Source organism: Conexibacter sp. CPCC 205762 (assembly GCF_030646155.1).
GTDB lineage: Bacteria > Actinomycetota > Thermoleophilia > Solirubrobacterales > Solirubrobacteraceae > Conexibacter.
Map to the genome: position 1 here is coordinate 1 of NZ_JAUTDN010000042.1, position 49238 is coordinate 49238.

At 73.9% G+C, this 49238-nt stretch carries 44 protein-coding genes and 1 pseudogene; 26 read left to right on the forward strand and 19 right to left on the reverse strand.

Annotated features, from left to right (window positions below; translation table 11 throughout):
* From Q7L73_RS23750 to Q7L73_RS23760, 3 genes are all read right to left on the reverse strand, one after another.
* On the reverse strand, positions 1 to 339 hold a 339-nt coding region (locus Q7L73_RS23750), incomplete at its 3' end, for a gamma-glutamyltransferase (protein WP_304715685.1).
* Positions 336 to 1088 carry a cyclase family protein gene (locus Q7L73_RS23755; protein ID WP_304693016.1) on the reverse strand — a complete coding sequence of 251 codons (753 nt, stop codon included), beginning with the start codon at positions 1086 to 1088 and terminating at the stop codon, positions 336 to 338. The genes Q7L73_RS23755 and Q7L73_RS23750, both read right to left, overlap by 4 nt.
* A gap of 152 nt (positions 1089 to 1240) precedes the next feature.
* Positions 1241 to 2257, reverse strand: coding sequence for a phosphotriesterase (locus Q7L73_RS23760; protein ID WP_304693018.1), 1017 nt, complete (start codon positions 2255 to 2257; stop codon positions 1241 to 1243).
* A gap of 85 nt (positions 2258 to 2342) precedes the next feature.
* Here Q7L73_RS23760 and Q7L73_RS23765 point away from each other — a divergent pair, with 85 nt between their 5' ends.
* The 7 genes from Q7L73_RS23765 to Q7L73_RS23795 all read left to right on the forward strand — a co-directional run bounded on the left by Q7L73_RS23765 (position 2343) and on the right by Q7L73_RS23795 (position 13708).
* Complete coding sequence (locus Q7L73_RS23765; protein WP_304693020.1) at positions 2343 to 3359, forward strand: phosphotriesterase; 1017 nt, start codon at positions 2343 to 2345, stop codon at positions 3357 to 3359.
* 78 nt (positions 3360 to 3437) lie between these two features.
* Positions 3438 to 4766 carry an aromatic ring-hydroxylating dioxygenase subunit alpha gene (locus tag Q7L73_RS23770; RefSeq protein WP_304693021.1) on the forward strand — a complete coding sequence of 443 codons (1329 nt, stop codon included), beginning with the start codon at positions 3438 to 3440 and terminating at the stop codon, positions 4764 to 4766.
* Positions 4753 to 6246, forward strand: coding sequence for a glutamine synthetase family protein (locus tag Q7L73_RS23775; RefSeq protein WP_304693023.1), 1494 nt, complete (start codon positions 4753 to 4755; stop codon positions 6244 to 6246). Before Q7L73_RS23770 ends, Q7L73_RS23775 begins: the two co-directional genes overlap by 14 nt.
* 15 nt (positions 6247 to 6261) lie before the next feature.
* Positions 6262 to 6528, forward strand: a complete 267-nt coding sequence (locus Q7L73_RS23780; RefSeq protein WP_304693025.1) for a ferredoxin family protein — start codon at positions 6262 to 6264, stop codon at positions 6526 to 6528.
* The gene (locus Q7L73_RS23785) at positions 6521 to 8005 is read left to right on the forward strand and encodes an FAD-dependent oxidoreductase (protein WP_304693029.1); all 1485 of its coding nucleotides are present in this window, start codon (positions 6521 to 6523) and stop codon (positions 8003 to 8005) included. Before Q7L73_RS23780 ends, Q7L73_RS23785 begins: the two co-directional genes overlap by 8 nt.
* Before the next feature lie 153 nt (positions 8006 to 8158).
* Positions 8159 to 11647, forward strand: coding sequence for a M36 family metallopeptidase (locus tag Q7L73_RS23790; protein ID WP_304693031.1), 3489 nt, complete (start codon positions 8159 to 8161; stop codon positions 11645 to 11647).
* A 93-nt stretch (positions 11648 to 11740) separates the two neighbouring features.
* Positions 11741 to 13708: a VCBS repeat-containing protein gene (locus Q7L73_RS23795; RefSeq protein ID WP_304693032.1), complete on the forward strand. Its 1968-nt coding sequence runs from the start codon at positions 11741 to 11743 to the stop codon at positions 13706 to 13708.
* Positions 13709 to 13919: 211 nt separating this feature from the next.
* Here the strand turns inward: Q7L73_RS23795 and Q7L73_RS23800 are convergent, their stop codons facing one another.
* On the reverse strand, positions 13920 to 16001 hold the full coding sequence (locus tag Q7L73_RS23800; RefSeq protein WP_304693033.1) for a methyl-accepting chemotaxis protein: 2082 nt from the start codon (positions 15999 to 16001) through the stop codon (positions 13920 to 13922).
* Positions 16002 to 16156: 155 nt separating this feature from the next.
* On the opposite strand from Q7L73_RS23800, the gene Q7L73_RS23805 reads away from it, so the two are divergent.
* From Q7L73_RS23805 to Q7L73_RS23815, 3 genes are read left to right on the forward strand one after another with little or no spacing between them, the layout of a single operon-like run.
* Complete coding sequence (locus Q7L73_RS23805) at positions 16157 to 16777, forward strand: TetR/AcrR family transcriptional regulator (RefSeq protein WP_304693035.1); 621 nt, start codon at positions 16157 to 16159, stop codon at positions 16775 to 16777.
* The gene (locus Q7L73_RS23810; protein WP_304693037.1) at positions 16777 to 17388 is read left to right on the forward strand and encodes a TetR/AcrR family transcriptional regulator; all 612 of its coding nucleotides are present in this window, start codon (positions 16777 to 16779) and stop codon (positions 17386 to 17388) included. The genes Q7L73_RS23805 and Q7L73_RS23810 overlap by 1 nt, the downstream gene beginning before the upstream one ends.
* A complete protein-coding gene (locus Q7L73_RS23815) occupies positions 17388 to 18089 on the forward strand; it encodes a sulfotransferase family protein (RefSeq protein ID WP_304693039.1) in 702 nt (233 codons plus the stop codon). Before Q7L73_RS23810 ends, Q7L73_RS23815 begins: the two co-directional genes overlap by 1 nt.
* Positions 18090 to 18106: 17 nt before the next feature.
* Here Q7L73_RS23815 and Q7L73_RS23820 read toward each other — a convergent pair whose 3' ends face one another.
* The 6 genes from Q7L73_RS23820 to Q7L73_RS23845 form a co-directional block, all read right to left on the reverse strand.
* On the reverse strand, positions 18107 to 18511 hold the full coding sequence (locus tag Q7L73_RS23820; RefSeq protein WP_304693041.1) for a PIN domain-containing protein: 405 nt from the start codon (positions 18509 to 18511) through the stop codon (positions 18107 to 18109).
* Positions 18502 to 18768 carry an AbrB/MazE/SpoVT family DNA-binding domain-containing protein gene (locus Q7L73_RS23825; RefSeq protein WP_304693043.1) on the reverse strand — a complete coding sequence of 89 codons (267 nt, stop codon included), beginning with the start codon at positions 18766 to 18768 and terminating at the stop codon, positions 18502 to 18504. Before Q7L73_RS23825 ends, Q7L73_RS23820 begins: the two co-directional genes overlap by 10 nt.
* 17 nt (positions 18769 to 18785) lie before the next feature.
* The gene (locus Q7L73_RS23830; protein WP_304693045.1) at positions 18786 to 19055 is read right to left on the reverse strand and encodes a DUF3253 domain-containing protein; all 270 of its coding nucleotides are present in this window, start codon (positions 19053 to 19055) and stop codon (positions 18786 to 18788) included.
* A 74-nt stretch (positions 19056 to 19129) separates the two neighbouring features.
* Positions 19130 to 20722 (reverse strand): flotillin family protein, encoded by a 1593-nt coding sequence (locus Q7L73_RS23835; RefSeq protein ID WP_304693047.1) that lies wholly within the window; start codon positions 20720 to 20722, stop codon positions 19130 to 19132.
* Positions 20723 to 20767: 45 nt separating this feature from the next.
* Positions 20768 to 20998: a hypothetical protein gene (locus Q7L73_RS23840; protein WP_304693049.1), complete on the reverse strand. Its 231-nt coding sequence runs from the start codon at positions 20996 to 20998 to the stop codon at positions 20768 to 20770.
* Between the two features lie 126 nt (positions 20999 to 21124).
* Entirely contained in the window at positions 21125 to 21628 is a 504-nt protein-coding gene (locus tag Q7L73_RS23845; RefSeq protein ID WP_304693051.1) for a hypothetical protein, read from the reverse strand.
* A 287-nt stretch (positions 21629 to 21915) separates the two neighbouring features.
* Between Q7L73_RS23845 and Q7L73_RS23850 the strand changes: the two genes are divergently transcribed.
* Positions 21916 to 22326 carry a hypothetical protein gene (locus Q7L73_RS23850; RefSeq protein WP_304693053.1) on the forward strand — a complete coding sequence of 137 codons (411 nt, stop codon included), beginning with the start codon at positions 21916 to 21918 and terminating at the stop codon, positions 22324 to 22326.
* Here the strand turns inward: Q7L73_RS23850 and Q7L73_RS23855 are convergent.
* The 3 genes from Q7L73_RS23855 to Q7L73_RS23865 form a co-directional block, all read right to left on the reverse strand.
* Positions 22277 to 23110, reverse strand: coding sequence for a helical backbone metal receptor (locus tag Q7L73_RS23855; protein WP_304693055.1), 834 nt, complete (start codon positions 23108 to 23110; stop codon positions 22277 to 22279). The genes Q7L73_RS23850 and Q7L73_RS23855 overlap by 50 nt on opposite strands.
* 15 nt (positions 23111 to 23125) lie before the next feature.
* Entirely contained in the window at positions 23126 to 26566 is a 3441-nt protein-coding gene (locus Q7L73_RS23860) for a methylmalonyl-CoA mutase family protein (protein WP_304693057.1), read from the reverse strand.
* A gap of 77 nt (positions 26567 to 26643) precedes the next feature.
* The gene (locus Q7L73_RS23865; protein ID WP_304693059.1) at positions 26644 to 27342 is read right to left on the reverse strand and encodes a hypothetical protein; all 699 of its coding nucleotides are present in this window, start codon (positions 27340 to 27342) and stop codon (positions 26644 to 26646) included.
* 38 nt (positions 27343 to 27380) lie between these two features.
* On the opposite strand from Q7L73_RS23865, the gene Q7L73_RS23870 reads away from it, so the two are divergent.
* Together Q7L73_RS23870 and Q7L73_RS23875 are read left to right on the forward strand one after the other, a co-directional pair.
* On the forward strand, positions 27381 to 27983 hold the full coding sequence (locus tag Q7L73_RS23870) for an RNA polymerase sigma factor (protein ID WP_304693061.1): 603 nt from the start codon (positions 27381 to 27383) through the stop codon (positions 27981 to 27983).
* Positions 27980 to 28981, forward strand: coding sequence for a hypothetical protein (locus tag Q7L73_RS23875; RefSeq protein ID WP_304693063.1), 1002 nt, complete (start codon positions 27980 to 27982; stop codon positions 28979 to 28981). The genes Q7L73_RS23870 and Q7L73_RS23875 overlap by 4 nt, the downstream gene beginning before the upstream one ends.
* Here the strand turns inward: Q7L73_RS23875 and Q7L73_RS23880 are convergent.
* Both Q7L73_RS23880 and Q7L73_RS23885 read right to left on the reverse strand, forming a co-directional pair.
* On the reverse strand, positions 28978 to 30114 hold the full coding sequence (locus Q7L73_RS23880) for a serine hydrolase (RefSeq protein WP_304693066.1): 1137 nt from the start codon (positions 30112 to 30114) through the stop codon (positions 28978 to 28980). The genes Q7L73_RS23875 and Q7L73_RS23880 overlap by 4 nt on opposite strands.
* Before the next feature lie 84 nt (positions 30115 to 30198).
* Complete coding sequence (locus tag Q7L73_RS23885) at positions 30199 to 31026, reverse strand: SDR family NAD(P)-dependent oxidoreductase (RefSeq protein ID WP_304693068.1); 828 nt, start codon at positions 31024 to 31026, stop codon at positions 30199 to 30201.
* A 124-nt stretch (positions 31027 to 31150) separates the two neighbouring features.
* Between Q7L73_RS23885 and Q7L73_RS23890 the strand changes: the two genes are divergently transcribed.
* On the forward strand, positions 31151 to 32377 hold the full coding sequence (locus Q7L73_RS23890) for a glycosyl hydrolase family 28-related protein (protein WP_304693070.1): 1227 nt from the start codon (positions 31151 to 31153) through the stop codon (positions 32375 to 32377).
* A 10-nt stretch (positions 32378 to 32387) separates the two neighbouring features.
* Here Q7L73_RS23890 and Q7L73_RS23895 read toward each other — a convergent pair whose 3' ends face one another.
* Positions 32388 to 33386 carry a zinc-binding dehydrogenase gene (locus Q7L73_RS23895; protein ID WP_304693072.1) on the reverse strand — a complete coding sequence of 333 codons (999 nt, stop codon included), beginning with the start codon at positions 33384 to 33386 and terminating at the stop codon, positions 32388 to 32390.
* Positions 33383 to 34048, reverse strand: a complete 666-nt coding sequence (locus tag Q7L73_RS23900; protein WP_304693074.1) for a GntR family transcriptional regulator — start codon at positions 34046 to 34048, stop codon at positions 33383 to 33385. Before Q7L73_RS23900 ends, Q7L73_RS23895 begins: the two co-directional genes overlap by 4 nt.
* A gap of 183 nt (positions 34049 to 34231) precedes the next feature.
* On the opposite strand from Q7L73_RS23900, the gene Q7L73_RS23905 reads away from it, so the two are divergent.
* From Q7L73_RS23905 to Q7L73_RS23950, 10 genes are read left to right on the forward strand one after another with little or no spacing between them, the layout of a single operon-like run.
* Positions 34232 to 35854, forward strand: a complete 1623-nt coding sequence (locus tag Q7L73_RS23905) for an ABC transporter substrate-binding protein (protein WP_304693076.1) — start codon at positions 34232 to 34234, stop codon at positions 35852 to 35854.
* Entirely contained in the window at positions 35854 to 36972 is a 1119-nt protein-coding gene (locus tag Q7L73_RS23910) for a methyltransferase (protein ID WP_304693078.1), read from the forward strand. The genes Q7L73_RS23905 and Q7L73_RS23910 overlap by 1 nt, the downstream gene beginning before the upstream one ends.
* Positions 36972 to 37898 carry an ABC transporter permease gene (locus Q7L73_RS23915; protein ID WP_304693080.1) on the forward strand — a complete coding sequence of 309 codons (927 nt, stop codon included), beginning with the start codon at positions 36972 to 36974 and terminating at the stop codon, positions 37896 to 37898. Before Q7L73_RS23910 ends, Q7L73_RS23915 begins: the two co-directional genes overlap by 1 nt.
* Positions 37895 to 38638, forward strand: coding sequence for a PIG-L deacetylase family protein (locus tag Q7L73_RS23920; protein ID WP_304693082.1), 744 nt, complete (start codon positions 37895 to 37897; stop codon positions 38636 to 38638). The genes Q7L73_RS23915 and Q7L73_RS23920 overlap by 4 nt, the downstream gene beginning before the upstream one ends.
* Positions 38635 to 39567 (forward strand): ABC transporter permease, encoded by a 933-nt coding sequence (locus Q7L73_RS23925; RefSeq protein WP_304693084.1) that lies wholly within the window; start codon positions 38635 to 38637, stop codon positions 39565 to 39567. The genes Q7L73_RS23920 and Q7L73_RS23925 overlap by 4 nt, the downstream gene beginning before the upstream one ends.
* On the forward strand, positions 39564 to 40619 hold the full coding sequence (locus Q7L73_RS23930) for an ABC transporter ATP-binding protein (RefSeq protein WP_304693086.1): 1056 nt from the start codon (positions 39564 to 39566) through the stop codon (positions 40617 to 40619). The genes Q7L73_RS23925 and Q7L73_RS23930 overlap by 4 nt, the downstream gene beginning before the upstream one ends.
* Positions 40616 to 41605 carry an ABC transporter ATP-binding protein gene (locus tag Q7L73_RS23935; RefSeq protein ID WP_304693088.1) on the forward strand — a complete coding sequence of 330 codons (990 nt, stop codon included), beginning with the start codon at positions 40616 to 40618 and terminating at the stop codon, positions 41603 to 41605. Before Q7L73_RS23930 ends, Q7L73_RS23935 begins: the two co-directional genes overlap by 4 nt.
* Positions 41606 to 41643: 38 nt before the next feature.
* Positions 41644 to 42810: a mandelate racemase/muconate lactonizing enzyme family protein gene (locus tag Q7L73_RS23940; RefSeq protein WP_304693090.1), complete on the forward strand. Its 1167-nt coding sequence runs from the start codon at positions 41644 to 41646 to the stop codon at positions 42808 to 42810.
* Positions 42798 to 44594 (forward strand): CocE/NonD family hydrolase, encoded by a 1797-nt coding sequence (locus Q7L73_RS23945; RefSeq protein WP_304693092.1) that lies wholly within the window; start codon positions 42798 to 42800, stop codon positions 44592 to 44594. The genes Q7L73_RS23940 and Q7L73_RS23945 overlap by 13 nt, the downstream gene beginning before the upstream one ends.
* Before the next feature lie 10 nt (positions 44595 to 44604).
* Entirely contained in the window at positions 44605 to 45546 is a 942-nt protein-coding gene (locus tag Q7L73_RS23950) for a zinc-binding dehydrogenase (protein WP_304693094.1), read from the forward strand.
* Between the two features lie 32 nt (positions 45547 to 45578).
* Here the strand turns inward: Q7L73_RS23950 and Q7L73_RS23955 are convergent, their stop codons facing one another.
* Positions 45579 to 46166 carry an RNA polymerase sigma factor gene (locus tag Q7L73_RS23955; protein ID WP_304693096.1) on the reverse strand — a complete coding sequence of 196 codons (588 nt, stop codon included), beginning with the start codon at positions 46164 to 46166 and terminating at the stop codon, positions 45579 to 45581.
* Between the two features lie 38 nt (positions 46167 to 46204).
* On the opposite strand from Q7L73_RS23955, the gene Q7L73_RS23960 reads away from it, so the two are divergent.
* Positions 46205 to 47005 (forward strand): response regulator transcription factor, encoded by an 801-nt coding sequence (locus Q7L73_RS23960; RefSeq protein ID WP_304693098.1) that lies wholly within the window; start codon positions 46205 to 46207, stop codon positions 47003 to 47005.
* Here the strand turns inward: Q7L73_RS23960 and Q7L73_RS23965 are convergent.
* Positions 46936 to 47916, reverse strand: coding sequence for a response regulator transcription factor (locus Q7L73_RS23965; protein ID WP_304693100.1), 981 nt, complete (start codon positions 47914 to 47916; stop codon positions 46936 to 46938). The two genes, Q7L73_RS23960 and Q7L73_RS23965, sit on opposite strands and share 70 nt — an antisense overlap.
* 245 nt (positions 47917 to 48161) lie before the next feature.
* On the opposite strand from Q7L73_RS23965, the pseudogene Q7L73_RS23970 reads away from it, so the two are divergent.
* Positions 48162 to 49238 (forward strand): annotated as a pseudogene (locus tag Q7L73_RS23970) (hypothetical protein); the annotation flags it as partial.

Sequence of the window (49238 nt, forward strand, 5' to 3'; positions counted from 1 at the left end):
CCCCCGCCTTGCGTCGCCCGCTGCCGGCGCGGCGCCGAGCGCGCGCAGCGCCGCGGCGTCGCCCGCTGCCGGCGCGGCGCCGAGCGCCCGCAGCGCGGCGACGTCGACGTTGCGCGGCGCGGCGCCGAAGGAGAGGTGGGCGGTGACGGTGCCGTCGGGCTCGCGCACGAGCGCGACGAGGTCGCCGCCGAGCGAGCACTGGTGCGGGTAGGCGACCGCGAGGGCCGTCGCCGCGGCGAGCGCGAGGTCGAGCGCGTTGCCGCCCTCGGCCCACGCCTCCCGCGCCGCCTCGACCGCCGCCGGATGCGGTGCCGCGACGCTGGCCGTCAGGCGGCTCATCCTGCCGCGACCCCGCGAGAAGGAGCCTTTGGCGAGTTCTCGCCCGGAATCTGAGCGCTCTGCGCGAGCGATTCCGCGGCCTCTCTCATCGCCGGCACCGCCGGCCACGCGCCGTCGCCGGAGATCAGCACCGTGCGCGCGGGCGCGGCCTCGCTGCCGACCAGCTTCACCGGCAGCGTCGCGAGCAGGTATTCGCCCGCGTCGATCGCGGACAGGTCGACGACCTCGAGGATCGCGATGCCGGCGGGGCAGAGGATGTTGTGGACCGGCCAGCCGCTCTCGCCCGCGGGCGAGTCGATCGTCAGGTAGTCGATCGCGACCAGCTGCACGCCGCGCTCGACCAGCAGCGCGGCGGCGCCGGCGTCGATCCCGACCCACGGGCTCTTGACCGTCTCTCTCAGCGCCTCGAACGAGTTGCGCGTCTTCAGCAGCACGCGCGGCTCGTCGGCGAGGCCGGCTCTGAGGAGGTCCTCGGCCGTCGCCTCGCTGCCCTCCACGAAGGTCAGGTCGAGCACGCGCGCGGGGCCGACCAGCAGCTCGACCGGGACCGCCTCGATCGCCGTCCCGCCCTCGACGAAGTGGCCCGGCGCGTCGAGGTGGGTGCCGGTGTGGGAGCCGATCAGCCAGCGGCTGACGTTGCCGTCGTCGCCGTTCGCGATCGACTCGACCATCGTCTTCTCCGGCTGGCGGCCGTAGTGGAGCATCCCGGGACCGACCGGCACGGAGATGTCATGGATCGTGATCGACATGGTGGGATCCTACACGATCGAGATTGGATCCAACATGAGTTTGCGCGAAATCCACCGAGCGGGCGCGAGCGCTGACCCCGCGCCCGTCGCGCCGTCCGTCGCGCCGCCCGTCGCGCCGCGCGCCGCGTCCGCGTCGATGCCGCTTCGCGCGCTCATCGGTCCAGCAGCCGTCGCGGGTTGTCGACCATGATCCGCTGGACGGTCGCCGCGTCGGCGCCGCAGAACTCGCTCAGCGCCGGCACGATGCGGCGGAAGAGATGCTCGTAGCCGTAGCCGCCCATGTGGCGCAGGTTCGCCTGCGCCCAGGTGTCGCAGGCGATCACGAGCTGGTCGCCGTATCCCTCTGACAGCAGCCAGCTCGTCATCTCCAGCCGCTCGACGTCGCTCGGGTTGCGCATGCCGGGGCGGCCGTAGAGGAAGTCGGAGCCGAAGGTGTCGTACTCCAGCACCGCGCCCGTCTGCGCGACGGCGGCGTGGTAGCCGCGGTCGAGCACCTCGTCCATGTGCGAGAGGATGATGCGGTCGGCCGGCATCCCCTCGGCCAGCAGCGTCTCGACCACCTGCAGCCCGTCCTGCCCGCGCCACGACAGGTGGACGTTGATCGCCGACCCGGACTCGGCGCCGGCGCGGCCGGCGGCGCGCAGCACCTTCAGCTCGGCCTCGCGCGGCGGGTGGTTGGTGCCGATCTCGCCGATCAGCGCCGGCCGGATCCCCGTGTCGCCGATGCCGTGCTCCAGCTCGTGCAGCAGCTCGCTCGTGAGCGCGTCCACGTCCAGCCCGGCCAGCCGCGCCGGGTGCAGCTCCTCGACGTACCAGCCGCAGCCGACGCAGATCGTCACGCCCGACTCGCGCGAGATCCGCGGCAGCTCCTCGATCCGCCGGCCCATTCCCTCCAGCGTCAGCTCGACCACGGCCGCGCCGCCGGCGGCGCGCACCGCGCGCAGCTCGTCGACGGCGACGCCGGGATCGTGCAGCACGAGGTTCTCCGGCACCGCGAGCGCGTTCCAGCGCAGGTAGCCGGTCATGCCGGGGTGAAGGGCATCGTGCTCGGGGACCGGCTCCGCCGACGGCTTGCTCCAGATGCTGAGGTCGCTCAGCAGGTGCTCGTGCATCGAGGTCGGGCCGAGCTGGTCCGGCTCGATCGGCCCGAGGACGGTGTGGATCGCCATCGGAAGTGGATCCCTCCTTGGTTGTTTTGGATCCCAACTGCCCGTAGGCTACCGGGTGCGGTCAAGGCGACGAGAGGAATCACGGATGTTGGAGACGGTGCAGTCGGTGACGGGCCCGATCGGGCCGGGCGACGTGGGGCTGGCGCTGCCGCACGAGCACGTCTTCATCAACATGTCGCCGACCGAGCCGCGCGACGGCTTCATGACCGTCTGGGAGGAGCGCAAGGCCGACATCGAGCGCTTCCGCGACGCCGGCGGCCGCACGATCCTCGACGTCACCAACGGCGAGCTGAGCGACTACGCCGCGCCGGTCTACTTCGAGCGCGACCCCGTGCGGCAGGTGCGCAACCCCGTCACCGGCTCGCGCTCGGTCGCCAACGTGCTGGCGACGAAGGCGATGGCGGAGGAGACCGGCGTGACCGTGGTCCTCGGCACCGGCCACTACTACGAGCACTACATGGACGTCGAGTGGGTCGACCGCACCTGGACCGAGCAGTTCGCCGAGTACCTGATCGCCGACCTGGAGGAGGGGATCCCCGGCACCGGCGGCGTGCGCGCCGGCTTCGTCGGCGAGGTCGCCTCCGACCTGCCGTACGTGACCGCACGCGAGGAGCGCTCCTTCCGCGCCTCCGGCCGCGCCGCCGCGCGCACCGGCGTGATGGTCTCCACCCACGCGCCGACGTACCCGACGGCCGAGGTGCAGATCGACATCCTGCAGCAGGAGGGCGTCGCGCCCGAGCGGATCGTCGTCGGGCACACCGACACGGTCAAGTCGCTCGACTACTCGATCGACCTGCTCAAGCGCGGGGTGTACATCGAGTACGACTGCATGATGGCCGTGAAGGCCGGCGGGGTCGTGAACGCGGCGGAGCTGGGGCGGCGGGTCGAGTACCTGCGCGCGCTCGTCGAGCTGGGCTACGCGGAGCGGATCCTGCTGTCGCAGGACGTCAGCCAGCGCTCCCACCAGCACGCCTTCGGCGGTCCCGGCCTGACGTTCGTCTTCGAGGAGCTCGCGCAGGCCGCGCTCGCCGCCGGGATCGAGCAGGAGGTGCTGACGATGATCAGCACCGACAACGTCCGGCGGGCGCTGTTCGGCGGCTGACGGCCTCGACGCGCGCATCCGCACCATGTAAGGTTGGATCCATGAGCGTGTGTTTGGGATCCACAATGGAGGCGCGACGTGCTCTCACGTGAGGAGAACGAGAAGCTGACGCAGACCGGTCCGGGCACGCCCGGCGGCGGTCTGATGCGCGCCTACTGGCAGCCGGCCGCGCTCGTGGCGGAGCTGAACGAGGCGCGGCCGGTCAAGCCGGTCCGCCTGCTCGGCGAGGACCTCGTGCTGTTCAGAAAGGGCGACGGCAGCTATGGCCTGATCGGCCGCTGGTGCGCCCACCGCGGCGTCGACCTCGCCTACGGCCGGCTGGAGGAGTGCGGCATGCGCTGCCTCTACCACGGCTGGCTCTACGACGCCGAGGGCAGATGCGTCGAGCAGCCGGCCGAGCCCGCGCACTCGCGCTTCCACACGAAGATCAGACACGTCAGCTACCCGGTGCAGGAGCGCAACGGGATCGTCTTCGCCTACCTCGGCGGCGGCGACCCGCCGCCGTTCCCCGACTACGACTGCTTCGTCGCGCCCGACGCCTACACCTTCGCGTTCAAGGGCCTGTGGGAGTGCAACTGGCTGCAGGGCGTCGAGGGCGGGATCGACCCCAGCCACGTCTCCTTCCTGCACCGCTTCCTCGACGAGGACCCGCGCGAGACCTACGGCCAGCAGTTCGCCGAGCTGGTCGAGGGGACCGACAAGACGCTGTCGGCGCTCGTCGGCGAGAACTTCCGCCCCGACATCGAGGTCGAGACGACCGACCACGGCCTGCGCGTCTTCGCCGTGCGCGACCTCGGCGAGCAGATCCGCCACGTGCGGATCACGAACCTGATGTTCCCCAACGCCTTCGTCGTCCCGTTCGGCAACACGAAGGTCTTCGCGCAGTGGCACGTCCCGATCGACGACCACACGCACTACTGGTACATGATCCTCTACGACTTCGAGCAGCAGACCGACAAGGAGACGCTCTGGAACCAGCGCATCTCCGAGGTCACGCTGCCGGACTTCCGCCCGGTCCGCAACCGCGCCAACGAGTGGGGCTTCGACGTCGCCGAGCAGCAGACGCTGACGTACACCGGCATGGGCCTCGACATCAACGTCCACGACCAGTGGGCGGTCGAGTCGATGGGGCCGATCCAGGACCGCACGGTCGAGAGACTGGGCGTCTCCGACCGCGCCGTGACCGCCAACCGCCGCATGCTGCTGCGCGCGATCGAGGACCACGAGGCCGGCCAGCCGACGCCCGGCCGCGCGACCGACGCTGCCTCCGCCCGCGCGCTGACCGGCCCGCTCGCGTTCGACACGATCGCCAGAGCCGACGCCTGGCAGGAGGGCTGGAGAGCGGGCGAGGCGAGACGCCGCGAGCAGTCGCCGTGGGCGGGGAGCGAGACTCGTGCCGGGGTCTGAGCCGGTGCTCGACCTGCTCGGCACGGGGCCGGGCCGCGCGGCCGGCTTCATCGAGCGCCACGGGCTGTGGGACGACGTCAGATACGCGGCGGCGGCGCAGGCGCAGCGGATCATCGACGAGCGCGGGATCGAGCTGGTGCGGCTCTCGTTCCCCGACCAGCACGGCCTGCTGCGCGGCAAGACGCTCACGCGCGAGGCGTTCTTCAGCGCCCTGCGCGGCGGCACGACCGCGCCCTCGACGCTGGTCGTCAAGGACACCGCCTGCAAGACGATCTACTCCGTCTTCGAGGCCGGCGGCTCGATCGGGATCGAGCAGATGGAGGGGGCCGGCGACCTGCTGCTGATCCCCGACCCGACGACCTTCCGCGTGCTGCCGTGGGCGCCGCGGACGGCGTGGGCGCTGTGCGACATCCACTTCCCCGACGGCCGTCCGGTGCCGTTCTCGACCCGCCGCCTGCTCGCCGACCAGGTGCAGGGGCTGGCGGCGCGCGGCTACGAGCTGGTCGTCGGGCTGGAGGTCGAGTTCCACGTATTCAGAGTCTCTGACGACGCCCTCTCGCACGGCGACGTCGGCCAGCCGGGCACGCCGCCGGCGGTCGCGCCCGTCAGCCGCGGCTACCAGCTGCTGCTGGAGGACCAGATCGACCCGCTCGACGAGATCGTGCAGGCGCTGCGCGACGGGCTCGTCTCGCTCGGCCTGCCGCTGCTGTCGATCGAGCACGAGTTCGGGCCCTCGCAGCTGGAGCTGACGTTCGCGCCGCAGAGCGCGCTGAAGGCGGCCGACGACATGGTCCTCTGCCGCAGCGCGGTCAAGCAGATCTGCCGCCGGCTCGGCTACCACGCGACCTTCATGTGCCGGCCGAACTTCCCCGACCTCGCCTCCTCCGGCTGGCACCTGCACCAGTCGCTGCGCGCTCTGGACGGCGGCGAGAACGCCTTCATGGCGCCGGTCGGCTCGGCCGAACGGCTGTCGCCGCTGGCGCAGTCGTACCTCGCCGGGCTGCTGGAGCACGCGCGCGGCGCGACCGTCTTCTCGACTCCGACGATCAACGGCTACAAGCGCTACCGGCCGATGTCGCTGGCGCCCGACCGGATCGTCTGGGGAGAGGACAACAAGGGCGCGATGATCCGCGTCGTCGGCGGCCCCGGCGACCGCGCCACGCGGCTGGAGAACCGCTCCGGCGAGCCGGCCGCCAACCCGTACCTGTACATCGCCTCGCAGCTGGTCTGCGGCCTCGACGGCGTCGATCGCGGGCTCGTCCCCGCCGCGCCGACGGCGCAGCCGTACGGCGCCGACGCGCCGCGGCTGCCGGCGTCGCTGATGGAGGCGCTCGACGCCTTCGCCGCCGACCCGGTCTTCGCCGAGCGGCTGGGGCAGTGGTTCGTCGACTACGTGATCGCGCTGAAGCGGTTCGAGGTCGACCGCTACCTCGCCGCCGTGACCGACTGGGAGCAGCGCGAGTACTTCCAGATCTTCTAGCGAGGTCGTATCGCCATGCCATACGTGATCGCCGAGCCCTGCATCGGCAACAAGGACGGCTCGTGTCAGGGCGTCTGCCCGGTCGACTGCATCCAGCCGCTGCCCGACGACCCCGACTTCGCGACCGTCGAGCAGCTCTACATCGATCCGACGGAGTGCATCGACTGCAACGCCTGCGTCGACGCCTGCCCGGTCAACGCCCCGTTCGACGTCGAGCGGCTGCCGGAGAGATGGTCGGCGTTCGCGGCGATCAACAGCGACTTCTTCGCGAATCGTGGGTGAGGCGCGCGCGGTCGATGCGGGCGCGGGCGGCGGCGCGGGTGCGGGCGGCGGCGTGCCGCGCGCGGTCGTCGTCGGCGCCGGGCCGTCGGGCTTCTACGCCGCCGCGGCGCTGCTCGACGCCGGCTTCGCGGTCGACCTGCTCGACCGCCTGCCGACGCCGTTCGGCCTCGTGCGCGCGGGCGTCGCGCCCGACCATCCGAAGATCAAGGCGGTCACGCGCGTCTACGAGAAGATCGCGCGGCGTGAGCGGATGCGCTTCTTCGGCGGCGTGCAGGTCGGCGTCTCCGTCGGGGTCGAGGACCTCGCCGCGCGCTGGGACGCGGTCGTGTGGGCCGTCGGCGCGCCGCTGCCGAGCCCGCTCGGGATCGCCGGCGAGCAGCTCGCCGGCTGTCATCCCGCGAGCGACTTCGTCGGCTGGTACAACGGCCATCCGGACCACGCCGCGCGCAGCTTCGGCCTCGACGTCGAGCGGGCGGTTGTGCTCGGCAACGGCAACGTCGCGCTCGACGTGGCGCGGATGCTGCTGCGCGACCCGGCCGAGCTGGCGCTGACCGACATGGCCGACCACGCGCTTTCCGCGCTCGCTGCCGCGCGCGTGCGCGAGGTCGTCGTGATCGGCCGCCGCGGCCCGCTGCAGGCGGCCTTCACGGACGGCGAGCTGGTCGAGCTGGGCCGGATCGCCGGCCTCGGCGTCAGCTTCGACGACGACGCGCTCACGCTGGACCCGCTCAGCGCGGCGGCGCTGGCGGCGGAGCCCGAGGGCTCGCCGGCCCGGCGCAAGCTGGAGGCGCTTGGCGCGCTCGCCGCCGCGTCGCCGAGCGAGGCCGTCGCCGTCGAGTCGCCCGGCGCTGCCGAGCCGCCGTCAGCCGTCGAGCCGCCCGCCGTCGCTGCTGCGCCCGCCGCCGGGCGGATTGGCGAGCGCCGGCTCGTCTTCCGCTTCCTCCGCTCCCCGCTGGAGCTGATCGAGCGGGCGGGGCGGGTGAGCGGGGTCCGGCTCGCCGTCAACCGCCTCGCCGCGCGCGACGGGCGCCTCGTCGCCGAGCCGACCGGGGCGGAGGAGATGCTCGACTGCGGCCTCGTCGTGACCGCCGTCGGCCACCAGGCCGCGCCGCTGCCGGGCCTGCCGCTCGCCGGCGGCACGATTGCCAACGCCGGCGGCCGCGTCGCCGGCCGCGCGCGCGAGTACGTCGTCGGCTGGGCCAAGCGCGGCCCCAGCGGCGTGATCGGCACCAACAAGGGCGACGCGCAGGAGACGGTCGCGCGGATCGTCGAGGATCGAGACGCTGGTCTGCTGGCCAGCTCGTCAGACCAGGAGCCATGGCTGCGCGAGCGCGTCCCGGAGCTGGTCGAGTGGGTCGGCTGGGAGGCGATCGATGCGCACGAGCGCGCGCTCGGCGAGCCGGCCGGCCGCCCGCGCGCGAAGCTGGTCGACCTCGCCGCGATGGCCGCGGTCGTCGCGCCCCCGCCGCGCGGCTGACGCACTCTGCGCGCCGGCCGCCCGCCCCGTCCGCGCGGCTGACGCGGACGCGACACAAGCGACCTGACTCCCTGGCGCGTCGCCGCCGCGTCTGCCAGGCTGCTCGGCGCCAGTGGTCGCTGGCATTGAACCCGGACCGGGGGTTTGCAGGCCGTGAGGAAGTCCGCCGTCGCGCTCGCGCTGAGCGCTGCCATCGTCGCTGTCGCGGCGCCGCCGAGCCAGGCCGTGCAGCCGCACGACCACGACGCGCTGCCGCTGCTCGACGCACGCGGCAGAGGCGCCGCGCCGACCGGCGCGGCGACCGACGCCGGTCGCAACGACCGGCTGCTGAGCGGCCGCTCGAAGGATCTTCCGCGCGAGATCGTGCTCGACTACGTGCGCGACCACCGCGAGCGCTTCGGTCTCGATGACGCCGGCGTCGCGCAGCTGCAGCTCGTCGCGCGCGCCGTCAGCCCCGACGGCATCGTCCACCTGCGCTTCAACCAGGTGCTCGACGGCGTGCTCTCGTTCGACCGCGGGATCGACGGCCACGTCACCGCTGACGGCCGCCTGATCACCGTCTCCGGCGCTCCGCTCGCCGGCGCCAGACTTGCCGCGAGCACCCCCGCGCTCGGCAGGAGCACGGGCATCGAGGCCGCGACCGAGGCGCTCGGGCCCGACGCGACCGGCGAGCACGCCGCGCTGCGCTGGACCGCCGACGGGAAGGGCCGCGCGCGGCTCGCGTGGCAGGTCACGGCCGACGACGGCGACGGCCTGCTCTACGCGCTGCTCGTCGACGCCGCCGACGGCGAGCTGCTGCGGCGCCAGAGCCTCTCGCACGACCTCGGGCAGGCGAGATGGTTCAGATCGGACCCGCTCACGACCCCGGCGCAGACGCAGATCACGATGCCGCCGGCCTGGTACGACGACAACGCCGGCGGGACCCGCCTGTGGGGTCAGTACGTCCGTACCTACACCGACCGGCAGAACAGAAATCCCGCCTACGGCAGCGAGAACGGCGCCGGCCTGACGCAGATCCCCGCCAGCGACGCGGGCGCGCTCGACTGGCTCTACGCGCCGGTCGCCTTCCCGGCCGCGACGCCGTGCCCGCCCGGCGCGCCGTGCACCTGGGACTCGACCAACAGCGCGAGCGCCGACGTCAACCAGTTCCAGGCGGCGACCAACGCACACGTGCTCGCGAGCCGTTACCACGACCACCTGCTGCAGGCCCCGATCGGCTTCGACGAGGCGTCGGGCAACTTCCAGGTGACCAACAGCAGCGGCCAGGGGAGAGGCGGCGACCCGGTCCGCGTCGAGGTCAACGACGGCGCGGGCTTGAACAACGCGAACTTCGGCACGCCGCCAGACGGCCAGGCGCCGCGGATGCAGATGTTCCTGTGGACCACGCGCGACGTCAACGGCAGCGACGAGGCCGACGTCGTCTACCACGAGTACGGCCACGGCCTCAGCAGCCGGCTCGTCGTCAACGCCTCCGGCAGCTCGACGCTCTCCCCGCTGCAGTCGCAGATGATGGGCGAGGCCTGGAGCGACTTCTACGCCTTCGACCTGCTCGTCGGCGAAGGCGCCCTGACCGACACCGGCGCGCCGGCCGAGCTGGCGCTCGGCTCCTACGTCACCAACCGCGGCGTCCTCCGCGCGAAGCCGATCGACTGCCCGGTCGCGGAGGCCGGCGTCAGCGGCTGCGACGGCAACTACGCCGGCAGACCGGTGGTGCTCGGCGGCTACACCTACGGCGATCTCGCCCGCACCGACAACACGTCGCCGCACAACGGCGGCGAGGTCTGGGGCGAGACGCTCTGGGAGCTGCGCAGAGCGGTCGGCCGTCAGGCCGCGCTGGCGCTCGTGACCGGCGGGATGCGGCTGTCGCCGGACGCGCCGTCGATGCTCGACATGCGTGACGCGATCCTCCAGCAGGCGCTCGCGATGCGCACCGCGCCGGGCGCCGCGGACGACTGGTTCCCGAGAGCGTGGGCGGTCTTCGCCGCGCGCGGCTTCGGCGCGAGCGCGACGACCCCGAATGCCGCCAGCACCGCCCCGACCGAGGCGTTCGACCTGCCCAGAGGCGTCGTCGGCGGCGGCGCGCTGACGGTCAGCGACCCCTACCCGGGCGGCGATGACGACGGCGTCGCCGAGCCGGGCGAGCGGGTCGAGCTGTCGTGGCCGCTCGCGAGCCGCGGCGTCGTCGACCTGCTCGGCGTGACCGGCACGCTGACCGGTGCGCCGGCGCTGGCGATCCTCGACGGCAGCGCCGCCTGGCCGCTGCTCGGCAACGCCCGAACGGCAGCCAACAGCGACCCGTTCGTCGTGAGAGTCCCGGCCGGCCAGTGCACGACCGCGTATCCGGTCTCGCTCGCGATCTCCAGCACGGAGGGCGCGGCGACCGCGACCGCGACGGTCGACCCGCGGCCGGGGCAGCGCAGCGTGGTGGCGATCCCGGACAGCGACGGCGTCGGCAGATCGACGGTCGACGCGCCGATGACGGTGAGCGGCAGCGGCGCCGTCACCGACGTCGACGTGCGGATCGACGAGCTGCGCCACACCTACGTCGGCGACCTCACGCTCGAGCTGATCCACGACGGCGTCACCGTGACGCTGATCGACCGGCTGGGCAACGGCGGCTACGGCGGCCACGACGTGATCGACGCGGTGATCGACTCCGACGCCCCCGGCGCGGTCACGCTGACGCCCGGCGGCCCGATCGGCGGTCGCTTCCAGCCGGCGGTCGCGAACGCGCTCGACAACTTCGACGGCCATCCGGTCGCCGGCACCTGGACGCTGCGGATCCACGATGGCGCCGCCGGCGACACCGGCGAGCTGCGCAGCTGGGGGATCGACTCGCCGCAGCAGGCCTGTGGCCGGCTGGAGATCCCCGCCGCCGCGACCGGTGCGGCCGCGGTCGGTGGCGACAGCAGCGCGACGCTCGACGGCGCGGTGACGCCGAACGGACGCGCGACGGGCCTCCGCTTCGCGTGGGGGACGACGAGCGCCTACGGCGCCACGACGCCGGTCGAGCCGCTCGGCGCCGGTGACGGCGCGGTCACGCGCGCGGCGTCGCTGAGCGGCCTCGCCCCGAGCACGACCTACCACTACCGCGTCGAGGCGATCCGCGACGGCGCGCTCGCGGTCGCCGGCGAGGACCGCACGTTCACGACGGCCGCGGCGATCGTCATCCCGCCGCCCAGCGATGGCGGCGGAGGCGGCGGCGGTGGCGGTCCGACGCCCCCGGGCGGCCAGCCGCCGGCCGGCCCGCCGGCCGGCGACACGACCGCGCCGAGCGTGACCCGCCCCGCGGTCGCGCTCGCGAGAGCCGCCCGCAGAGGCGCCGCCGCGCGCCGCAGAGCGACGGTCAGATTCACGCTCGGCGAGGCGGCGACGGTGACCGCGCTGGTGACGTCGAGAGCGGCCGGCATCACGCGCGGCAAGGCCTGCGTCGCGGTGCCGAGGAAGCGCCCGCGCGGCGCCAGAGCGTGCACCCGCACGCTGACGGCGGCGCGCGCGACGGTCAGAGCAGCCGCCGGTGCGGTCACGCTCAGACTGCCCGGCGCCGGCCTGCCGAAGGGCGCCTACACGCTGACGCTGACCGCCGTCGACGCGGCCGGGAACAGATCGAAGCCGGTCACCGCGCGCGTGACCGTGCGCTGACGCCGGGCGGGCGACGGGACCTGAGTCCCCTCGCCCGCCCGGGACCGGCGTCCATTGCGGCAGCCGCGGGCGGCTCGTAGCGTGGGCGGTCGCATGGACGCGAGCGGGATCAAGACGGGCGCGACCCTCCAGTGGGCCTCCACGGCTCTGCTGGCGCTCGTCCTCCTGCTCGCGGCCTGCGCGCTCGGCGCCGCGCGCGCCGAGGCGATCTCGTTCACGACCAGATCGGTGACCGTGCCCGGCTCCGGGATCGGCGCCGAGAGCGGCCTCGCGCTCGGCGACTTCGACGCGGACGGCGACCTCGACATCGCCGTCTCGCTCGGATCGGGCGACCTGTCGGTGCTGCTGCGCGGCGCCGACGGCAGCTATGCGCAGGCGCCGACGTTCCCGCGCTCGCTCGGCAGAAGCTACGCCGGGCCGATGCGAGCGGTCGACCTGAACGGAGACGGCCACCTCGACCTCGTCGCGCTGCAGATCCAGGATGCGACCTCGTACGCGATCGTGCTGCTGGGCGACGGCGCCGGCGGCTTCGGCACCGCCGCCTCGATCCCGCTGACGGGCACGCCCGGCACGATGGCGGTCGGCGACGTGACCGGCGACGGCAAGCTCGACCTCGTGCTGCCGAGCTACATGCCCAGCGGCGGCCCGCGCCTGCTGACGATGCCGGGTGACGGTGCCGGCGGCTTCGGCGCGCCGCTCGCGAGCCAGCCGCCGCTCGACGGCAGCGACCCGGCCGCGATCGTGCTCGCCGACCTCGACGCGGACGGTGACCTCGACGCCGCCGTCGCCCACGTCTTCACCGCCGCCGGGATCGTCACGGTCCTCCGCAACGACGGCGCCGGCGGGTTCGCGAGCGTCGCCGGCAGCCCGTTCGACATCGGCTCTGGCGTGCTGACGATGGCCGGGGGAGACGTCAACGGCGACGGCCGGCTCGACCTCGTCGCGCCGGTGCGGACGGGGATCGCGGGCGACAGCAGATCGAGCACCGCCGGTGTGCTGCTCGGCACTGGCGCGGGCGGCTTCGTGAGAGGGCCGCCCGACTCGTTCGCGACGCCGCCGGCGCAGAACCCGGTCGCGCCGTTCGCCTTCCCGCTCGGCGACCTCGACGGCGACGGCACGCTCGACGGCGCGATCGCTACCGATGCGGGCACCGCCTGGCCCGTGTTCGGCGACGGTGCCGGCCGTTTCCTGTCGGAGGCGACGAGCGGCATCGCCACCGGCGCGATCGCGACCGCCGGCACGATCGCCGACGTCGACGGCGACGGCGTGCTCGACGTCGTCGTCACCAGCACCGCATCGCCCGCGCGCGTCTTCCTGCTGATCAACGACGCGGAGCCCGCGATCTCCGCTCCGGCCGGCGCCGACCTCGGCAGCGCCCAGGTCGGCGGCGCGGCGACGACCGCGGCGGTGCGGATCGAGAACCCGGGCGACCACGGCCTGCGCGTGACCGGCCTGACGGTCGCGGGCGCCGACGCGGCCGACTTCGCCGCGAGCGGCTGCATGACCGCGCCGGTCCCCGCCGGCTCCTTCTGCGACGCGACCGTCAGCTTCGCCCCGCACGCCGCCGGCGCCCGCGCCGCGACCCTGACGATCTCCTCCTCTGCTCCGAGCGGCCCCGCGACCGTCGCCCTCACCGGCACCGCGACCCCTGCGCCGCCGGCCGCCTGCCCCGGCGGCGACGGCGGCAGAGGCGGCACCGACGGCGGCGGCAGCGGCCCGGCCGCGCGCGCCGCGACGCTGAAGCTGACGCTGCGCCCGGCCCGCGCCGCGAAGCTCGCGCCCGGCAGACGCCTGCGCCTGACCGTCACCGTCCGCAACGCCGGCACGCTCGCCGCGTCCGCCGTGACGCTCTGCCCGCGCGCGAGCGCGAAGCAGCTCACGGCCGGCCGCTGCCTGAAGCTCGGCAGACTCGCCGCCGGCCGCAGCGCCCGCCGCACGATCACGCTGAAGCTGGCCAGATCGGCCCGCCCCGGCCGCAGCTACACGCTGACCCTGACCGCCAGAGCCCGCGGCGCCAGAGCCGCCACCGCCCGCCTGGCGCTCAGAGCCGCCCGCCGCTGACGCCGTCCGCGCGCGCCAAGCCGCCCGCTGCGCCCGCCCGCCCGCGCCGCCCCTGACGCCGTCCGCCGCGTACCGCACGACCGCCCCGCACCGGCCGCCGCCGTGAGGGACGGCGGCGGCCGGCGGGGAGGTCCGCCGGCGCCAGCCAGGAGAGGCGCCGACAGCTGAGTCCCGGCGCCGCCCCACAGGCGCCGGCAGACCAAGCGCCCTGCTATATGGCGCCAGCCAACTTGAACTGCCCGACCAGCCGCTCCAGCTGCTCCGCGGTGCGCGCCAGCTCCTGCGAGGAGGCGGCGATCTCCTGGGCGGAGGCGCTCGTCTGCTGGGTCGAGGCGGAGACCTGCTCGGTCGAGGCAGAGGACTGCTCGGCGACCGAGACGACCTCGCTCATGTCCTCGCCCATCCGCTGCGAGCGGTCGGCGATCTCGGTCACGGCCGCAGCGATCTCGCCGACGCGGGCGTTCATGTCCTCGACGCTCGTGCCGATCCGCAGGAACGCCTGGCGCGCCTCGTCGACCGTCTCGACGCCGCGCTCGATCTCGTCCGAGCCCGACTCGACCGACGCGATCGCGCTGCCGGTGTCGCGCTGGATCTCGGAGATCAGCGTCGAGATCGAGGAGGCCGCCTGCTGCGACTCCTCGGCGAGCTTGCGGACCTCCTCGGCGACGACGGCGAAGCCGCGGCCCTGCTCGCCGGCGCGCGCCGCCTCGATCGCGGCGTTGAGGGCGAGCAGGTTGGTCTGCTCGGCGATGCCGGTGATCGTCGCGACGATGCCGCCGATCTGGTCGGACTTCGCGCCGAGGCCGCGCATCGCGTCGATCGACGCGGCCGAGACGGCCGACAGCGCCTGCATCCCGTCGGTCGCGCGGGCGATCGCCTGCGAGCCCTCCTCGGCGACCGAGCGAGCGGCCTCCGCGGCACGCGCGGTCGCCTCCGCGTTGGTCGTCGAGGCGAGCGCGGCGCCGCTGACGGCCTCGCCGGTCTCGCGCGCGCGGCCGACCGTGCGCACCTGCCGCTCGGCGCCCGCGGCGACCTCGCCGACGGCGGAGGCGATCTCGCCGATCGCACGGCCGGTCTCCTCCGAGGTCGTCGCCATCTGCTGCGAGGCGGCCGCGACCGACTGCGTCTCGCCGGCGATCTGGCGCAGCATCTCCTCGACCCGCGCGCGCATCGCGTTGTACTCGCCGACGGAGGCGTGCAGCTGACCGAGCATCGCGTTGTAGATCTCCGCGAGGCGGCCGACGGCGCGCCCGTCCTCGGCGACGATCGCGCCGGTCGAGCTGCTCGCCTCGACCGTCAGGTCGCCGGCGGCGACGGCGGCCAGCGCGGCCTCGAGCCCAGCCAGCTCATGGCTGCTGAGCGCGTCGAGCCGGTCGATCAGCAGCTCCAGCGCCGAGCTGTCGCCGAGCGCCTCGCGCAGCTGCGCGCTCATCTCCGCGAACGCCATCCCGAGCGCGTCCCTGTCGGACTTCGGCTCGACCGCGACGGCGAGGTCGCCGGCGGCGATCCGTCTGGCGGCGTCGGCCATCTCGCCGAGGTAGCCGACCATGTCGCCGAAGGCGGCGCCGGCCTCGCCGATCTCGTCGCGCGATCTGATCGCGACCTTCTGCTCGATGTCGCCCTGCGAGATCCCGCGCGCGGCGCGCACGAGCTGCCGCACGCCGCCGGAGATCGAACGCGATGCGAGCAGCGCGATCAGCAGCCCGATCACGACCGCTATCGCCGCGAGCGCGAGGATCGTCGTGCGGGTCGAGTCGACGGTCGAGCGGGCGTCTCTGGAGGTCGCCAGCGAGGTCGCGACCTGTCTCTCGTTGAGCGGCCCGAGCGATCTCGTCATCGCCGAGTAGGTCTCGGCTCCCGGACCCTGCTGGAGCGTGCCGAGCGCGGTCGTGTAGTCCATTCTGTCGGCGGCCGCGAGGAATCTCGCGCGCGTCGCGTCGACGTAGCCGCTCCATGCCGCGGCGAACGCGGCGACGTCGGCCGGGTTCGCGGTTCTTCTCAGCTCGGCGACCTTGGCGGTGACGCCCTGCTCGTCCATCTCCAGCGCTCTCAGCAGCTCCGGACGGGCTCTTCTGTCCGCGAGGATGTAGCCGAACTGGTCGGCGCGGTACTTGAAGACGAGCGCGTTGATCGAGCCGATGTTCTGGAGGCTCGGCACGACTCTGTCGCCGAACTCCTGCACGTTGTCGTTGACCGCGCCGGTGCGCGATATCGCGACGAAGCTGACGACGACGAGCAGTGCGAGCACGACGAGGAAGCCGCCAAGCAGCTTCGTCCTGACAGACAATCTCATGGTTGCGGCCTCCGACCGGGTGCGACCTTGGGGGGATCGTTTCGGTTGATCGGCCGGGCGCGTGCGAACTGCATGTCGTTCGTCTCACTCGACTGATTGTATGGCGCATAGACGCTCGTAATCGACTGTTCGCTGGCCGTCCGTATGATCGGCGGGTGGCAGATCCCGATCCCGCAGCCGACCGACCGGCATCGGCGGCAGCGCTGCGGAGAGCGGCGACGCGCGAGCGCCTGCGGACGGCCGCGCTGGAACTGTTCGCCACCCGCCGTCTCGCCGACGTCGCCGTCGAGGAGCTGCTGAGCGCCGCCGACGTCAGCCGCGCGACCTTCTACGCCCACTTCGACGGCAAGAACGCCCTCGTCGAGGCGCTCGTGCGCGAGCTGTGGGCGCTCGGCGATGCCGCCGCGCTGGCGGTCTGCGCGCTGCCGGAGTGGTCGCCGGCCGCCCTGCGCGGCTTCCTGCGGGCGCGCGCCGACGGCGAGTGGGCGCAGGCGCACGAGCTGGCGCTCGCGGTCGGCGAGGCGGCGCTGGCCGACCCGGACGGCTGGCGCGAGCGCGTCGACGCCCTGATCGCGCGGCTCGCCGCCGCCGACCCGCGCTGGCGGGCGCTGGGGGAGGAGCACGCGCGGCTGTTCGTGCTGCAGCTGGAGGAGCTGTTCGCGCAGCGGGTGATCTGGGGCGCGGGCGACGAGCGCGCGCTGGAGCTGTCCGCGCGCGTCTGCGCGGCGACGCTGAACCCGCCGCCTGCCGCCGCGGCCGCGGGAGCGCGCGGCTGATGCCGGCCGGCCGCGCCCCCGGCGTCCGCGAGCTGCAGCGCCAGCTGACGCGCAGACTGCTGCTCGACGCGGCCGCGAGACTGTTCGCGCAGGACGGCTACACGGCGACGACGATCGACGAGATCGCGGCCGCGGCCGGCGCCAACCGCGCGACGCTCTACCTCCACTTCGACGGCAAGGAGGCGCTCGCGCAGGCGCTGCTCGGCGAGGTCTACGAGCTGACGCGCGCCCAGCTCGTCGCGCTGGCGCGGGAGCCGCAGTGGACGCGGCCGGTGCTGCGCGCCTGGATCGCCGCCAACGCCGAGCTATGGCCGCGCGGGGCGGAGATGATGGCGGGGCTGAGAGAGGCGATGATCGCGACCGCCGGGTATCGCGACTACGTCGAGCTGCAGGCGGCGCCGCTGACGGCGCGGCTGGCCGAGCGCTTCGAGCGGCCCGCGGCCGCGCTGCGCGCCCGCCTGCTCGTGATGCAGCTGCACGGCTTCTACCAGCGCTGGCTGCTGTGGGGCTGCCCGGGGCCCGGCGCGGCCGGCGACGCGCTGCTGGACCTGCAGGCCGAGATCTTCTGGACGACCTTGCACGACGACCACGACAGACTGGAGAGCCGCTGATGAAGCTGATCGGAGCCGGCGTCGCCCGCACCGCGACGACGACCCAGATGGTGGCGCTGGAGATGCTCGGCATCGGCCGCTGCTACCACATGCGCGACATGATGTCCGACCTCGAGCGCAGCGTCCCGCTGTGGGAGGCGGCGCGCGACGGCAAGGCCGACTGGGCGACGATCTTCGACGGCTACGTCACGACGGTCGACTGGCCCAGCGCCTTCTTCTACAGAGAGCTGATGGAGGTCTACCCGGACGCGAAGGTCCTGCTCAGCGTGCGCGACGGCCAGGCGTGGGAGGCGTCGATGCGCGAGACCGTCTACGCGATGTTCTACGGCGACTCGGTGATGGCCCACGTCCTGCGCGCCCGCTACCACGTCGACCCGCTCTGGCGCCGCTACATGGACGTCGTCGCCTCGATCTCGTTCGAGCAGTACGGCCCCTACGCCGGCAACCACCACGACCGCGCCTCGCTGATCGGCGCGATGGAGGGCTGGAACGAGCAGGTCAAGGCCCACGTCCCCGCCGACCGCCTCGTCGTCTGGCAGCCGTCCGACGGCTGGGAGCCGATCTGCGACGCCCTCGGTGTCCCCGTCCCGTCCGAGCCGCTGCCGAGAGTCAACGACACGCAGGGCTTCAAGGACATGCTGATCGGCGGCTCCCTGCAGGCGCTCGACGGCTGGTGGAGAGAGACGCACCCGGAGGCGTGAGCCGCGGGCGGCGTCGTTCAGCCGCCGATCGCGACGATCTCGCAGCCGACGTCGCGCACCGTCGTCCAGCGCTTGTCGCCGGTGACGACGACGTCGGCGTGCAGCTCGCCGGTCGCGAGGACCAGCGCGTCGGGAGTGCGCAGAGCGCGGTTGGCGGCGCGCAGCTCCGCCGCCCGCTCTGCCACCTGCACGTCGACCGGAAGCCGCGCGCCGACGATCGCGGCGAGGAACCGCCGCAGGATCGTCTCGTCGTGGTGGCCGAGCTTCGCGCCTGTCAGCGTCTCGGCGATCGTGACGGTCGAGACGGCGAACGCGTGCTCGCGCGCGACGTCGCGCACCGCGGCGTCGGCGGCGGCATGGAGCGTGTCGTCGCCGTTGAGGAAGGCGACGAGCACGCTGGAGTCCAGCAGCGCTACGCCCATTCGTCGCGCAGCTCGTCGACCGCGCGACGCAGGTCCGGTCCCGCTCTCATCGCGCCGCTGAACTGGTCGAGCAGATCGTCCTGCCGGGTCAGCACGACGCGACCGGGACCGGCCGCCTCGATCCGCACGACGTCCCCTTCACGAAACCCCGCAGCCGTGAACGCGTCTATCGGGATCGTGACCTGATGCTTGCTGGAGATCCGGGAGCCGCCGCGTCTGTCTCGCCGCGTCGGCGCGTTCTTTACCAATCTCGCCATAGGTAAAGCGTACTCGTTCAGGTCGCTGAAGCCGCTCGCAGCCGGATCGGGCCGCGCGCGGTCGCCAGCTCGACGGGATCGCCGTGCTGGGTGACCTCGATCGCACCTGCGTCGACGAGCGTCTGGGCCGCCTCGCGGACGAGCGGCATGAGCGGGCGGAAGTCGCCGTCGCCGGCGAGCCGGCGTGCGGCTTCGGACGGGCAGATCGTCGCGCCCGGCGCGCGGGCGGCGAGCAGCTCGGTGATCGCCTCCCGGGCCTGCTGACGGTCTGCGTCTGTTGGCTGCATCTGTCCAGCGTAGGAGGCCGGCGCCGACGGACCAGGCGGCGGCCGCTCGCCGCCAAGCCCGTCGCGCTGGCCCGCTAGTCCTCGCGCGAGTTGGCCGGCGGGACGAACTCCGGGCCGCCGGCCGGCTCGTCGTCGTCCTCGTCGACCGTCGCCGCTGACGCCGTCGCCGGAGCGGTCGAGACGGCCGGGCCCGGGGAGATCGCCCTCGCGGGGGCCGCCGCTTCGTCGGCGGGAGCGGGCTTCACGGCCGCCGGGGCGGCGTTCGAGGTCGTCGGCGCGGGCTGGCCGGAGAGGCCGGCGAAGACGTTCTGCGCCAGCGGCAGCACGGCCGTCGCGGTGCCGATCGTCGCCATCAGCGCCTTCTGCACGCCCTCGGCGCCGTCGAGCACGGTGAACGAGTCGACGTTCGAGAACGGCGCCGAGGCGGCCGCCACGATCGCCGGCAGGTTCTCCGCGATCTGCTGTGCGATGACGCCCTCCGGATCCTCCGCGAGCGCCTGCTGGCGCGCCTCGATGCCGGCGGCCTCGGCGAGGCCGCGCTCGCGCACGCCGTCGGCCTCGGCCAGCGCCTTCGCTCTGATCGCGGAGGCCTCGCCGTCGCCGAGCTTGCGGTAGGCGGCCGAGGTCGCCTCGGCGTTCAGCTCGGTCGCGGTCGCTCTCGCTCTCGCGTCCAGCTCCAGCGCGGCGGCCGCGGCGGTCGCGCGCGCGACCTCGGTCTGACGGTCGGCGTCGGCGAGCGTGACGAGCCGGTAGGCCTCGGCGTCGGCCGGTTTGCGCACCTGCGTCTGCAGCTGCTGCTCGGCGAGCGCGGCCTCCAGCTCGGCGGCGGCGGTGTCGGCTCTGACGACCGCCTGGCGGGCGGTCGCCTGCGCCAGCGGGCCGGCCTGCTCGGCCTCGGCGCGGGCTCTCTCGGTCTCGGCCTGCGCTCTCGCCTGGCGGACCTCGGACTCCTTGCGCGCCTCGGCGGCGAGCGCGAACGCCTCCTGCTCTCTCTCGACCGCCTCGCGGTCGCGATCGGCCTCGGCGATGCGGGCGCGCGAGGCGACCGCGGCGGCGTGCGGCTTGCCGAGGTTGGCGATGTAGCCGGCCGAGCCGTCCTCGCTGGGGACGTCGCGGATCTGCTTCAGCTGCAGCGAGTCGATGTGGAGGCCGAGCTTCTGCATCTCGACCGCGGTCGCGGAGCGGACCTGCTCGGTGAGGCTGTCGCGGCCTCTGATCAGCTCCTCGACGGTCAGGCCGGCGACGATCGTGCGCAGGTGACCGTGGGCCATCTCCTTGATCGTCTCGTTCATCTCCTCGGTGCTCTTGCCGAGGAAGCGCCGGCCGGCGTTGACGATGCTGGCGCGGTCGTCGCCGACCTTGAAGACGACGACCGCCTCGACCAGCACCGGGATCGCCTCGGCGGAGACGCAGAGCACGCCGGCCTCGTCGTACTCGGAGCTGCCGAGGTCGACGCGGCGGGTGTCGAGCGGCAGCTTGTGACCGCGCTGGAGGAAGGGGATGATGAACGCGCCCCGCCCGGTCACGACCTTGAAGTCCTGCGTCTCCTTGACGGCGGGCGCGTCGCTGTCGCTGACCGCCACGGCGGCCTTGGTGTTGTCGACCTTGGCGCCCAAGCCGGTGATCAGCAGGGCCTCGTTCGGTCCAGGAACGCTGTACAGAAACATGAGCTGGCGGGGATCCTTGCGGTTGGGTAGGGGAACCGGACGCGCCTAGGGCACGTCTGGCAGCGCGGTCACGTAGACGGTTCGCGACGCTTCCTGCGGGCGGTAGTCGACGACGGCGCAGCGCGCGCCGGCGGGGATGACCTCCTCACCGTCGAACGGCAGCGCGTAGAACGCCTCGACACCGCCGCGGATGGCGATCATCACCTCTCCGAGCGTCCCCGGTCTGACCGTCCCCGTGACTGTGCCGACCATCCCGGTCATCGAGTCCTTGTTCATGCATCGCGACCGTCGCTCGACAACGGACCACCCCTCGTTCGCGTGCGCGCCAACCTATCGGAAAGACTGTCGGGGCGCCAGGTCGGCGGCGCCCCGAGTCCACTCAAACCTCGCCCGTGCCCGCGCTCAGGCGGTGGTGGCGGAGAGCCTGTCGGCGGCCGCCCAGAAGCCTCTGTCGAACGCCTCGTGGGTGTGCAGCGCCCAGTCGGCGTAGGAGCCGTCGGCGAAGGTGAGGCGTGCCTCAACCTGGCCGCCCTGGCGCGTCTTGCCGGTTCTCTCGATCGAGCGCAGCTGATCGCGGTCGAGGCGGAAGGCCTCGCGCGGGTCGTCGTCGAGGAACTGCATGCCGAAGTCCCAGAGCGTCAGCGAGCGCGACGAGATCGTCAGCGCGCAGTGCTGCCCGTCGAGCGGGAGCGTGGTCGCGATCGAACCCGCCTCGCCGCCGACGTGCTTGCTCTGCGAGGCGACGTTCGTGGCGGCGTTGACGAGGCGCGTGAACGCCTTGCCGCCGCCGACGCCTCCGCCGCTGCGCTCGTAGGCGACGGGGATCGCGAAGGCGTAGCCCTCGACGCGATCGTCGTCGCCGAGCCGCTCCTGGATCACGGCGCCGTGATCGGGCGCGTTCGCCATGAAACGTCTCATCATGCGGTCCTTCAGGCCCATGTGGCCAACCTCCGTGTCAGGCTCGTCGCGGCCCGCTCCCTGCGAACGGGCACGCACCGCCCTCGTCCATCCGCGGGCGGCAGCCCGATCGTCTCCGGAGCGCGCTCGCGCCAAACGGCCGTCGTCGCCGGCGCGCCGCTGTCCGCGCGCGCCGCTCGTCCCGCGCCGTCGCTCGCCCGTCGATCCGTCCGCTCTTGGGAGACGTTCACCTCGCGTTATCCCGCCCGTGCGCGCGAGCGTCGATCATCGCGCTCATGGAACGTGCTCGTGAGGAGGAGCCGACGGCCCGCGCCCTGCGCGCCCGCGTCGGCAGCCTGCCCGGCTTCCCGCTGCTGCTCGCCTGCCTGACGACCTGCCTGCTGGCGGGCCTCGTGCTGCCGACCGCGCCGGCGACCGCCGTCGGCCTCGTGCTGCCGCTGCTGCTGTTCGCCTACGCCTGGTGCCGCCCGACCCGCCGCGGCGACTACGCCTACGCCGTGATCGCCCCGGCCTGCGTCAGCGCCCTCTGCCACGACTTGATCGGCGTCCCCCGCTGGGCGGTCGCCCTGCCCGTCGCCGTGCTCTCGCTCGCCGCCGTCTGGCGCTTCGACGCCGAACGCCGCGCCACCCTCGGCCTCACCCGCCCCTACCGCCTGCCGGCGCGCCGCCCGCGCCTGGCGCGCTGAGCGCTCGCGCGTACTCGCCCAGTTGCCGCAGCGCTCTGATCGCGCGGCTGCCGTACCAGGAGGTCATCTCGCCGTCGATCAGCTGCACGCGGGCGCCGGGGACGAGCGCGGCAACCTCGGCGAGGTGGGCGTCCTTGAAGTGGTACGGCTCGCTGGAGAGGAGGACGCGGTCGACGCGGCCGGCGAAGGAGGCGAGGTCGACCTCGGGGTAGCGGGAGCCGGCGGGGCGGGGGAGGGTGCGCCAGTTGACCAGCTCGAGGGTGCGGGAGATGTAGGTGTCGGGTGCGACCGACATCCAGGGGTCGCGCCAGATCAGGTAGAGGACGTCCTGGGGTGGGAACGTGCCGGCACGCAGCGCCTCCAGCTCGCGCTCGAACGCGGCGCAGAGCATCTCGGCCTCGACCTCGCGGTCGAAGGCGGCGCCGAGCTGGCGGTAGAGGGCGAGGTTGTCGAGCGGGCCGAGCGGGTGGGTGACGACGACCTCGGGCACGAACTCGGCGAGCGCCGCGGCCGTCTCGCGCGTGTTCTCGTCGACGTTGACGACGACGTGCGTGGCGGCGAGGGAGCGCACGCGCTCCAGCCGCACGTCCTTCGTGCCGCCGACCTTCGGGATCGTCCGCACCGTCTCCCACGGATGGATGCAGAAGCCCGTCCGGCCGACGAGCTGCCCCGCCAGCCCGAGGTCGCAGAGCAGCTCGGTGATGCTCGGGACGAGCGAGACGATGCGGGGCTCGGCGCCGGCAGGCGAGCGGCGGGCGGGCGCGTCAGGCGGAGGCGGCGTCACGCGCAGGGACGCTAGCTACATGTTGCGCCGGTACTCGCCGCCGACCTCGTAGAGCGTCGCGGAGATCTGGCCCAGCGACGCGACCTTGACCGCCTCCAGCAGCGCGTCGAAGACGTTCTCGCGCGCGAGCGCGACCGCGCGCAGGTGCGCGAGCGCCTCCGTGCGGCGGGCGGCGTCGCGCGCGGCGAACGCGCGCACGTTGACGATCTGCGCCTGCTTCTCGCCCTCGGTCGAGCGCGCCAGCTCCGGCTCGGCCACGTCCACGGCGGCGCCGTCGCGGCCGCGCGGCAGGTACGTGTTGACCCCGATCAGCGGCAGCGAGCCGTCGTGCTTCAGGCGCTCGTAATGCAGCGACTCGTCCTGGATCTTGCCGCGCTGGTACATCGTGTCCATCGCGCCGAGCACGCCGCCGCGCTCGGAGATGCGGTCGAACTCCTCGTAGACCGCCTCCTCGACCAGGTCGGTCAGCCGCTCGATCGCGAACGAGCCCTGCCACGGGTTCTCCGTGTAGTTGAGCCCCAGCTCGCGGTTGATGATCAGCTGGATCGCGACCGCGCGGCGGACCGACTCCTCCGTCGGCGTCGTGATCGCCTCGTCGTACGCGTTCGTGTGCAGCGAGTTGGTGTTGTCGAAGATCGCGTACAGCGCCTGCAGCGTCGTGCGGATGTCGTTGAAGCTCATCTCCTGCGCGTGGAGCGAACGGCCCGACGTCTGCACGTGGTACTTGAGCATCTGCGAGCGGGCCGACGCGCCGTAGCGCTCGCGCATCGCGCGCGCCCAGATCCGCCGCGCGACGCGGCCGATCACGGCGTACTCCGGGTCCATCCCGTTGGAGAAGAAGAAGCTCAGGTTGGGCGCGAAGTCGTCGATCGCCATCCCGCGCGCGAGGTAGTACTCGACGATCGTGAAGCCGTTGGAGAGCGTGAAGGCGAGCTGCGAGATCGGGTTCGCCCCCGCCTCGGCGATGTGGTACCCGCTGATCGAGACGGAGTAGAAGTTGCGCACGTCGTGGTCGACGAAGTACTGCTGCACGTCGCCCATCATCTTCAGCGCGAACTCGGTCGAGAAGATGCAGGTGTTCTGGGCCTGGTCCTCCTTCAGGATGTCGGCCTGGACGGTGCCGCGGACGGTCCGCAGCGTCTGCTCCTTGATCCGCGCGTACGTCTCGGCGTCGACCACCTGGTCGCCGGAGACGCCGAGCAGCCGCAGGCCGAGGCCGTCGCTGCCCTCCGGCAGCGGGCCGCCGTAGGAGGGCCGCTCTCTGTCGGCGAACAGCGACGCCAGCCGCCGCTCCGCCTCCGGCCAGCCGCCGGTCGCGTCGAGGTGCTTCTCGACCTGCTGGTCGATCGCGGCGTTCATGAAGAAGGCGAGCACTATCGGCGCCGGGCCGTTGATCGTCATCGAGACCGACGTCGTCGGCGCGCACAGGTCGAAGCCGGAGTAGAGCTTCTTGGCGTCGTCGACGGTCGCGATCGAGACGCCCGAGTTGCCGACCTTGCCGTAGATGTCGGGCCGCTCGGCCGGGTCCTCGCCGTACAGCGTGACCGAGTCGAACGCGGTCGACAGGCGCGCCGCCGGCTGCCCCTCGGAGAGGTAGTGGAAGCGGCGGTTGGTGCGCTCCGGCGTGCCCTCGCCGGCGAACATGCGGGTCGGGTCCTCGCCGGCGCGGCGGTAGGGGAAGACGCCGCCCGTGTACGGGTAGGCGCCGGGCAGGTTCTCCTTCAGCAGGAAGCGCAGCCGGTCGCCCCAGCCGTCGAGCTGCGGCGCGGCGATCTTCGGGATCTGCTGGCCGCTCAGCGACACACGGAAGTTGTCGCCGGTGATCTCGCGCCCGCGCACGCTGTAGGCGTACGTCTCGGCGGTGATCCGCTGCACCATCCCGTCCCAGCCGCGCAGCAGACCGGCATGCTCCGCGCCGAGCGACGCGACCGCCTCGTTGTAGGCCGCCCGCAGCGGCGCGTCGTCGCTCAAAGCGGCGGCCGGGATCGGCTCCAGCACGGCCGGCAGCTCCGGGTCGCGCAGCGCTCTCAGCGCCTCGTACAGGTGCTGCGCGCTCGCCGCCACGCCGGCCAGCCGCTCGACGTCGGCGTTGACCGCGCGGCCCTGCTCGGCGATCTCGGCGAGGTAGCGGACGCGGCTGCCGGGGATCAGCGTGTTGCCGAGCGGCTCGTGCGTCGTCAGCTCCAGTCTCGGATCCCACGCCGCCGCCCCGCCGACCGCGTGCTCGCCGAGCCGGCGGCAGAGGTTGACGAACAGCCACGAGACGCCGGGATCGTCGAACTGCGAGGCGATCGTCGGGTAGACGGGCGTCTCGTCGTCGGGCGTGTCGAACGCGACGCGGTTGCGGCGCCACTGCTTGCGCACGTCGCGCAGCGCGTCCTTCGCGCCGCGCTTGTCGAACTTGTTGATCACGACGAGGTCGGCGAGATCGAGCATGTCGATCTTCTCCAGCTGCGAGGCGGCGCCGAACTCGCTCGTCATCACGTAGGTGGCGACGTCGACCAGGTCGACGATCTCCGAGTCGCTCTGGCCGATGCCGGCCGTCTCCACGATCACGAGGTCGAAGCCGCTCGCGCGCAGGTAGGCGACGCCGTCCTCGAGGATCGCGCTGGTCGCGCGGTCGCGGCGGCGGGTCGCGAACGAGCGCATGTAGATCCGCTCCTCGCGCAGCGCGTTCATGCGGATGCGGTCGCCGAGCAGCGCGCCGCCGGTGCGGCGGCGGGTCGGGTCGACGGCGAGGACCGCGATGCGGATCTCGGGGAAGCAGCGCACGAAGCGCGCCAGCAGCTCGTCGGTGACGGTCGACTTGCCGGCGCCGCCGGTGCCGGTGATGCCGAGCACGGGGACGCCGGAGCCGGCGTCGCGCCAGCCGGCGCGCAGCTCGGCGAGCTGACCGGCGTCGAAGACCTCGTCCTCCAGCGCGCTCAGCATCCGCGCGACCGAGAGGTCGTCACGGGCGCTGCTGTCGGTGGGCGCGACGGAGGGGAGACGCTGCGCGGTCGCGCGCTCGATCAGGTCGTCGATCATGCCCGTGAGGCCGAGCGCCATGCCGTCGTTGGGATGGTAGATCCGCTCGACGCCGTGCTCCTGCAGCGCCGCGATCTCACCGGGCGTGATCGTCCCGCCGCCGCCGCCGAAGACGCGGATGTGCGAGGCGCCCAGCTCGGCGAGCATGTCGACCGCGTAGCTGAAGTACTCGGTGTGGCCGCCCTGGTAGGAGCTGATCGCGATCCCGTCGGCGTCCTCCTGGATCGCCGCCCGCACGACGTCGCGGACGCTGCGGTTGTGGCCGAGGTGGACGACCTCGGCGCCGCTGTCCTGGATCAGCCGGCGCATCACGTTGATCGCCGCGTCGTGGCCGTCGAACAGCGAGGCGGCCGTGACGAAGCGCAGCGGCAGCTCGCCGACGCGCTCCGGCGTCGCCTGCCCTGCAACGTCGGTCGTGGTCGTCGTCACGGGTCTCTCTCCTTCGGCGTGCGGGGTGATGCGTGGAGACAGGATAGTCGGAATGTCACCTATCTGTCGAAGGTGCCTCAGACGGCGATGCTCCAGCCGGCCACGTCGAGCAGGAAGTGGCACAGCACGAGCGCGCCCGTGTAGAAGGTCGAGACGGCCAGCGCGGCGGCGATCTGGGCGGCGCGGCCCTTCGCCCGCGTGAGCGCGAAGGCGGTCGCGGCGGCCCAGCCGAGCGCGGCCTCGGCCGGCAGCACGTAGAGCGCGACGCCCGCGACCTGCGTCGTGTCGCCGACCGGCTCCCACAGGTCGAGCACCGGCGCGAGCAGCTCGGTGCCGAGGAAGACGGCGAGCGCGAGCGCGGCCGCGAGCGCGGCGCCGGCCGGCGCGGGGACGGCGGAGCGGCGGGAGGCGGGGCGCGCGGCGAGCTCGCGCGCCGTCGCGACCACGACGAACAGCGGCGGGACCCACATGCCGCCCATCGCCAGCGCGATCGCGTCGTCGATCCGCGGGCCGCCGATCGGCGGGAAGCGGAGCGTGCCGATCTCGGCCGCGAGCACCCAGTCGGGCAGGATCTGGAAGATCGACACCGGCAGCAGGAAGGCCCACAGCCGCACCCAGTCGTCACGCCCGGCGGCGCGCGCCGTCAGCGGCAGCCCGATGTTGTAGGCGACGACCAGCGCCAGCACCGCCCAGCCCTTCGCCGGCGGCTCGGGCAGCAGCAGGGCGACGGCCGCGCAGGCGAGGAAGGCGGCGTGGAAGAGGGCGATCGGGCGCACCTGCGAACCCTAACCGCGCCTGCGGGCAATGAGCGGCGATGCTGTACGACCAGATCGCCCAGGAGGACCGTGCCATCCCCCCGGCTTCAACACAGACCGACGCCGCGCTCGTCGCCGCCTCGCTCGCCGACCCGGCTGCGTTCGCGGCGCTGTTCGACCGCCACTGGCCGCGCATCCACCGCTTCTGCGTCAGCCGCGCCGGCGCGGCCGGCGAGGACGTCGCGGCCGAGACCTTCCGCGTCGCCTTCGACGGGCGCGCGGGCTACGACCCGCGCCAGGACGACGCCGCGCCGTGGCTGTACGGGATCGCGACGAACCTGCTGCGGCGCTGGTTCCGCGGCAGCGAGCGGGGCCGCCGCGCGACCGCGCGGCTGGACCGCCAGCAGCAGCCCGACCTCGCCGACGAGGCGCTCGCGCGCGTCGAGGCGGAGCTGCTCGGCCCCGCGCTGGCGGCGGCGCTCGCGCAGGTCGGCGCGGCCGACCGCGACGCGCTGCTGCTGCACGCCTGGGCCGACCTGACCTACGAGCAGATCGCGCACGCGACCGGCGTCCCCGTCGGGACGGTCCGCTCGCGCATCCACCGCGCCCGCACCCGCCTGCAGGCGCACCTCAACTCTTCGACTCCGGAGCACCCCCGATGACCAACGAGCTCGACTGGCTCGCCGAGCGCCAGCCCCCCGCCGCCGCTCCCGACCCGACGACGACCGCCGCCGCCCGCGCGGCGCTGCTGGACCACGTCGACGGCCGTCCGTGGAGCGCTCCGCCGGCGCCTGCCCGGCGGGTGAGCTGGCGCCGCGTCGCCGCGCTCTCGCTCGCGACCGCCGCGGCCGTGACGGTCGCCGCCGTCGGCCTGCCGTTCGGCGGCGGGGACGATCCGCAGCTGCAGGTCGCGACCGACCGCGTCGCGCCGCTCACGCTCGCGTCCGCCGACGCGGCGCCGCTGCGGAGACTGTCGGCGAGAGTCGCGGCGCTGCCGGACCAGCCCGGCGACGCGACGCTCTCGGTCCACACCAACAGACTCGCCGACGGCCACGTCTTCACCGGCGCCGACCTCTACCTCGACGATGGCACCTACTACTACGCGCCGACGCGCGCCGAGCTGGCCGGGCTCAGCGGCGAGACGCCGGTCGACATGCCGATGGGCGCGATCATCGCCGCCACCAGACGGGCGGCGACGCTCGGCCCGGAGGAGGCGCGCCAGGGCTTCCTCAGAGCGTCCGAGTTCCCGGTCGAGACGAAGCTCGTGGACGCCCCGGAGGGCCTGAAGAAGCGCGCCGAGCACGCGCAGCGCGTGCCGGTCGAGGAGCGGCCGTCGCTGCGCGAGCGCGAGGACAACATGATCTGGGTCACCGCGATCGACGTGCTCGCGGCCGGCGGCAGCCGCCCCGACGTGCGCGCCGGCGTGCTGCGGCTGCTGGCGACCGTCCCGTCGGTCACGCTCGACTCGGTCGCGCAGGACGGCAGACGGCTGCTGCGGCTGCGCTCGAACGAGCGCGGCTACCGCGGCGTGCTGTACCTCGACGCCGACACGGGCGTGATGCAGCGCTACGAGGGCGGCGTCGCGGCCGGCGGCAGACCGGACGTCGTCGTCGGCTACGACATCAGGCGCGTCGACGCCGCCCAGGTGCGCGGGCGCTAGCGCAGCAGCGCGCAGACCGCCGTCGCCTGCAGCGCCCGCAGCTGTCTCAGCAGCGCGCCGGCGGGGGCGGGGATGTTGAGCGAGGTCGTGACCGAGCGGCTGCCGTCGCGGGTGGCGGCGGCGAACTGGACGTAGCCGGGGAAGTTGCCGGTGTGGCCGTAGACGACGCCGCAGCGGGTCGAGTAGCGGAAGATCCCGAGCCCGGCGGCGTTCGCGCCGGGCCCGGCCGGGGAGGAGGAGCCGGGGCGGAATCTCAGCTGCTCGCGCTGCTGGTCGGCGCCGAAGAAGCTGCGGTCGAGGTCGGCGCGGATGAAGCGGCCGAGGTCGCTCGGGGTCGCGACGATCCCGCCCGAGGCCCATGCGCCGCTGGGGTTGAGGAAGGTCGAGACGTCCTGCGCTCTGCCGTCGCCGACGACGTAGCCGTGCAGGAACGGGCGCGGCAGCGCGGTGACGCGCGGGAAGGAGGTGGCGGTCAGCTTCGCCGGCCCGAAGACGATCTCGCTCAGCAGCGTCCCGTACGGTCTGCCGGTGACCGCCTCGGCGATCAGCCCGACGACGATGTTGTCGGTGTTCGAGTACTCGTAGCGCGAGTCGGGCGTGAACGCGAGCGGGTCGGCGCGGACCCAGTCGATGATGCCGTCGGGGGCGACGTAGGCGGCGGGCGCGGTCTGCGCGTGTCTGGCGAAGCCGTCCGATCTCGTGTAGTCGGGCAGGCCGCTGGTGTGGTTGAGCATCTGCCGCACCGTCACCGCGCCCCACGCGGCCGGCAGCTGCGGCGCCCGCTGCGCGATCGTGTCGTCGAGGCCGAGCCTGCCGTCCTGCACCAGTCTCAGCGCGATCGCGGCGTTGTACGCCTTCGCGACGCTCGCGATCCGCATGTGGTCGCTCGCCCGCGGGGCGCCGTTGCGACCGACCTGGGCTCTGCCGGCCCGCAGCACGATCGTCCTGCCGCCGCGGTGCAGCGTCGCGATCGCCCCGGGCGGTCCGTCTCTGGCCGCCACCAGCCGCTCCAGCCCGCGCTTGACGGCGGCGGCGTCGGTCGTCGTGATGCCGGCGGCACCCGCTGCGCTCGGCAGCAGCGTGGCGGCGGCCGCCACGGTCGCGATCGGCAGGATCAGAGAAGATCGGTGCATCGGCCAACCATTTCGCGGCGTCGCCGCGCGCACAACCGACTCAGGTCCCCTCTGGCGTGATGGCGCGGGCGCGGTCTGCGTCGCTCAGCGCGCCGTCCAGCCGAGGTCGAGCGACAGCGCGGCGCCCGTGAAGCCGCGCCCCGACGGACCGCTGAGGAAGCCGACGAAGTCGGCGACCTCGCGCGGCTCCAGCAGTCGCTTGACGGCGTGCGGAGCGAGCAGCTGCTGCTCCAGCGCCTGCTCGTACGGGATCCCGTCGCGGGCGGCCAGCTCGCGCACCTGCCGTTCGACCAGCGGCGTGCCGACGTAGCCGGGGCAGACGGCGTTGACGGCGATCTCGTGCTCGGCGCCCTCCAGCGCCATCGCTCTGACGAGCCCGATCGCGCCGTGCTTGGCGGCGACGTAGGCCGACTTGCCGGGCGAGGCGACGAGGCCGTGGGCGGAGGAGACGACGATCACCGCCGCGCGCGGGCTGGCGACGAGCGCCGGCCAGGCGCGCTTGGCGAGCAGGAACGGGCTCGTCAGCATCAGGTCGAGCAGCGCCTGCCAGCGCTCGAACGGGAACTCGGCCAGCGGCGCGACGTGCTGCATGCCGGCGTTGGCGACGACGACGTCGAGCCGGCCGAAGCGCTCCAGCGCCGCGTCGACCGCGGCGTAGTTGCCGGCCTCGGTCGTGAGGTCGGCGGCGAAGGGGGAGCCGGGCAGCGCCGGATCGGCCGCGCGGTCGACGGCGAGCACGTCGAAGCCGTCGGCGGCCAGCCGCTCGCAGATCGCGCGGCCGATGCCGCCCGCGGCGCCGGTGACGAGCGCGGCGGGCGCGCCGGCCGCGGACGCGGAGCCGTCTGCCGCGGCTGCGCCGGTCGAGGACGCGCGGTCGCCTCCGGCCGCCGCGCCGGTGTCTGGTGTGGTCATGCAGGGAGCATTCCCAACTGGTTGCTGAAAATCAACCGTCAGATTGTTGACAATCTGACGAAGATGCGGATACGGTCGCGCCGAACCGAACCCCTGATCCCCGTCACAGACGGAAGGAGCCTTGATGGAGCCCACAGAGGCGAGCCAGGCCGCGCAGGAGGAGACCGGAGTGGCGCCGGCGCCGCTCAGCCGCCGTTCGTTCGTACGTCGCGGCGCGATGGCGGCGGGCGTCGCGGGCGGTGCCGCGATGCTCGGCGCGGCGGTCGCGCCCGGCGTCGCGAGCGCCGCCTTCGCGCCCGGCGGCGACGACTTTCACGTCTCCAGATACGGCGCCGTCGGCGACGGCAGAACCGACGACACCGCCGCGATCCAGGCCGCGATCGACGCCGCCTACGCGCACGCAAACGGCGGCGCCGGCCACGGTCGCGTGCTGTTCGACGCGAAGACGTACCTGCTGAGCAGCGCGCCGAGACGGCCGGTCAGAGGCTCGCTGCAGGCGTCGGCGCAGCTGCTGCTGCCGACCCGCACGAGCGGCCCGATGGTCAACGTCGAGCTGGTCGGCGCCGGCACGCAGCAGGGCAAGCAGGACGTCTTCGGCACCGCGCAGCAGACCGGCGGCACGCTGCTGCTGTCGACCGCGACGCCGAGCTGGAGCGGGCACGACGAGGGCCTGCCGCCGGCGGTGATCGCCTCGCCGAAGGGCGGCGACTGGGGCGGCTTCAACCGCGTCACGTTCGCGATCTCGGGGATCGCGATCTGCACCCCGAGCAACCCGGCGCTGATCGCGATCAACATGCTGTGGGCGCCGCAGATCCGCATCAACAGCGTGCGCGTCGACACCGTCGACGACCTCGTCAGAGTGGCGGAGCCGAGAAACACCTGGTCGACCGGGATCGTGCTGCCGTACGTCTCCAACAACGCCGTCGTCTACGTGCGCGACGTGTCGATCGTCGGCTACCACACCGGCATCATGTTCGGCGAGCACACCGACATCTCCAGCGTGCTCTGCTTCGGCTGCAAGGTCGCGCTGGCGCCGTTCGGCGTCAGAGCGCACACGGCGCGCTTCGGCCTGATGACGGTCGAGTGGTGCCCGACGGTGCTGTCGCAGGTCGACTGGGCGATCGGCCGCGTGCCCTGCAACGGCGGCGAGTTCATGATCTTCCAGCTGATCGACGTCGAGGAGTACAACGGCTTCGGCGGCAGCATGGGCTGGGCGACGCACGACCAGCACGTCTACGACCCGGCGAGCACGATGAAGGGCTGGATCAGATTCGCCCGCTCCAGCCCCGGGATCCCGCTGTCGGTCAGCGGCGGCAGACACCTCGACATCAGAGAGCTGAACGCCCTCTGAGCCCGGCCCGCTAGCGCTCGACGATCACCTTGACCGCGCCCGCCCGGGCGCGGTCGAGCGCCTCCGGCAGCCGCGCGAACGGCAGCCGGTCGCTGATCACGTCGGCGACGCCGGCGCTGCCGTCGGCCAGCAGCTGCACGACGCGCGGCCAGACGTGCGGCGCGTTGGAGCCGCCCAGCAGCGCGATCTCGGTCGTGATCACGCGCCAGAGGTCGACCGGGACCTGCTCGGTCGGCAGCCCGAAGAGCGAGATGCGGGCGCCCGGCGCGGCGAGCGCGACCGCCTGGCGGATCGTCTCCGTGCGGCCGACCGCCTCGACGATCAGCTCCCAGCGGCGGTCCGCGTCGAGCGGATCCGTACGCACGTCCACGACCTCGTCGATCCCCCAGCGGCGGGCGATCTCCAGCCGCTCCGGGGTCGCGCCGGAGAGCGTCACGGGGCGGCAGCCGGCGGCCCGCAGCAGGCGCGCGAAGTAGAGCCCGGTCGGCCCGTCGCCGATCACCAGCGCCGGCTCGCCAGGGCGCGGCGCGAGCCGGTCGAGCGCGCCGAGCACGACGTGCAGCGGCTCGGCCTGACAGGCCTCGGCGTAGGAGACCGCGTCGGGCAGCAGGTAGCAGTTGCGCTCCGGCACGACGAGGTACTCCTGCCAGGCGCCGGCGGTCGTCACGCCCAGCTCCTCGCCGACCTCGCAGTGCTGCGGCGTGCCGGTGCGGCAGCGGTCGCAGCGGCCGCACGCGACGAGCGGGTCGACGCAGACGCGCGCGCCGGCAGCGAGCGCGACGCCCGGCCCGGTCGCGACGACCTCGCCGGCGATCTCGTGGCCGAGCGGAGCTGGTGCGGCGACCGTCGAGATCGCGCCGTCGACGATGTGCAGGTCGGTGCCGCAGATGCCGACGGCGCGCACGTGTAGCAGCAGCTCGCCGTGGCCGGGGCGGGGGAGGGGCGCTTGGCCGGCCTCGATCCGCGCGGAGCCGGTCCAGCTCCACGTCTCCATCGCGCTGGCGCTCATCTGGCGTCGTCGTCGCCGGCCGCGCTGTGCGGCTCGGGTCCGCGCGGCAGGCGGGCGTAGAGGCGCGGCTCGGCGATGTGCTCCTCCAGCGTCGCGTAGGCGAGCTGCTCGTCGCCGGAGCGCAGCGCCGCGAGCAGCTCGCGGTGCTGCTCGGCGATCTCCTGCAGCGAGGTGTGGTGCGGGCCCATGCGGTAGAAGAGGCCGCGCATCCGCGGCGAGATCATCTCCCACAGCTGGAGGCTGTGGAACAGCTCCGAGCGCTCGAGGATCAGCCGGTGGAAGGCCATGTCCAGCTCGATCACGCGGGCGAGGTTGCCGGTCTCGGCGGCGGTCTGCATCTCGTCGACGATCGCGCCGAGCGCGTTGAAGTCGGGCTCCTCGAAGCGTCTCAGCGCGTGTCTCAGCGCGTACAGCTCCAGCGTCGCGCGGATCGGCACCAGCACCGCCAGCACCTCGTCGCCCCAGACGTCGGCGACGACCGTGCCGCGGTAGGGGAAGGAGGCGACGAGCCCCTCCTGCTCGAGCTGGCGCAGCGCCTCGCGGATCGGCCCGCGGCTCATGTCGAGCTGGTCGGAGAGGTCCTCCTCGCGCAGCCGGTCGCCGGGGTTCAGCTCTCCGTGGATGATCGCGCTGCGCAGGGTCTCAGCGACCTGCTGGCGCAACGAGCGGTTTTGTCGTGGGACGGCGCGCAGTTCCAAGGTGTCACCTCTGGCGGGGCATTGTGGCAGATCGTCAGTCTGAGTGTCGTTTGAAATATTGTTGACAATCGCCAACTGACATGTCTAGGCTAGCGATCGTCGCAGTCGGCGGGGTCACTCCCCGATGACAGTCAAACGGAGGAACAGATGGACAGACGACTTGCCGAGGACGCCCGGGCGCTCGCGGCTGGGCGGCTCAGCCGTGCCCAGTTCATCCGCCGCGGGCTCGCCGCGGGCGTGTCCGTGACGGTGCTGGGCAGCGTGCTCGCCGCGTGCGGCGGGGAGTCGGCGAGCGGCGGAGGCGCCGCGACGGACGTCGCGACCGGCACCGCGCCGACGCCGGCCGGCAAGCCGCCCGCGACCCCGACCGGCACGCTCGTGTACGGGAACGCCGAGCCGCCGACCGCCAACTACTGGGACCCGGCCGCCGGCTTCGGCCTCGTCGACGAGCAGGTCGCCTCGCTCGTCCACGACACGCTGCTGGCGCACGACGCGGACGGCAACGTCCACCCGCAGCTGGCCGAGAGAACCGAGCGGATCGACGACCGCACCGTGCGCGTCACGCTGCGCAGCGGCGTCAGATTCCAGGACGGCAGCGAGCTGACGGCCGCCGACGTCGCCGCCACCTTCGACCGCCTCGGCGCGAAGGACTCCAGACTCGCGCAGAGCAACACCGTCTCGCTGCTCAGATGCAAGGTGAGATCGCCGACCTCGCTCGACATCGTCACCGACAAGCCGTTCGGCCCGATGGAGGCCGCGCTCGCGTACGTGAAGATCCTGCCGAAGTCGGACATCGACCACCCGGCCAACTTCAGAAGACGCGCGATGGGCGCCGGCCCGTACAGATTCGTCTCCTACGAGGGCAACACCGTCACGCTCGCCGCCAACGACGACTACTGGGGCGACAAGCCGCACGCCGCCGAGATCAGATTCGAGTACATCGAGGATCTGGAGGCGCGCACCAACGCGCTGCTGACCGGCGACATCCAGATCATGTCGCGCGTCGGCTCCGAGCAGCTCGGGCGCGTCAGAGGCAACGACGACTACTACACGACGAGAACGTCGCCGCCGTCGCAGTTCGCCTCGCTCTACCAGCACAACGGCGTCCTCAGAGACACCGAGATCCGCCAGGCGATCGCGCACGCGGTCGACCGCGAGGCGATCGCCAGAGGCATCCTCAAGGGCATCTTCCCGATCGGCCAGTCGTCGCTGCCGACGACCTCGCCGATGTACGAGGCGCTCGACACGCGCTTCCCGTACGACCCGGAGAAGGCGAGAGCGCTGATCAGAGGGCGCAGAGTCGAGCTGAGAGTCGCGACCGCGACGCTCTTCAGCCACCAGGTCGAGATCGACCAGGCGATCGCGCAGTACCTCGAGGCGGTCGGCATCACGGTCAAGCTGACGAAGCTCGAGGTCGGCGCCTTCCGCACCTCCTACAACCAGTACGACCTGTCGCTCAACACGCTCGGCTCGTTCACCGGCGACCCGGACTTCATCTTCGGCTTCTACGCCGGCGGCACCGGCGAGGCGGTCTTCCACCTCGACGACCCGAGAATCGTCGAGCTGCTCGACGCGCAGCGGCAGGCGGTCGGCGACGCGCGCCCGCCGAAGGTGACCGACATGGCCTCCTACCTGTGGGAGCAGCAGGCGGCGCTCTACCTGGCGGACGAGATCTGGTACTTCATCGTCTCCTCCGACGTGCAGAACTACCAGCGCGCCCCGTTGATCGGCGAGCCGCTGGCGGCGAAGGCCTGGCTGGCGGCGGCGTGATGACCGCGACCGCCGAGATCACCGGCGCGGGCGCGCTCAGCGCGCCCGCGCCGGAGGCGGCGCCCCTGCTGGGGGCGCTGCTGGCGGGCGCCGGGCTGGGGATGCTCGACCCGCTCGCGCGCCGCGGCGCGCATCTGCAGCAGCCGTTCTGGGATCCGCACGCGGCCGCCGAGGCCGCCCGCGGGCTCGACCCGCTCGCGGCGACGGTGCTGCGACTGTGGTGCGGAGGGGAGACGCTCAGCGAGGGGGAGCTGACGGCGACGCTGGACGAGGAGACCGTCGGCGAGCTGCTCGCCGCCGGCCTGGTCGTGCGCGGCGACGACGGCATCGCCGCGCCGTGGCGGATCGCGACCGTGCTGCAGCGCCACCTGCTCGTCACGCCGCCGGCCCACGACGAGGCGTTCGACCTGCGCGCGCCGGTCGCCTACCTCGGGCCGGAGTCGCTCTTCCTCGCCCCGTTCGTCGCCGGCATGCGGCCGGCGGCGCGCGCGCTCGACCTCTGCGCCGGCGCCGGCCTGCAGGCGCTGCTGGCGCCGGCGGCGGAGGTCGTCGCGGTCGAGCTCGATCCGTTCGCGGCGGCGGTCGCGCGCTTCAACGCGATCCTGAACGACCGCCCGCTCGACGTGCGCGAGGGCTCGCTGCTGGCGCCGGTCGCCGGCGAGCGGTTCGACCTCGTCGTCGCCAACCCGCCGTTCCTGCCGGCGCCGGCCGGCGTCGCGCTGCCGCGCTGCGGCGACGGCGGCGTCACCGGCGACGACGTGCTGCGCGAGCTGGTCGCCGGCCTGCCGGGCGTGCTCGCCGAGGGCGGGCGGGCGCTCGTCTACGGCGAGGACCTCGGCCTGCTCGACGAGCCGCACGTCGCGTCGTGGCTGCGCGAGCAGGGCGCCTGGCCCGGTCACGACCTCACGCTGCACGTCACGCACACGCGCTACAACGAGCGCACCGCCCTGCGGCTGACCGAGCTGTGGCGCGCCTGCGGCGCGAGCGAGCAGGAGGCGTGGGACGCCTGGCGCGAGCTGGGCGCGCTGCGGCCGTCGACCCACCACCACAGCTTCCTGATCGAGGTCGGGCCCGGCAGCGGCCGGGTGCTGGTGCGGCGGACGCCGCGGGTGGCGTGATGGGCCGCTACGTCACCAGCCGCCTGCTGCAGGCGCTCTTCATCGTCGTCGCGATCACGCTCGGCGTCTTCCTGATCCTGCGCGTGACCGCAGGCGACCCGGCGCGGGTGCGCGCCCCCGTCTTCTCCAGCCCCGAGGTGATCGAGCAGTACAGAGCCGACTTCGGCACCGATCGCTCGATCCCCGAGCAGCTCGGCTCGTTCGCCGGCGGCGTCGTCAAGGGCGACCTGGGCGAATCGTTCCGCTTCCAGAAGCCGGTCACCGAGCTGATCGGCGAGGCGCTGCCGCGGACGCTCCAGCTGGCGCTGCTGGCGCTGCTGATGTCGGTCTGCATCGCGGTCGTGCTCGGCGTGCTGGCGGCGCGGCATCCGGGCTCGCCATGGGACTGGATGGCGTCGGCGGTCGCCGCCGTCGGCCAGTCGGCGCCGGTCTTCTGGGTCGGCCTGCTGCTCTCCACCTACCTGGCGGTGAAGCTGGGGCTGTTCCCCGCGGGCGGCTACGACGGCTTCAAGAGCCTGATCCTGCCGGCCTTCACGGCCGCGCTGTCGATCGTGCCGACGGAGCTGCGCGTGCTGCGCGAGTCGATGCGCTCGACGCTCAGACAGGAGTACGTGCGCGCCGCGCGCGCGAGCGGCGTGCCGGAGTGGAAGATCACCTTCAAGTACGCGCTGCGCAACGCGTCGCTGCCGCTGCTGACGGTGATCGGCGTCGACGTCGGCTACCTGCTCGGCGGCGTGATCGTCGCCGAGGTCGTCTTCAACTTCCCCGGGATCGGGCAGCTGGCGCTGGTCGCGCTGAACGCCCGCGACTACCCGCTGGTGCAGGGGATCACGATCGTGACCGCGAGCGTCTTCGTGCTCGTCAACCTCGCGATCGACCTGCTCTACACGGTCGTCGACCCGCGCATCCGGCTGGAGGCCGCATGAACGTCCTTGCTGTCGGGGCGCATCCCGACGACATCGAGATCCTCGCGGGCGGGACGCTCGCGCTGTACGCCGCCGCCGGCCACAGGGTGACGATGGCGGTCGTGACCAACGGCAACGTCGGCTCCCCGACGCTCTCGCGCGACGAGATCGCCGCCGTCCGCCGCGCCGAGCAGGAGGCGTCGGCCGCGCTGATCGGCGCCGAGCTGGTGTGGATGGACTTCGACGACGAGTGGCTGTTCGACGACCGTCCGACGCGGACCGCCTTCATCGACGTGATCCGCGCCTGCCAGCCGGACGTCGTCTTCGCGCACGGCCCGACCGACTACCACCCCGACCACCGCATCTCCGGGCAGATCGTCGTCGACGCGCGCATCCCGGCGGCCGTGCGGCTGGTCGAGACCGCGCTGCCGGCGGCGGACAAGATCCCGCACCTGTTCCTGATGGACAACGTCGGCGGGATCGACTTCGCGCCCGAGCTGCACGTCGACGTCACGAGCGTGATGGAGACGAAGGAGCGGATGCTGCGCTGCCACGAGAGCCAGGACACCTGGCTGAGAGCGATCTACGACGGGATGGACTACGTCGCCTTCATGCGCAGACAGGCGGGCGCGCGCGGGGCGGAGGCCGGCGTCACCTGGGCCGAGTCGTTCCGCGAGGTGAAGACCTACCCGCCGACCGGTTCGGCGGCGCTGCTGCCGGGGACGGTCATCCCGGCCGCCTCCGCGGGCGGTGCGCGATGAGCGCGACGACCCCGCTGGCCGCGTCGGGCTCGGCACCCGCGCCCGCGCGCACGCGGGCGAGCGCGCTGAGCAGCCTGCGCGGACGCGGCAACTGGCAGCTGTGGGTCGGCGGCACGGTGCTGGCGCTGATCGCGCTGGCAGCGCTGCTGGCGCCGCTGGTCGCGCCCTACGACCCCAACAGACAGGACCTGACGATGGTCCTGACCTCGCCCGGCGACGTCCACTGGGCCGGCACCGACGGGATCGGCCGCGACCTGCTGTCGCGCCTGATCTACGGCGCGCGCGTCTCGCTCGGCGTCGCCGGCCTCGGCATGGCGCTGTCGATCGCGGTCGGCGTCGGCGCCGGCATGCTCGCCGTCTTCGGCGGCAAATGGTCGGAGCGGATCGTGCTGCGCACGATCGACGTCCAGCTCGCCTTCCCGTACATCCTGCTCGCGGTCGCGATCACCTCCGCGGTCAGACCGAGCTTCGGCGTGCTGGTCGGATTGATGGCGCTCGCCGGCTGGGCCGGCGCGGCGCGCGTCGTGCGCTCCGTCGCGCTGTCCGAGCGCGGCAAGGACTACGTGCGCGCGGCCGAGATGGTCGGCGCCTCGCGCGTGCGGATCGCGCGCAAGTACGTCTTCCCGAGCGTGCTGCCGAGCGTGCTCGTGCTGGCGCCGATGCAGATGTCGGCGATGATCGTCTTCGAGGCGACGCTGTCGTTCCTGGGGATGGGCGTGCGCCCGCCGACGGCGACCTGGGGCGGGATCATGCTCGAAGGCAAGGACTACCTCGCCGACGCCTGGTGGATCACGACGCTGACCGGCCTGGCGATCTTCGTCACCGCGCTGTCGCTGATGCTGATCGGCGACGGCCTGCAGCGGCTGACCGGCCAGCGGATCGACGCGATCGGCGGCACGGTCGAGACGCGGAAGGAGGGCGCGGCATGAGCGCGCTGGAGCAGGATGCCGGCGGCGGCGCCGGCGGCACTGCGGTCGCGGCGCGGCCGCTGCTGAAGGTCGAGGACCTGCGCGTCGAGTTCCCGCGCGGCGGCCGTGCCGCCGCGGCGGTCGACGGCGTCTCGTTCGAGGTCGCGCCCGGCGAATGCCTCGCGCTCGTCGGCGAGAGCGGCTCGGGCAAGTCGATCACCTGCCAGGCGCTGATGCGGCTGGTGCCGGAGCCGGGGCGGATCGCCGCCGGCAGCGTCGAGTTCGACGGCGAGCAGCTGCTGGAGGCGCCCGAGTCGCGGCTGCGGAGAGTGCGCGGCGGCGAGATCGCGATGGTCTTCCAGGACCCGTCCTCGACGCTCAACCCGGTCTTCACCGTCGGCCACCAGCTGGTCGACGTGATCCGCACGCACTGGAAGTGCTCGAAGGCGCGCGCCCGTGCGCGGGCGGAAGAGGTGCTGGGGCAGGTCGGCTTCCCCGACCCGGCCGCGCGGATGAAGTCGTACCCGGGCGAGCTGTCCGGCGGCCTCAAGCAGCGCATCTCGATCGCGCTCGCGCTCGCCTGCGAGCCGAAGCTGGTGATCTGCGACGAGGCGACGACCAACCTCGACGTCTCGATCCAGGCGCAGATCGTCGAGCTGCTGCGGAGACTGAAGAGCGAGCTGGGCTTCTCGATCGTCTTCGTCACGCACGACATCGGGCTGACGCCGCACATCGCCGACCGGATCCTCGTCCTCTACGCCGGCCACGCCGTCGAGGAGGGGCCGGTGCGCGAGGTGCTCGACCGGCCCGGCCACCCCTACACGGTCGGCCTGCTGCACGCCGCTCCCTCGCTCGCGAGCGAGCGCGGCGTCGCGCTGCCGACGATCCCCGGCTCGGTGCCGCCGCTCGGCCAGCTGCCGCCCGGCGCGCCGTTCGCGACCCGCTGCCCGGTGCTCGTCGCCGGCCTCTGCGACGCGACCGAGCCGGGCTGGACCGCGGCCGGGCCCGGCCACCGGGTCGCCTGCCACCGCTTCGAACGCGACGGGACGAGAGGGACGAGATGGGTCGGATGAGCACGACCGCGGAGGCGCCGCGCGGGATCGCCGCGGAGGCGATCGAGAAGCGCTTCGCGGCGCGCGGCCGCGCGCGCAAGCGCGGCGAGGGCGTGCGCGCCGTCGACGACGTCTCGCTGACGGTCGCGCCGGGCGAGATCGTCGGGCTCGTCGGCGAGAGCGGCTGCGGCAAGTCGACGCTGTCGCGGATCCTGATCGGGATCGAGACGCCGAGCGCCGGCCGCGTGCTGCTCGACGGCGAGCCGGTCGACGGCCGCGACGGCTGGCGGCGGCTGCGGCGGCGGGTCCAGTACGTCTTCCAGGACCCGTACGGCTCGCTCTGCCCGACGATGACGATCGGCGAGACGCTGACCGACGCGCTCGCCGTCAACGACCTCGGCGGCTCGACCGCCGGCCGCCGCGAGCTGGCGGGCGAGATGCTCGCGCGCGTCGGCCTCTCCGCCGCCGACCTCGACCGCCGCCCGTCGCAGTTCAGCGGCGGCCAGCGGCAGCGGATCGGCCTGGCGCGCGCGCTGATCCTCGAGCCGGAGGTGATCGTCTGCGATGAGATCGTCTCCGGCCTCGACGTCTCCGTGCAGGCGTCGATCCTCAACCTGCTGCGCGAGCTGCGCCAGCGGCTCGGCGTCGGCCTGCTGTTCATCAGCCACGACCTGCGCGTCGTGCGCTACCTGTGCGACCGCGTCGTCGTGATGTACCTCGGCCGGATCGTCGAGCAGGGCAGCGTCGAGGAGGTCTTCGGCGCGCCCGCGCACCCGTACACCCAAGGGCTGCTGGCCTCCGTCCCGGACCACATGCCCGGCGCGCCCGAGCTGCGCGCCCACGTCGCCGGCGAGCCGGCGACGCTCAGCGGCCGCCCGCAGGGCTGCCCGTTCGCGCCCCGCTGCCCGCAGGCGGCCGAGCGCTGCCGCTCGGTCGACCCGCCGTTCGTCGCGCTCGGCGCCGGCGACCACCGCGCCCGCTGCCTCTTCCCGGAGCCTCCCCGATGAGCGCGCCGGCCCCCTCAACACCACCAGGAAGGACCTCCGTGAGCATCACCGAACCCGCGATCCGTCGCGAGGGAACCGACTCCGGCGTGCGCATCACCGACGTCGAGGCGATCTACCTGCGGCTGCCCGACTTCGACGAGGCGCGCACCGACAGCTCGCGTGACGCGCTCGTGATCCGCGTCTCGACGGACGCCGGCGTCACCGGGTACGGAGAGGTCGATTCCAGCCCGCTGGTCGTGAAGGCGATCGTCGACTCGCCGGCGTCGCACACGATCGCGCGCGGGCTGCGGGAGCTGCTGGTCGGGCGCGACCCGCTCGACGTGCGGCGGCTGTGGCACGACATGTACGAGGCGACGCTGTACGTCGGCCGCTCCGGCGTCGTGATCCACGCGATGGCGGGGATCGACATCGCGTTGTGGGACCTCGCCGGCAAGCTGCTGCGGCAGCCCGTCCACACGCTGCTCGGCGGTGCCCACCGGACCGAGATCCGCGCCTACGCCTCGAACATGTTCCAGTTCACGCCGGAGGCGAACGCGGAGCGCGCGCGGGCCGCCGTCGAGGCCGGCTTCACCGCCGTCAAGTTCGGCTGGGAGCCGTTCGGCAGAGACCCCGCGACCGACGTCGCGCTGATCTCCTCGATCCGCGAGGCGGTCGGCGACGAGGTCGACGTCGCGATCGACGCCGGCCTCGCGTGGGACGCGAAGACCGCGATCCAGCGGATCAAGCTGCTGGAGCAGTTCCGCCCGCTGTGGATCGAGGAGCCGCTGCATCCCGACGACCTGCGCGGCTACCGGCGCGTCGCGGAGGCGGTCGACCTGCCGATCGCGGCCGGCGAGGAAGAGTGCACGCGCGAGGGCTTCCGTCGCCTGATGGACGAGGGCCGCATCGACGTCGTCCAGATCGACGTCACCCGCACCGGCCTGACGCAGGCGATGCTGATCGCCGGCGACGCGCACGAGCGCGGGCTGCCGGTCGCCAACCACACCTTCACGACGGACCTCAACGCCGCCGCCTCGCTGCACTTCCTCGCGGCGATCCCGAACGCGCTGATCTGCGAGTACTGCGTCGAGCCGAGCGAGCTCAGCCGCCACCTCGTCAGCCCCGGGATCCGGATGGTCGACGGCAAGGCGCAGATCCCGCAGGAGGCCGGCCTCGGCGTCGAGCCCGACCCCGAGGTGATGGACCGCTTCCGGTGGCCGATCTGACGCACGACGCGATCGTGCGGCGCGGCGTCGCCGTGCCGATGGCCGACGGGACGGTGCTGCGCGCCGACCTGTGGCTGCCGGCCGGCGGCGGGCGCGTGCCCGCGCTGCTGCAGCGGACCCCGTACGGGCGCGGCGACAGCGGCGCGGCGATCGCCGGCGCCGGGCTGGAGCCGCTGAAGGCGGTCGCGCGCGGCTTCGCGGTCGTGATCCAGGACGTGCGCGGGAGCGGCGGCTCCGAGGGCGCGTTCGAGCCGTTCGCCGCCGAGGGCGACGACGGCGAGGCGACGATCGCCTGGATCGCCGCGCAGGAGTGGAGCGACGGCCGCGTCTGCATGTACGGCGGCTCCTACGTCGGCGCGACGCAGCTGCTGGCGGCGGTCCGTGTGCCCCCGCCGCTGGCAGCCGTCGCGCCGCAGATGACGGCGGCCGAGTACTGGGAGGGCTGGAGCCACCAGGGCGGCGCCTTCCAGCTCGGCTTCGCCGGCTTCTGGGCGCTCGGCTGGCTGGCGCCGGAGGCGCTGGCGCGGCGGCTGGCTTGCGGCGATCCGGCGGCGGCGCAGCTGGCGTCGGCGGATCCGGCGCTGGCGCAGCGGCTGGCGGACGCGGATCCGGCGGCCGCGCGCCGCCTCGCCGACCGCTTCGCCGCGCTCGCCGACGACCCCGACGCGGCGCTCGCGCGCGGGCCGGAGGCGCTGGCGGCCGAGCTGGCCGAGCTGGCGCCGTGGCTCGGCGAGTGGCTGGCGCATCCGACCCGCGACGCGTACTGGCAACGCTGGTCGATCCGCGACCGCTATGCGCGTATGACGACGCCGGCGCTCCATGTCGCCGGCTGGCACGACATCTTCCTCGCGGGCACGCTGGCGAACTTCAGCGGCCTGCGCGCCGGCGCGGCGACCGCGGAGGCGCGCGCGGGCCAGCGGCTGATCGTCGGCCCCTGGACCCACGCCGCCTTCGGCGACACGCTCGGCGAGCGCTTCCTCGGCCGCAGAGCCGCCCGCGCCGCGCTCGACCTCAGCCGCCTCCAGCTCGACTTCTTCGCCGCCGTCCTGCGCGGCGAGCAGCCGCCCGGCGCGCCCGTGCGGCTGTACACCTTCGGCCGCGACGCCTGGCGCGAGGAGCAGGAGTGGCCGCCCGCGGGGATGCGCGTCGAGGCGTGGGGGCTGGAGGCCGGCGGCGGATTCGCGGTGCCCGGCGCGGGCGCTGGCGCGCTGGCCGAGGCCGACGCGCGCGGCGAGGGCGCGGCGCGTGACGCGGGCGAGGCCGCTCCGTCCGTGCTCCACCACGACCCCGCCGACCCGGTCCCCGCGATCGCCGGCGCGACCTTCCTGCCGGGGCAGGACGTCACGCTCCGCTCCGGACCGCGCGACCGGCGTCCGAACCAGGCGCGCGCCGACGTGCTCGTGTTCGAGAGCGCGCCGCTGACGGAGCCCGCCGAGCTGACCGGGCCGCTCGCCGCCGAGCTGCACGTCGCGCTCGACGCGGCCGGCGGGGACCTCTGCGTCGCGCTGTCGGAGCTGCTGCCCGACGGCCGCGCGCTGCACGTCGCCGACGGGATCGCGCGCGTGCGCGCCGGAGAGCCCGGCGCCGACGGCAAGCAGCCCGCGCGCGTGCGCGTCGAGCTGGGCGCGACCAGCGTCGCGCTGCCGGCCGGCCGCCGCCTGCGCGTCGAGGTCGCCGCCTCCTGCTTCCCGCGCTTCGACGTGCACCCGCCGCGCCCCGCGCGGCACCTGCTCTTCCACTCAGCGACGCGACGGTCGCGAGTTCTGCTGCCCTTCATCCCCTGAGAGACTGACCATGCAAGCGATCGTCTACACCGCACCGCTCACGCTCGAGCTGCAGGACGTCCCCGAGCCGGTCGCCGGCGACGGCGAGGTGCTCGTCGAGGTCCGCGCCGTCGGCATCTGCGGCTCCGAGCTGGAGGGCTTCAAGAGCCAGAGCCCGTTCCGCGTGCCGCCGCTGATCATGGGTCACGAGCTGGCCGGCGTCCGCCTCGACACGGGCGAGGCGGTCGCCGTCAACCCGCTGATCTCCTGCGGCCGCTGCGACCTCTGCCTGCGCGGCGAGGCCAACCTCTGCCGCACGCGCGCGCTGCTCGGCGTCCACCGCGCCGGCGGCTTCGCCGAGCGGGTCGCGGTGCCCGAGCGCTGCCTCCACCCGGCCGGCGACCTGTCGCCCGAGCGGGCCGCGCTCGCGGAGCCGCTCGCGAACGCCTTCCACGCGCTGCGGCTCGCCCAGCGCCACGACCCGCAACCGCAGCGGGTCGGCGTGATCGGCGCCGGCACGCTCGGGCTCGCGAGCGCGCTCGTCGCCAAGCACCTCGGCGTGCCCGAGGTGATCGTCTGCGACCTGTCGGACGATCGGCTCGCGACCGCCGCACGCGCCGGCATCACGGCCGAGCGCGAGCTGACGGGCGAGTTCGACGTCGTCGTCGACGCGGTCGGCAGCGCCGGCACGCGGCGGATCGCGGCCGAGCGCCTGCGGCCCGGCGGCAGCGCGGTCTGGATCGGCCTGCACGAGCCCGACGCCGGCTTCGACGGCCTCGCGCTCGTGCGCGCCGAGCAGCGCGTGCTCGGTACCTTCGCCTACGTCGACCGCGATTTCCGCGCCGCGCTCGCGCTGCTGCCGTCGCTGCCGACCGAGTGGGTCACGAGCGTGCCGCTGCGCGAGGGCGTCGAGGCCTTCATGGAGCTGGTCGACGGCCCTGGCGCCGCGGCCAAGACGCTGCTGGTCGTCTAGCGCGCGACGCGACGAGGGCGGCGCGGCCCGCGTCAGAAGGCCGCCACGCCCCGCCGCAGCTCGCGCGAGCTGGCGAGCTCCCGCAGCCCGCGCGAGACGCGCGCGCGGGCGACCTCTCTGGAGACGCCGAGCAGCGCCGCGATCTCGTCGTAGTCGCGCTCCTCCAGCACGCGCATGCGGATCGCGACCTGCTGCGCCGGCGCGAGCGCGGTCAGCGCCTCGCGCAGCTCGTCGCGCAGCGCGGCGACGGTCGCGAGCTGCTCGACGCGCGCGAGCCGCTCGTCGACGCTGTCGGTGCTGAAGGCGCGCAGGCGCAGGTCGGCGGCGCGCGTCAGCTCGCGCTCGCGCCAGTGCGCGTTGAGCATGTTGCGGGCGATCGCCCACAGCCATGCCGCCGCCTCCAGCTCGCTGTCGCCGCGGAATCCGTGACGCTTCTCGAACGCCTTCGCGAACGTCTCCGCCGTCAGCTCGCGGGCGAGATGGCCGTCGCGCGTCTGGCGCAGGAACCAGCGCCGCAGCTTCGGCTCCAGCGCGCCGTAGACCTCCGCGAAGGCGGCGGCGTCGTCGCGCGAGCGGGCGAGCGGGGAGCGGGGCGGCCGCAGCGCGCGCGTCGCCGTCACAGCTCGGCCGCTCCCGCATCTACGTCGGTGGGGCGCCGATGAACGAGCGGGGGACGATGACCGGCAGCGAGATCGCAGGGGAGCAGGGGGCGCGGGCGCTGCGTGTCGGCATGCTCGATCACGACACCGCGTTCGTGCGCGCGGTCGCCGAGCGCGCCCATCGGCGCGGCTGGGAGTGCCACGTGCTCGTGCGCCCGGTGCCGCGCGCGCGGCTGGCGCAGCTGCGCCTCGACGCGCTCGTGATCGACCCGGTCGGCGTGCGCCCCGATCCGCTGCCGTGGGTCGCGCGGGTCGCCAGCGACCTGCCGCAGCTGATGATCGTCGCCTGCGCCGGCGCCTCGACGATGGCCGAGCGCGTCCACGCGCTGGAGCTGGGCGTGCACGACTGGCTCGCCAAGCCGCGCCATCCCGAGGAGCTGATTGCGCACGTCGAGAGCGCCGTCCGCCGCCGCGAGCGGTCCGAGGCGCCGGCCGACGAGGCGCCGATCCGCGCCGGCGAGCTGGAGATCGACCCGCGCGCCCAGCGCGTGCTGGCGCGCGGCGCCGACGCCGGCCTGACGGCGCGCGAGTTCAGCGTCGTCCACGCGCTCGCGCGGGCCGGCGGCCAGGTGCTCGCGCGCGAGGACGTCTACACGCGCGTGTGGGGCTACGCGATGGTCGCGGGCGACCGCTCGGTCGACGTCTACGTGCGCAAGGTCCGCGGCAAGCTCGCGCGCGTCTCGCCCGGCTGGGCGTACGTCCACACCCAGCTGCGTGTCGGCTACCGCTTTCACGCCGAGCGGACGGAGGTCGACGCGGCCGCGAACAGCGGCTCGGCCACCCGCGGCGAGAAGCGGTAGCCGACGCCGGAGAGCGTGTGGATGTAACGCCAGCCGGGCGAGACCCGTTCGAGCTTCAGCCGCACGCGGCTGACGAAGACGTCGACGATGCGGTCGCCGCGCGCCATCGTCCCGCCCCACAGGGCGGCGTAGATGCGCTCGCGCGTCAACACCTCGCTCTGGTTGCGGGCGAGCAGCTCCAGCAGCTCGTACTCGCGCGTCGTCAGGCCGGCGGGCTCGTCGCCGGCGTAGGCCTGCCAGCGGTCGCTGCGGATCGCGAGGTCGCCGGCGTGGACGACGTCGCCGGCGGGCGTCGTCGCGGCGGTCGCGGTCGCGCCGCCGCGCTCGCCGCCGCGGACGATCGCGGCGACGCGCGCGAGCAGCTCGTGCGGGTGGCAGGGCAGCTCGATCCAGCCGTCGACGCCGGAGCGCAGCGCGCGCACGCGCTCACGCGGCTCGGCGCGCGGGGCGCAGACGATCAGCGCCGCGTCGGCGGCGCGCGCGGCGCGGCAGGCGCGGGTGACGAGGGCGTCGTCGGCGCGCTGGGCGGCCGCGGCTGGGGCGGCGTCGCCGGACGCGGCGGCGTCTGCTGCCGGGGCGGGCGCGGTGGCGTCGGCTGGCGGGGCAGGCGCGGTGGCGTGGGCTGGCGGGCCGGACGCGGCGGCGTCTGCTGGCGGGGCGGGGGCGGTGGCGTCGGCGAGGACGGCGTCGAGTGGGGAGGACGGGCGTGGCGGCGCGCCGGCGGGCAGCGCGACGAGCGTCCAGCCGCGCCCGCGGGCGGCCGCGCCGAGCGCGGCGACGAGCTGGCGGCCGTCGTCGGCGGCGACGACGGCGATCCGGAGTGCGCGCGCCGGCCGCGCGGCGAGCACGAGCGCGCCAGGCAGCTCTGGTCTCGGCGCGGGTGCCGGAATGCGATCGAGCGTCTGCGACATGGGCCTCTGTCGTGAGCGGTTTGACGGCCCGGCGGGCAATACTTCGCAAACCCGACCGGATTTGTAATGTTTACACCATCCCGCGGCGCCCAGGGCCGGTCGAACGGCAAATCGGGGCGATGTAACAGCGGTGTGAAACTCTTTTCCGGCGCGACTTGCGACCGTAGCCTGGGCGGTCCTCGCCGATGCGCCGCTCTCTCCACCTCAGCATGCGCGCGGCCGTCTGCGCGTGCGCGGCGTGCCTCGTGTTCACGCCGCCCGCGGGCGCGACGATCGAGCCCGGCGCGGTCCTCGACGGGCCGGCCGCCGGCATCCTCGACGTCGGCGGCGCCGCGCTCGCCGCCGACGGCAGCGGCGGCGTCGTCTATCGCAAGCTGGTCGACGGCCAGCCGCACGTCTTCGTCGCGCGCTTCGCCCGCGGCCGCTGGCAGGCGCCGGTCCGCGCCGACGCCGGCCAGCTCGGCCCGGCGACCGCGCCCGTGCTCGCCGCCGGCCGCGGCGGCCGCCTGATCGCCGCCTGGGTGCAGCCGTGGACCTCGGTCGCAGCGCGGCCGGGCGCGGCCGCGACGCTGCGGCGGCGGCTCGTCGCGGCGGTGTTGCAGCCGGGCGCGAGCGGCTTCGGCGAGCCGCAGCCGATCGACGACGTCGGCGACGGCGCGGTGGCCGATCCGTCGCTGGCGATCGCGCCGAGCGGCGCGGCGCTGGTCGTCTACCGCGTCGTGACCGACCCGCTCACGCCCGGTCTGGTGACGACGACCCGCACGCCGATGCGAACCGGCGACGCGCTCGTCGACGTCCGCATCGCCCGCTTCAACGGCGTCGCCTGGTCGTCGCTCGGCGCGGTCAACCGCGCGCCGAGACAGGTGACGATGCGCCGCCCGACGGCCGCGAACACGCCCGCGCTCGCCGTCGGCGCGGGGGATGCGGCGGCGGTCGCCTGGCAGGAGCCCGACGCCGACGGCGTCGCGCGGATCTGGGCGCGGCGGGTCTTCAGCTCCGGCTTCGGCGCCGCCTCCCAGCTGAGCCCGTCGTCGCTCGGCGCCGAGCGCGTGACCGCCGACGCCGACGCCCCCGCGCTCGCCGTCGCCGGCAACGCGCAGGCGGTCGCGGCATTCCGCGTCGGGGGAGCCGGCGGCGGGATCTTCGCCAACCAGCTCGCGGCGGGCGACACGGGCGCCAGCAGCGATGCGGGCGCGGGCGGTTCCGGGGCGGGCGCGGGCGGTTCCGGGGCGGGCGCGGGCGGTGGCGCGGGCTCCGGCTCGGGCGCCGGCGCCGTCGTCGGGTGGCGGCCGGCGGCGCGGCTTGCGACGGCGGCGCTCGCC

Bases quoted from the DNA above. Each gene is read 5' to 3' on its own strand.
- Q7L73_RS23755 (WP_304693016.1), bottom strand. From the start codon at position 1,088: ATGTCGATCACGATCCATGACATCTCCGTGCCGGTCGGTCCCGGGATG.
- Q7L73_RS23760 (WP_304693018.1), bottom strand. From the start codon at position 2,257: ATGGCGATCCACACCGTCCTCGGGCCGATCGAGCCGGACCAGCTCGGC.
- Q7L73_RS23765 (WP_304693020.1), top strand. From the start codon at position 2,343: ATGTTGGAGACGGTGCAGTCGGTGACGGGCCCGATCGGGCCGGGCGAC.
- Q7L73_RS23780 (WP_304693025.1), top strand. From the start codon at position 6,262: ATGCCATACGTGATCGCCGAGCCCTGCATCGGCAACAAGGACGGCTCG.
- Q7L73_RS23795 (WP_304693032.1), top strand. From the start codon at position 11,741: ATGGACGCGAGCGGGATCAAGACGGGCGCGACCCTCCAGTGGGCCTCC.
- Q7L73_RS23800 (WP_304693033.1), bottom strand. From the start codon at position 16,001: ATGAGATTGTCTGTCAGGACGAAGCTGCTTGGCGGCTTCCTCGTCGTG.
- Q7L73_RS23810 (WP_304693037.1), top strand. From the start codon at position 16,777: ATGCCGGCCGGCCGCGCCCCCGGCGTCCGCGAGCTGCAGCGCCAGCTG.
- Q7L73_RS23815 (WP_304693039.1), top strand. From the start codon at position 17,388: ATGAAGCTGATCGGAGCCGGCGTCGCCCGCACCGCGACGACGACCCAG.
- Q7L73_RS23820 (WP_304693041.1), bottom strand. From the start codon at position 18,511: ATGGGCGTAGCGCTGCTGGACTCCAGCGTGCTCGTCGCCTTCCTCAAC.
- Q7L73_RS23825 (WP_304693043.1), bottom strand. From the start codon at position 18,768: ATGGCGAGATTGGTAAAGAACGCGCCGACGCGGCGAGACAGACGCGGC.
- Q7L73_RS23830 (WP_304693045.1), bottom strand. From the start codon at position 19,055: ATGCAGCCAACAGACGCAGACCGTCAGCAGGCCCGGGAGGCGATCACC.
- Q7L73_RS23835 (WP_304693047.1), bottom strand. From the start codon at position 20,722: ATGTTTCTGTACAGCGTTCCTGGACCGAACGAGGCCCTGCTGATCACC.
- Q7L73_RS23840 (WP_304693049.1), bottom strand. From the start codon at position 20,998: ATGAACAAGGACTCGATGACCGGGATGGTCGGCACAGTCACGGGGACG.
- Q7L73_RS23845 (WP_304693051.1), bottom strand. From the start codon at position 21,628: ATGGCGAACGCGCCCGATCACGGCGCCGTGATCCAGGAGCGGCTCGGC.
- Q7L73_RS23850 (WP_304693053.1), top strand. From the start codon at position 21,916: ATGGAACGTGCTCGTGAGGAGGAGCCGACGGCCCGCGCCCTGCGCGCC.
- Q7L73_RS23870 (WP_304693061.1), top strand. From the start codon at position 27,381: ATGCTGTACGACCAGATCGCCCAGGAGGACCGTGCCATCCCCCCGGCT.
- Q7L73_RS23875 (WP_304693063.1), top strand. From the start codon at position 27,980: ATGACCAACGAGCTCGACTGGCTCGCCGAGCGCCAGCCCCCCGCCGCC.
- Q7L73_RS23880 (WP_304693066.1), bottom strand. From the start codon at position 30,114: ATGCACCGATCTTCTCTGATCCTGCCGATCGCGACCGTGGCGGCCGCC.
- Q7L73_RS23885 (WP_304693068.1), bottom strand. From the start codon at position 31,026: ATGACCACACCAGACACCGGCGCGGCGGCCGGAGGCGACCGCGCGTCC.
- Q7L73_RS23890 (WP_304693070.1), top strand. From the start codon at position 31,151: ATGGAGCCCACAGAGGCGAGCCAGGCCGCGCAGGAGGAGACCGGAGTG.
- Q7L73_RS23895 (WP_304693072.1), bottom strand. From the start codon at position 33,386: ATGAGCGCCAGCGCGATGGAGACGTGGAGCTGGACCGGCTCCGCGCGG.
- Q7L73_RS23905 (WP_304693076.1), top strand. From the start codon at position 34,232: ATGGACAGACGACTTGCCGAGGACGCCCGGGCGCTCGCGGCTGGGCGG.
- Q7L73_RS23910 (WP_304693078.1), top strand. From the start codon at position 35,854: ATGACCGCGACCGCCGAGATCACCGGCGCGGGCGCGCTCAGCGCGCCC.
- Q7L73_RS23915 (WP_304693080.1), top strand. From the start codon at position 36,972: ATGGGCCGCTACGTCACCAGCCGCCTGCTGCAGGCGCTCTTCATCGTC.
- Q7L73_RS23920 (WP_304693082.1), top strand. From the start codon at position 37,895: ATGAACGTCCTTGCTGTCGGGGCGCATCCCGACGACATCGAGATCCTC.
- Q7L73_RS23925 (WP_304693084.1), top strand. From the start codon at position 38,635: ATGAGCGCGACGACCCCGCTGGCCGCGTCGGGCTCGGCACCCGCGCCC.
- Q7L73_RS23930 (WP_304693086.1), top strand. From the start codon at position 39,564: ATGAGCGCGCTGGAGCAGGATGCCGGCGGCGGCGCCGGCGGCACTGCG.
- Q7L73_RS23935 (WP_304693088.1), top strand. From the start codon at position 40,616: ATGAGCACGACCGCGGAGGCGCCGCGCGGGATCGCCGCGGAGGCGATC.
- Q7L73_RS23950 (WP_304693094.1), top strand. From the start codon at position 44,605: ATGCAAGCGATCGTCTACACCGCACCGCTCACGCTCGAGCTGCAGGAC.
- Q7L73_RS23960 (WP_304693098.1), top strand. From the start codon at position 46,205: ATGAACGAGCGGGGGACGATGACCGGCAGCGAGATCGCAGGGGAGCAG.
- Q7L73_RS23965 (WP_304693100.1), bottom strand. From the start codon at position 47,916: ATGTCGCAGACGCTCGATCGCATTCCGGCACCCGCGCCGAGACCAGAG.